50 protein-coding genes, 1 tRNA gene and 2 pseudogenes (2 of these 53 cut by a window edge) are annotated in these 55,294 nt (G+C 59.0%); 23 read left to right on the forward strand and 30 right to left on the reverse strand.

Annotated elements, in window-relative coordinates; genetic code table 11:
- A protein-coding gene (locus tag ACUXVA_RS02050; RefSeq protein WP_265081779.1) for a patatin-like phospholipase family protein crosses the window boundary here: on the forward strand, positions 1 to 581 show its 3' portion. The gene continues 580 nt to the left of window position 1, outside the view; 581 of the gene's 1,161 nt are visible here — the last part of the coding sequence; its start codon lies beyond the left edge, outside the window; it ends in the stop codon at positions 579 to 581.
- A gap of 53 nt (positions 582 to 634) precedes the next feature.
- On the opposite strand, the gene ACUXVA_RS02055 is transcribed toward ACUXVA_RS02050, so the two are convergent.
- From ACUXVA_RS02055 to ACUXVA_RS02065, 3 genes and pseudogenes are all read right to left on the reverse strand, one after another.
- A complete protein-coding gene (locus tag ACUXVA_RS02055; protein WP_265081778.1) occupies positions 635 to 868 on the reverse strand; it encodes a hypothetical protein in 234 nt (77 codons plus the stop codon).
- Between the two features lie 111 nt (positions 869 to 979).
- Positions 980 to 1,907: pseudogene (gene ppk2 / locus ACUXVA_RS02060) on the reverse strand (polyphosphate kinase 2).
- Between the two features lie 178 nt (positions 1,908 to 2,085).
- Complete coding sequence (locus tag ACUXVA_RS02065) at positions 2,086 to 3,714, reverse strand: inorganic phosphate transporter (protein WP_445490584.1); 1,629 nt, start codon at positions 3,712 to 3,714, stop codon at positions 2,086 to 2,088.
- A gap of 1,078 nt (positions 3,715 to 4,792) precedes the next feature.
- On the opposite strand from ACUXVA_RS02065, the gene ACUXVA_RS02070 reads away from it, so the two are divergent.
- Both ACUXVA_RS02070 and ACUXVA_RS02075 read left to right on the forward strand, forming a co-directional pair.
- On the forward strand, positions 4,793 to 5,974 hold the full coding sequence (locus ACUXVA_RS02070; RefSeq protein ID WP_445490586.1) for a Fic family protein: 1,182 nt from the start codon (positions 4,793 to 4,795) through the stop codon (positions 5,972 to 5,974).
- Positions 5,975 to 5,984: 10 nt separating this feature from the next.
- Positions 5,985 to 8,450, forward strand: a complete 2,466-nt coding sequence (locus tag ACUXVA_RS02075) for a hypothetical protein (protein WP_445490588.1) — start codon at positions 5,985 to 5,987, stop codon at positions 8,448 to 8,450.
- A gap of 87 nt (positions 8,451 to 8,537) precedes the next feature.
- Here ACUXVA_RS02075 and ACUXVA_RS02080 read toward each other — a convergent pair whose 3' ends face one another.
- Both ACUXVA_RS02080 and ACUXVA_RS02085 read right to left on the reverse strand, forming a co-directional pair.
- Positions 8,538 to 10,778: an AAA family ATPase gene (locus tag ACUXVA_RS02080; protein WP_445490590.1), complete on the reverse strand. Its 2,241-nt coding sequence runs from the start codon at positions 10,776 to 10,778 to the stop codon at positions 8,538 to 8,540.
- A 182-nt stretch (positions 10,779 to 10,960) separates the two neighbouring features.
- Complete coding sequence (locus tag ACUXVA_RS02085; RefSeq protein WP_445490592.1) at positions 10,961 to 11,833, reverse strand: ArdC family protein; 873 nt, start codon at positions 11,831 to 11,833, stop codon at positions 10,961 to 10,963.
- A 493-nt stretch (positions 11,834 to 12,326) separates the two neighbouring features.
- On the opposite strand from ACUXVA_RS02085, the gene ACUXVA_RS02090 reads away from it, so the two are divergent.
- Positions 12,327 to 14,306 (forward strand): hypothetical protein, encoded by a 1,980-nt coding sequence (locus ACUXVA_RS02090; protein WP_445490594.1) that lies wholly within the window; start codon positions 12,327 to 12,329, stop codon positions 14,304 to 14,306.
- Between the two features lie 847 nt (positions 14,307 to 15,153).
- Here the strand turns inward: ACUXVA_RS02090 and ACUXVA_RS02095 are convergent.
- Entirely contained in the window at positions 15,154 to 15,396 is a 243-nt protein-coding gene (locus tag ACUXVA_RS02095; RefSeq protein WP_445490596.1) for a hypothetical protein, read from the reverse strand.
- A gap of 521 nt (positions 15,397 to 15,917) precedes the next feature.
- Between ACUXVA_RS02095 and ACUXVA_RS02100 the strand changes: the two genes are divergently transcribed.
- The 3 genes from ACUXVA_RS02100 to ACUXVA_RS02110 all read left to right on the forward strand — a co-directional run bounded on the left by ACUXVA_RS02100 (position 15,918) and on the right by ACUXVA_RS02110 (position 18,276).
- Positions 15,918 to 16,073 carry a recombinase family protein gene (locus ACUXVA_RS02100; protein ID WP_445493214.1) on the forward strand — a complete coding sequence of 52 codons (156 nt, stop codon included), beginning with the start codon at positions 15,918 to 15,920 and terminating at the stop codon, positions 16,071 to 16,073.
- A 1-nt stretch (position 16,074) separates the two neighbouring features.
- Positions 16,075 to 16,470 carry a recombinase family protein gene (locus tag ACUXVA_RS02105; protein WP_445490598.1) on the forward strand — a complete coding sequence of 132 codons (396 nt, stop codon included), beginning with the start codon at positions 16,075 to 16,077 and terminating at the stop codon, positions 16,468 to 16,470.
- Between the two features lie 336 nt (positions 16,471 to 16,806).
- The gene (locus ACUXVA_RS02110; RefSeq protein WP_445490600.1) at positions 16,807 to 18,276 is read left to right on the forward strand and encodes a type IV secretory system conjugative DNA transfer family protein; all 1,470 of its coding nucleotides are present in this window, start codon (positions 16,807 to 16,809) and stop codon (positions 18,274 to 18,276) included.
- Here the strand turns inward: ACUXVA_RS02110 and mobQ are convergent.
- From mobQ to ACUXVA_RS02130, 4 genes are all read right to left on the reverse strand, one after another.
- On the reverse strand, positions 18,245 to 19,420 hold the full coding sequence (gene mobQ / locus ACUXVA_RS02115) for a MobQ family relaxase (RefSeq protein WP_445490602.1): 1,176 nt from the start codon (positions 19,418 to 19,420) through the stop codon (positions 18,245 to 18,247). The genes ACUXVA_RS02110 and mobQ overlap by 32 nt on opposite strands.
- Positions 19,421 to 19,651: 231 nt before the next feature.
- Positions 19,652 to 19,972 carry a hypothetical protein gene (locus tag ACUXVA_RS02120; protein WP_445490604.1) on the reverse strand — a complete coding sequence of 107 codons (321 nt, stop codon included), beginning with the start codon at positions 19,970 to 19,972 and terminating at the stop codon, positions 19,652 to 19,654.
- Between the two features lie 12 nt (positions 19,973 to 19,984).
- On the reverse strand, positions 19,985 to 20,311 hold the full coding sequence (locus ACUXVA_RS02125) for a hypothetical protein (RefSeq protein WP_445490606.1): 327 nt from the start codon (positions 20,309 to 20,311) through the stop codon (positions 19,985 to 19,987).
- Positions 20,308 to 21,033, reverse strand: a complete 726-nt coding sequence (locus ACUXVA_RS02130; RefSeq protein ID WP_445490608.1) for a MobA/MobL family protein — start codon at positions 21,031 to 21,033, stop codon at positions 20,308 to 20,310. Before ACUXVA_RS02130 ends, ACUXVA_RS02125 begins: the two co-directional genes overlap by 4 nt.
- Before the next feature lie 293 nt (positions 21,034 to 21,326).
- Between ACUXVA_RS02130 and ACUXVA_RS02135 the strand changes: the two genes are divergently transcribed.
- Entirely contained in the window at positions 21,327 to 22,661 is a 1,335-nt protein-coding gene (locus ACUXVA_RS02135) for a type IV secretory system conjugative DNA transfer family protein (protein WP_445490610.1), read from the forward strand.
- Positions 22,662 to 22,690: 29 nt separating this feature from the next.
- On the opposite strand, the gene ACUXVA_RS02140 is transcribed toward ACUXVA_RS02135, so the two are convergent.
- The 4 genes from ACUXVA_RS02140 to ACUXVA_RS02155 form a co-directional block, all read right to left on the reverse strand.
- Positions 22,691 to 24,055 carry a hypothetical protein gene (locus ACUXVA_RS02140; protein WP_445490612.1) on the reverse strand — a complete coding sequence of 455 codons (1,365 nt, stop codon included), beginning with the start codon at positions 24,053 to 24,055 and terminating at the stop codon, positions 22,691 to 22,693.
- Between the two features lie 125 nt (positions 24,056 to 24,180).
- Positions 24,181 to 24,840: a DNA methyltransferase gene (locus tag ACUXVA_RS02145; RefSeq protein ID WP_445490614.1), complete on the reverse strand. Its 660-nt coding sequence runs from the start codon at positions 24,838 to 24,840 to the stop codon at positions 24,181 to 24,183.
- Positions 24,837 to 25,043, reverse strand: a complete 207-nt coding sequence (locus ACUXVA_RS02150; RefSeq protein ID WP_445490616.1) for a hypothetical protein — start codon at positions 25,041 to 25,043, stop codon at positions 24,837 to 24,839. Before ACUXVA_RS02150 ends, ACUXVA_RS02145 begins: the two co-directional genes overlap by 4 nt.
- Entirely contained in the window at positions 25,040 to 25,240 is a 201-nt protein-coding gene (locus ACUXVA_RS02155) for a hypothetical protein (protein ID WP_445490618.1), read from the reverse strand. Before ACUXVA_RS02155 ends, ACUXVA_RS02150 begins: the two co-directional genes overlap by 4 nt.
- Before the next feature lie 561 nt (positions 25,241 to 25,801).
- Between ACUXVA_RS02155 and ACUXVA_RS02160 the strand changes: the two genes are divergently transcribed.
- The 3 genes from ACUXVA_RS02160 to ACUXVA_RS02170 all read left to right on the forward strand — a co-directional run bounded on the left by ACUXVA_RS02160 (position 25,802) and on the right by ACUXVA_RS02170 (position 27,725).
- Positions 25,802 to 26,632: a hypothetical protein gene (locus ACUXVA_RS02160; protein WP_445490620.1), complete on the forward strand. Its 831-nt coding sequence runs from the start codon at positions 25,802 to 25,804 to the stop codon at positions 26,630 to 26,632.
- 11 nt (positions 26,633 to 26,643) lie between these two features.
- A complete protein-coding gene (locus ACUXVA_RS02165; RefSeq protein WP_445490622.1) occupies positions 26,644 to 27,009 on the forward strand; it encodes a hypothetical protein in 366 nt (121 codons plus the stop codon).
- A 188-nt stretch (positions 27,010 to 27,197) separates the two neighbouring features.
- Positions 27,198 to 27,725 carry a hypothetical protein gene (locus ACUXVA_RS02170; protein ID WP_445490624.1) on the forward strand — a complete coding sequence of 176 codons (528 nt, stop codon included), beginning with the start codon at positions 27,198 to 27,200 and terminating at the stop codon, positions 27,723 to 27,725.
- 35 nt (positions 27,726 to 27,760) lie between these two features.
- Here the strand turns inward: ACUXVA_RS02170 and ACUXVA_RS02175 are convergent, their stop codons facing one another.
- Positions 27,761 to 29,440 carry a DUF262 domain-containing protein gene (locus tag ACUXVA_RS02175; RefSeq protein ID WP_445490626.1) on the reverse strand — a complete coding sequence of 560 codons (1,680 nt, stop codon included), beginning with the start codon at positions 29,438 to 29,440 and terminating at the stop codon, positions 27,761 to 27,763.
- 701 nt (positions 29,441 to 30,141) lie between these two features.
- Here ACUXVA_RS02175 and ACUXVA_RS02180 point away from each other — a divergent pair.
- Entirely contained in the window at positions 30,142 to 31,425 is a 1,284-nt protein-coding gene (locus ACUXVA_RS02180) for a DNA cytosine methyltransferase (protein ID WP_445490628.1), read from the forward strand.
- Here the strand turns inward: ACUXVA_RS02180 and ACUXVA_RS02185 are convergent.
- The 6 genes from ACUXVA_RS02185 to ACUXVA_RS02210 form a co-directional block, all read right to left on the reverse strand.
- Entirely contained in the window at positions 31,369 to 32,298 is a 930-nt protein-coding gene (locus ACUXVA_RS02185) for a hypothetical protein (protein ID WP_445490630.1), read from the reverse strand. The genes ACUXVA_RS02180 and ACUXVA_RS02185 overlap by 57 nt on opposite strands.
- Positions 32,295 to 34,685, reverse strand: a complete 2,391-nt coding sequence (locus ACUXVA_RS02190) for an ATP-binding protein (RefSeq protein ID WP_445490632.1) — start codon at positions 34,683 to 34,685, stop codon at positions 32,295 to 32,297. The genes ACUXVA_RS02185 and ACUXVA_RS02190 overlap by 4 nt, the downstream gene beginning before the upstream one ends.
- Positions 34,685 to 35,122 (reverse strand): very short patch repair endonuclease, encoded by a 438-nt coding sequence (locus ACUXVA_RS02195; protein ID WP_445490634.1) that lies wholly within the window; start codon positions 35,120 to 35,122, stop codon positions 34,685 to 34,687. The genes ACUXVA_RS02190 and ACUXVA_RS02195 overlap by 1 nt, the downstream gene beginning before the upstream one ends.
- 251 nt (positions 35,123 to 35,373) lie before the next feature.
- On the reverse strand, positions 35,374 to 36,672 hold the full coding sequence (locus tag ACUXVA_RS02200; protein WP_445490636.1) for a tyrosine-type recombinase/integrase: 1,299 nt from the start codon (positions 36,670 to 36,672) through the stop codon (positions 35,374 to 35,376).
- Between the two features lie 145 nt (positions 36,673 to 36,817).
- A tRNA-Met gene (locus ACUXVA_RS02205) sits at positions 36,818 to 36,894 on the reverse strand.
- 268 nt (positions 36,895 to 37,162) lie between these two features.
- Positions 37,163 to 37,924, reverse strand: coding sequence for an SDR family oxidoreductase (locus ACUXVA_RS02210; RefSeq protein WP_445490638.1), 762 nt, complete (start codon positions 37,922 to 37,924; stop codon positions 37,163 to 37,165).
- Between the two features lie 114 nt (positions 37,925 to 38,038).
- On the opposite strand from ACUXVA_RS02210, the gene ACUXVA_RS02215 reads away from it, so the two are divergent.
- Both ACUXVA_RS02215 and ACUXVA_RS02220 read left to right on the forward strand, forming a co-directional pair.
- The gene (locus tag ACUXVA_RS02215; RefSeq protein WP_265081774.1) at positions 38,039 to 38,557 is read left to right on the forward strand and encodes a CvpA family protein; all 519 of its coding nucleotides are present in this window, start codon (positions 38,039 to 38,041) and stop codon (positions 38,555 to 38,557) included.
- A 123-nt stretch (positions 38,558 to 38,680) separates the two neighbouring features.
- On the forward strand, positions 38,681 to 39,463 hold the full coding sequence (locus ACUXVA_RS02220; protein WP_265081773.1) for an SDR family oxidoreductase: 783 nt from the start codon (positions 38,681 to 38,683) through the stop codon (positions 39,461 to 39,463).
- A 171-nt stretch (positions 39,464 to 39,634) separates the two neighbouring features.
- Here ACUXVA_RS02220 and ACUXVA_RS02225 read toward each other — a convergent pair whose 3' ends face one another.
- On the reverse strand, positions 39,635 to 40,048 hold the full coding sequence (locus ACUXVA_RS02225; RefSeq protein ID WP_265081772.1) for a DUF3775 domain-containing protein: 414 nt from the start codon (positions 40,046 to 40,048) through the stop codon (positions 39,635 to 39,637).
- Positions 40,049 to 40,169: 121 nt separating this feature from the next.
- Between ACUXVA_RS02225 and ACUXVA_RS02230 the strand changes: the two genes are divergently transcribed.
- The 4 genes from ACUXVA_RS02230 to ACUXVA_RS02245 all read left to right on the forward strand — a co-directional run bounded on the left by ACUXVA_RS02230 (position 40,170) and on the right by ACUXVA_RS02245 (position 43,616).
- Positions 40,170 to 41,036: an MBL fold metallo-hydrolase gene (locus ACUXVA_RS02230; RefSeq protein WP_265081771.1), complete on the forward strand. Its 867-nt coding sequence runs from the start codon at positions 40,170 to 40,172 to the stop codon at positions 41,034 to 41,036.
- 52 nt (positions 41,037 to 41,088) lie between these two features.
- Positions 41,089 to 41,931, forward strand: a complete 843-nt coding sequence (locus ACUXVA_RS02235) for a fumarylacetoacetate hydrolase family protein (RefSeq protein ID WP_265081770.1) — start codon at positions 41,089 to 41,091, stop codon at positions 41,929 to 41,931.
- A gap of 173 nt (positions 41,932 to 42,104) precedes the next feature.
- Entirely contained in the window at positions 42,105 to 42,722 is a 618-nt protein-coding gene (locus ACUXVA_RS02240) for a glutathione S-transferase family protein (RefSeq protein WP_265081769.1), read from the forward strand.
- A gap of 15 nt (positions 42,723 to 42,737) precedes the next feature.
- Positions 42,738 to 43,616, forward strand: coding sequence for an MBL fold metallo-hydrolase (locus ACUXVA_RS02245; RefSeq protein ID WP_445490642.1), 879 nt, complete (start codon positions 42,738 to 42,740; stop codon positions 43,614 to 43,616).
- A 15-nt stretch (positions 43,617 to 43,631) separates the two neighbouring features.
- On the opposite strand, the gene ACUXVA_RS02250 is transcribed toward ACUXVA_RS02245, so the two are convergent.
- From ACUXVA_RS02250 to ACUXVA_RS02265, 4 genes are all read right to left on the reverse strand, one after another.
- A complete protein-coding gene (locus ACUXVA_RS02250) occupies positions 43,632 to 44,174 on the reverse strand; it encodes a methylated-DNA--[protein]-cysteine S-methyltransferase (protein ID WP_265083547.1) in 543 nt (180 codons plus the stop codon).
- Between the two features lie 97 nt (positions 44,175 to 44,271).
- The gene (locus ACUXVA_RS02255) at positions 44,272 to 44,487 is read right to left on the reverse strand and encodes a hypothetical protein (RefSeq protein WP_265081767.1); all 216 of its coding nucleotides are present in this window, start codon (positions 44,485 to 44,487) and stop codon (positions 44,272 to 44,274) included.
- Positions 44,488 to 44,643: 156 nt separating this feature from the next.
- Complete coding sequence (locus ACUXVA_RS02260; RefSeq protein WP_445490644.1) at positions 44,644 to 46,194, reverse strand: peroxidase family protein; 1,551 nt, start codon at positions 46,192 to 46,194, stop codon at positions 44,644 to 44,646.
- Positions 46,195 to 46,465: 271 nt separating this feature from the next.
- On the reverse strand, positions 46,466 to 46,741 hold the full coding sequence (locus ACUXVA_RS02265) for a hypothetical protein (protein ID WP_265081765.1): 276 nt from the start codon (positions 46,739 to 46,741) through the stop codon (positions 46,466 to 46,468).
- Positions 46,742 to 47,109: 368 nt separating this feature from the next.
- Here ACUXVA_RS02265 and ACUXVA_RS02270 point away from each other — a divergent pair, with 368 nt between their 5' ends.
- Positions 47,110 to 48,039 (forward strand): transposase, encoded by a 930-nt coding sequence (locus tag ACUXVA_RS02270; RefSeq protein WP_265082392.1) that lies wholly within the window; start codon positions 47,110 to 47,112, stop codon positions 48,037 to 48,039.
- Positions 48,040 to 48,111: 72 nt separating this feature from the next.
- Here the strand turns inward: ACUXVA_RS02270 and ACUXVA_RS02275 are convergent, their stop codons facing one another.
- The 4 genes and pseudogenes from ACUXVA_RS02275 to ACUXVA_RS02290 all read right to left on the reverse strand — a co-directional run.
- A complete protein-coding gene (locus tag ACUXVA_RS02275; protein WP_265081764.1) occupies positions 48,112 to 48,735 on the reverse strand; it encodes a hypothetical protein in 624 nt (207 codons plus the stop codon).
- A gap of 169 nt (positions 48,736 to 48,904) precedes the next feature.
- Entirely contained in the window at positions 48,905 to 49,747 is an 843-nt protein-coding gene (locus ACUXVA_RS02280; RefSeq protein WP_265081763.1) for a universal stress protein, read from the reverse strand.
- Positions 49,748 to 49,994: 247 nt separating this feature from the next.
- A complete protein-coding gene (locus ACUXVA_RS02285) occupies positions 49,995 to 51,581 on the reverse strand; it encodes a hypothetical protein (protein WP_445493393.1) in 1,587 nt (528 codons plus the stop codon).
- A gap of 51 nt (positions 51,582 to 51,632) precedes the next feature.
- Positions 51,633 to 51,755 (reverse strand): annotated as a pseudogene (locus tag ACUXVA_RS02290) (GYF domain-containing protein); the annotation flags it as partial.
- Between the two features lie 340 nt (positions 51,756 to 52,095).
- Here ACUXVA_RS02290 and ACUXVA_RS02295 point away from each other — a divergent pair.
- From ACUXVA_RS02295 to ACUXVA_RS02310, 4 genes are all read left to right on the forward strand, one after another.
- A complete protein-coding gene (locus ACUXVA_RS02295) occupies positions 52,096 to 52,653 on the forward strand; it encodes a cytochrome b (RefSeq protein WP_445490647.1) in 558 nt (185 codons plus the stop codon).
- A gap of 317 nt (positions 52,654 to 52,970) precedes the next feature.
- Positions 52,971 to 53,954: a Bug family tripartite tricarboxylate transporter substrate binding protein gene (locus tag ACUXVA_RS02300; protein WP_445490649.1), complete on the forward strand. Its 984-nt coding sequence runs from the start codon at positions 52,971 to 52,973 to the stop codon at positions 53,952 to 53,954.
- A gap of 17 nt (positions 53,955 to 53,971) precedes the next feature.
- A complete protein-coding gene (locus tag ACUXVA_RS02305; RefSeq protein WP_265081760.1) occupies positions 53,972 to 54,553 on the forward strand; it encodes an amino acid synthesis family protein in 582 nt (193 codons plus the stop codon).
- A protein-coding gene (locus ACUXVA_RS02310) for an alpha/beta fold hydrolase (RefSeq protein ID WP_445490651.1) crosses the window boundary here: on the forward strand, positions 54,550 to 55,294 show its 5' portion. It continues 131 nt past the right edge of the window; only the first 745 of its 876 coding nucleotides appear in the window; the start codon lies at positions 54,550 to 54,552; its stop codon lies beyond the right edge, outside the window. The genes ACUXVA_RS02305 and ACUXVA_RS02310 overlap by 4 nt, the downstream gene beginning before the upstream one ends.

Raw genomic sequence — 55,294 nt, forward strand, 5'->3', positions numbered from 1 at the left:
AACATGTGATGGCCAGCGGCGCATTGCCGCCTGCCTTGCCGATGGTAAAGATCGGCACCGATCATTTCTGGGATGGCGGAATCGTCTCCAACACGCCGCTGCAGCATTTGCTGGACCAGGATGACAAACTGAACTCCCTGGTATTCCAGGTCGACCTGTTCAGCGCACGCGGCATGCTCCCGCGCGATATCCAGGAGGTTCTGGCACGGCACAAGGACATCGTCTATTCATCCCGCACCCGGCACAATACCGACGTCTACAAGCAGATGAACAATCTGAAGGCCGATCTCTACAAGGCGCTGCAAAAAATTCCGGACGGCCAGCTCAGCGCGCATGAGCGCGATTTGCGCGACCGATTGGCAGACCTCCCGGAAATCACCATCCTGCAAATCATCTATCAGCAGAAGGCCTATGAGAACGACTCCAAGGATCATGAATTCTCGGCGACCTCGATGCGCGAGCACTGGCAAAGCGGCCTGGACGATACCCGCCGGACGCTGAAGCGACGCGACTGGCTCGAATTGCCCGAACAAGGCATGGGCATCGTAGTGCACGATGTTCATCGCGAACGCGACTACTGACCCGCTAAAGCAGAAGGGCGCCGCAATGCGGCGCCCCCTGACTATGCAGCGCGTTAGAATCCGAAAAACTTGGCGCGCAATGCGTCTTCGTATTTTTCCTTGGCAGCCAGCACGGCATTGCGCGTCTCGTCTTCCTCGAAATGCGCCTTCTCCCACAGATCGATCTCGGTCACGGAATGATTCCCCGATGCCAGCGCTTCCTCGCGCCGGATCGCGGCGATCCATGCCTCCACCGAGGCCTTGTACGATGCCTGCAGCTCATCCAATTCCGTATGTTCGCCGTCCATTTCAGTCCCCTTCTTGCCACACCATAGTATTTTCGACGATCAATACCGCCCGAAAACGAAGGAACGAAGACACGGCCGAGACGGCCGCGCCAAAGCGGTCAGGTTCGCTGCTCAGTAGCGGTCAGCGACGTACATATCCGGCGGAATCGGACCGCGATGGTAGTCCGGATTGTGAATGCGCGCCGGCAGCAGCACCGGGTCGTGCGGCACGTCGTTATAGGGAATCTGCTCGAGCAAGTGCGCGATGCAATTCAGCCGCGCCTTTTTCTTGTCGACGGCCTGGACGATATGCCAGGGCGCTTCCGCGATATGGCAACGCTCGAGCATCGCTTCCTTCGCCTTGGTGTACTGCTCCCAGCGGCTGCGTGCCTCGACGTCCATCGGGCTCAGCTTCCACTGTTTCAACGGATCGTGGATGCGCATGGTAAAACGCAGATGCTGTTCCTCGTCGGTGATGGAAAACCAGTACTTGATCAGCACGATCCCCGATCGCACCAGCATGCGCTCGAACTCCGGCACCGACCGGAAGAATTCCTCGACATCGCTCTCGGTGCAGAATCCCATCACGCGCTCAACGCCGGCGCGATTGTACCAGTCTGCGGTCGAACAGTACGATCTCGCCACCGGCCGGCAGATGCGACACATATCGCTGGAAATACCACTGTGTACGCTCTCGCTCGTTTGGCGCGGGCAGCGCAGCGACGCGACAGACCCGCGGATTCAGCCGCTGGGTGATGCGCTTGATAACGCCGCCCTTGCCGGCAGAGTCGCGCCCCTCGAAAATCACCACGACCTTCAACTTGTTAAGCTGCACCCAGCTCTGCAATTTGACCAACTCGCCCTGCAGGCGGAACAGCTCCTTGAAATAGACCCGCCTGTCGACCGTCTCCTTCGCGCTGTGCCCCGAGAACTCGTTGGTCAGCAGATCGAGCCGATCATCGTCGATCTCAAGCTCCAGCTCTTCATCGAAGCTATCGCGCATCTCCTCGTGAATTCGCTGCTGCATTTCAAAATCGGCGTCGATGGATTTGTCGGTCATGGATGGCTCCGGGTGGCAGTCCGCAAGCGGACCGCTGAATCGGTCCGTGGGCACGCGATGAGAAAATCTGGACAAGCAGGCGCCCGCTTCGACATGAATGAGAGACCGGAGTGCGGTCCGGTCTCTCTTCCATCGTCGGCCCGGTTCGTCGAAGGCAATCGACGAACCGGGAAGGGCCTCAGAACAGGCGCGAGAACAGCACGTACAATGCACCCGACAGGATGATCGCCGCCGGCAGCGTCAGCACCCAGGCCGCCAGCATGTTGCGGATGGTGGCCATCTGCAGGCCCGAGCCGTTGGCCGCCATGGTGCCGGCGACGCCGGAAGACAGCACATGGGTGGTCGAGACCGGCAGGCCGAACACGTCGGCGGCGCCGATGGTGGCCGCGGCCACCAGTTCCGCCGAGGCGCCCTGCGCGTAGGTCAGATGCGACTTGCCGATCTTCTCGCCGACGGTAACGACGATCCGCTTCCAGCCGATCATGGTGCCCAGCCCAAGTGCGATGGCCACCGCGATCTTCACCCAGGTCGGGATAAACTTCGTCGCGGAGTCGAGCGAGCCCTTGTAGGTGTTCAGCACGCCGACGTCATCCTTGCTGAGGTCGTTTTCCTTGTCCTTCATCAGGAAGCGGATCGCTTCTGACGCGAGGTACATGTCGTTGCGGGTATTGCCGACGGATTCGGCTGGCACCTTGTCAAGCGTGCCGTAGGTATGGACCTGGTTGCCGATATCGATCACCAGCACGGCCAGCGACGGGTAGGTGCCCTCGACGATCTTGTGCTGCGAGACGTACTGCGTCACCGCCGGGCGGGGATCGCCGATGATGCTGTGGCCGGCGCCCTTGGCGGCGACGACCTTGGCGGCGGCAATCGAGTTGACCTGGAACTGCTGCACCTGGGATTCCGGCAACGCGCGGTTCAGCGCGTAGGCGGTCGGCACGGTGCCGATCAGAACCAGCATGATCAGACCCATGCCCTTCTGGCCGTCGTTGGAGCCGTGCGCGAAGCTGACGCCGGTGCAGGTCAGGATCAACAACCCGCGGATCCAGAGCGGCGGCGTCTTGTTGCCTTCCGGCGCAGCGTAGAGCGCGGGATTGCGGACGATCATCTTCAGCAGCAACAGCAGGCCGGCGGCGCAGGCGAAGCCGACCAGCGGTGACAGCAGCAGCGCGTAGCCGATCTCGGTGGCCTTGCCCCAGTCCACGCCGGAGGTGCCGTCACGACCGCGCAGCAATGCGTTGGCGACGCCGACGCCGATGATCGAGCCGATCAGGGTGTGCGAGCTGGAGGCCGGCAGGCCGAAATACCAGGTCGCAAGGTTCCAGATGATCGCGGCGATCAGCAGCGCGAACACCATGGCGAAACCGGCGGAGCTGCCGACCTGCAGGATCAATTCCACCGGCAGCAGCGCGACGATGCCGAAGGCGACGGCGCCGGTCGAGAACAGCACGCCGAGGAAATTGAAGAGGCCCGACCACATCACGGCGAATTCGGCCGGCAGCGAGTGGGTGTAGATCACCGTGGCCACCGCATTGGCGGTGTCATGGAAACCATTGACGAATTCGAAGCCGAGCGCGATCAGCAGCGCCACGAACAGCAACAGGTAGGGCAGATAGGAGGTGACCCGGGTACCGGTCGCCTGCACGTCGACATAGATGCTGTAGGCGACAAACAGCGCGCCCGCGGCCAGGATGCCGAAGAACAGGATCATGGTGAAGGGATTGAACCCCTTGTCGAGATTGGGCCGCGATGCCGGCTCTATAAGCCCGCCGTTGTCGCCTGTTTGGTTGATCGTGAAATCGGTCATTGATAACGCCCCTGCCGGTTAATAGGCGTTAATCTGTGCCCGACTGTCTTGAAGCTGGGATGACAGCCGCGACAATTCGACAACAAGAGCGAGGCGGGGAGCATATTGCCGACCTTCCGCGCCGGTTCCCCAGCGCGCGTCAGGCTGCCGGAAAGGCCAGGAAGGTTTCAATCGAGGCCGCATGAGCGAGAAGATTCGAACGGCGCCGATACGAATGCGCTGATGGCAGTCATTTGAAAAAGCGGCGAAGCGCATTCTGCGCTCTATTCCTATTTCGGCGATAGGCGCGATCCCCTGCATCGCCGCACTGGCGCGAAACGAAAGATAGTCGGCGAGATCGAAGAAGTGGCCGGCCGCTCGATAGGTCGACGGCAGGTGCCGCTTCAGCCACAGGGATGGCTTCGGACCACGGAGCGATATCGCGAGAAAGCCGCGACGACGAGGGCGGAACTGTGGAGCGGGCAAAGCCCGCGGGGCATGAAAAAACCCGCCAGAGGCGGGTCAAGACATTCAATTCAATACAAAGGTTGGTTGCGGGGATAGGATTTGAACCTATGACCTTCAGGTTATGAGACGGATGGCGGAACGTCCAACCTATTGAGATTACTAATGCTATTCCATTCAAAAATATTTTCGTGCTAGTTCGCGTGCTAAATCAGTGACTTAAGCACCCCCATTTGTGGCAAAAGTCTCACGTTTAGGCAGCCTATCTTGACGAGCCGCCCATCTGGGAGCGAGGGTTCGTTATCGCTCGCCGCCGAGCTCTTCAGGGCCGGGCCTGCATCCAACGCTCGGAGTGCGTGCTCAACCCCAGCCATTCCCACACTGGCCGAGCGGTTTAAGATTGGGCGTCTTTGCTCACTCAGAGTTAGCAAACCACCCATTTCCTAAACCAGCCACCCTCGCCCTAGGGTTGTTGCCTCCAATACACATCCCTCTGGCGCGCACAGTGGCATCCCTTGAAAATCCCGTTGCCAACCGGCAATGGAACCGGCAAACTAACCGGCAATCCCAAGAGCCTTAGTTATTATAAGTCATTGATATATATAAATTAGAACCGGCAACGAAAGCGGCAAAAGTGACCACTTCAAGCACAATGGAGCCTCTCTTCCCTGAAGAGAGTAAACGCCTATCCGACCTCGCCACCGATCTGGTTGCCAAGAGCAATGCCCTGGCAGGCCGCCTTCACCCCGTGATGCAGGAGGGCATCGGCGACCTCGTCCGCTCAATGAACTGCTATTACAGCAACCTCATCGAGGGGCACCATACCCACCCCATCGATATCGATCGCGCCTTGGCTGGTGACTACAGCGCCGAACCCGAAAAACGTAACCTCCAGCTCGAAGCTCGGGCGCACATCGACGTACAGAAAAAGATCGATGGGGGTCTAGCGCCCCAGCCTTCGACCTCGGTTGAGTTCATCCGTTGGGTACACAAGGAATTCTGCCAGCAATTGCCGGAAGAGTTGCTCGTCGTTTCAGATCCAAAAACCGACCGACAAGAGAAGGTCGTCCCGGGTGACCTAAGGCACATCCTTGTCCAGGTTGGCCGTCACATCCCCCCTGCCCCGGAGGATTTGTCCCCACTGCTTGAGCGCTTCGCCACGGCCTACGGCAACCAAAAGCTCCCCAAGATCCAGCGGATCATCGGCGTGGCAGCCTCGCACCACCGCCTGCTATGGATTCACCCGTTCGCGGATGGCAACGGTCGGGTGGCACGCCTCTATTCGCATGCATTCCTCAAAGAGCTGGGCATCGGCTCAAGCCTCTGGTCCGTGTCTCGGGGACTTGCCCGTGCCGTCGATAACTACAAGGCGGCCCTGCAAGCCGCCGACGAGCCACGTCGCGGCGACCTCGACGGGCGCGGCAACCTGACACAATCCGGCCTCGTCGAATTCTGCACGTTCTTCCTGTCTAGCTGCATCGACCAGGTGAGTTTCATGGAATCGCTGTTTGAACCCGCCGAACTTCAGCGGCGCATGGAAATCTGGTGCGAGGAAGAGACCCGGGCCGACCGTCTGCCGAAGGGTAGCTGGCCGCTGTTGCGCGAAGCCGTCCTGGCTGGTGAGTTCTCACGCGGCAGGGCTCCCGACCTCACTGGCTACCAGGAACGCCAAGCTAGAACAGTCCTCAATACGCTCATTGAAAAAGGCTTCCTGGTCTCGCCAACATCGCGGTCGGCAGTCCGGCTGGGTTTCCCGCTTACCGTAGTCGATAGATGGTTTCCTCGCTTGTACACCGGACCAGCAATTACGACGTAACAGAGCTTCGATGGAAACCGTGGACCCAGCATCATCCCCCGGCGAACCAACGCTGCCCACTATCCGTTTTGCTGTGTTTGAGGGCGCGGAGAGCAACAGTCGTCCCCTCGCAACCATTACAATTTCAAAAAATGCGGATAGCGGATGGTCCGTGCAGTGCGCCGCTCAATCCGATGCCGTCGCCTCACGAATCAAACCCATCCTTGATGAGTTTGGTGCCAATCGACACGGTGCACTTGGACAAAGCGCTCACCCCGCAACACCCTCGGATGACTTTGGACCACTTGCAGATCTTTTGAGATTTCACGGCTTCCGCGTTGAGGAGCTGCCTGCAAGTGATTTCCAGGTGAACATTCAGCTAGACCTGAACACCGGCAGTATGGTCGGGACACAGAATGCAATGCACGCGTTCACTTCCCCCGATAGCCCATTGGGGCGAAAAATCGTTGATGCCATTGCGCAGAGTTTTGCAAAAGGAAGCGACGACCTAGCTATCGAGGTCGATGCCCTGCTAGACAAAAATGAAATTAATGAAGCCGTAGAGGCGATCAAGCGGGGGGCCGATAAAGCCGCGTTCTCGCTTCCGCCCACGAAAAAGTTGCTTAGCTCACTTGTTCGCCTGGACGTCTCTGCCCTCTCCAACGCCGACAGACGCATGATTCGGGATGCACGATTGACCGTTGCGCAGCGCCTTGGCCAACACGAGATTGCCGGTAAAGATGCGGATGCCCTCCTTATTGAGGACCCGGCGACACTGACCACCGAGCAGATCGCATCCCTTAGAACGATCATTGCCATAGCTGCCATTAAACGGGGTAACCGGGAAACCGGCCTGTCGACCCTCTACGACCTGGTGAAAGATCCAAATGAACTAGGTCCTGAGAGCCGTGCCTGGGCATGGCGCAACATCTCTATGGTGCTGGATCCGAAAGACCCGGGGCTCCGCCGCGCAAATCAGCTCTCCGCAGATGCGTTCCTGGAGGCTGGTAACAAACACGAAGCCGGGAAGAGCTTGATGGGCCTCGTCAACATCTTGATGAACCATGATCCCGTCGAAGCAATTAAAACGCTCAATGAAATCGTCCAATTACTAGACCAAGACGGCCTATTGGATCGCCGCGTGCGCGCTGCCGCCCTCCATGCCCGCGCCAACCGTCTTGCACGGCTCAACAAGCATGAAGACGCTTTTAAAGATGCAGCGGAAGCCGTGGCGTTGAGCAGGAACCTTATTGGGATTGAGGCTGAGTTTGTCAGCTCACTGCATCTGGCCGCCATCGAAGCACTCCACGTAGGCGATAGCGCCGCTGCTGACGCCTATGAGACTGAAGCCGAAAGCCTGACGGACGAGCTCAAGCTCTCTCATTTTCAGCTTGCCCAGCGCACCAGCACATTGGCCCAAGAATTCGACGCGAACCTTGCGGAAGCGCTCCTTCAAGACGCTGAAGCTGCAAACAACCTTGAAATCATCGCCGCCGTGCGGATTTTGCAAGCTACTGGAGATGCGTCTCTGGGCGATATTGCCCGCTTGGAAATACTGGAAGAAACACGCAATCGCATCGTTGCTGCGAAAGGTAGGGATGCCATGCTCCAGCCGGTTCGCATGGCGATGGCACAACAACTTCTCCGCATGAAGCAAAATCGTCGGGCCGAAAAGTGGTTTCGGGAAATTCTCGATGTTGATGCCTTTGATGGATTCGCGCGCAACGGGCTGATCGATTGCTTGTGGGAGACAGAGCAGTGGGGAGATGCCGCGATCTTCCTGCGCAAGCAACTGACACTCCGTGGAGATTTACCAGGGCTGATGTTCGCCCTCGGCAAGTCACTCTTCGAGGCAGGCGACCTCTCTGGCGCCGTCACCGCTCTTACAAAATCACTTGCGTCAGCAAGCAAAGACGAGAATTTGCGCAAAAACGCGACGGAACTGCGCGAACGCGCCCTGCAACTGGGTGGAACCGTGCTTCCCACACCGCTTGCGCCCACTGTAGGAGAGGTAACTAGAGCAGAATTCGAGCTCGCACTGAATGACTTTGCCAGATTCATTGCAGCCGAAAAGCGCATGACGTTCTGGGTCCCCGATAAAAAGGGCGGTCATAAGTGGGTTTCAAGCCCCGAAGCGCGTGCTCAGGACTTCTTGCATACATTCCTCAAGGCCCGTTTCGACAGCCGCGCAGAACTCTTTGAAGAAATTGGAACGGGAGCCGGACGCCTCGATCTCTACGTCAAACTAAGCGGAGGCCTCTCAATCATCATTGAACTCAAGATGTGCGGTGCGCCGTACTCCAGCACGTATGCTGCAGCAGGCGAAGACCAGATCCGTCACTACATGGATAACCGCAATACCAACCTCGGTTATCTCGTCGTGTTCGACGCGCGGATCAATACGTTCAGCAATACGCTACTATCAACAACCGGCGGCAGTAAGCATACCATCATTGAGAGATTCATCGACGTGAAATCTCGTGTCAAAGGCGGCTGAGGAACGGGAGCCTAAATGGACGAACCACGCAGAAATTCCCAAAGATAATGGTGGGTTCGAGCATGGCGCCTCCTCTATATTCGTTCGTTAAGCAGGTATTTGTGTTGCGGATATCATGCCTTGATAGTGCTGAGGGGCAAGCTCCTTGATCATTTCCAGCAGGTACGCAGCATTTTTTTGGCTTTCTTGCACGAGACCCGGTTCAAAACCTTGGCCGGTAAAGTGAGAGAGGTCGTTGGCAAACTTGTAGATGGCCGCCTTCTTGTTCTCATCGAACGGCACGTCGGCCAGCTTGGCGTAAAGAGCTTTGCGCTCGGGCACGTGAAAATCCAAGAAAGTCTCCAAGACCTTCCGCGTCACGTTCGGAATGTGGTAGCAACCCGCAATCGTACCATCGCTTTGGAACGTCGCGAGCGTCTTAAAAAGAAAGTGATACTCCGTTGGGTGATCGATAAGTGCCCGGTCCAGCCCCACAATGCTCGAATACCTGCCTGTCGCATCGGCCTTGCACACAAGCATGTAGAACTGCTTCTTGCCCTCCGACTTCTTGACACTTTCAAGCCAATTGAGCACCAAGCGCAAAAAGCTGAAATTATGGGTAAGCAGGAATACCTGCTTTGCGTCCTTCACCGCATTCTTGAGGAATGCGAAGGCCTGATAGAGCGAACTTGCATCGAGACTTGACACCGGATCGTCAATGACCACTACGCCATCTTTTAGATTGAAGTCTTGGTCGCCTAATTGCACGATGAAATAGATGAAGGCGACAGCAGTTCGCTCACCTTCGCTCAGGCGCCGTGCGGGCTTTCCATTTCGGTAGACCCGATATCCGTCATCATCGGACCTGAAGACCAGTTCGTTCCTTCCGAGAAACGTATGCAAGTGCTGTGTCGGCTGTTCGCCAGCCTTATGTGCATTGGATAACTGGGCCTTCTTCTGGCTTATCGAATTTTGCAATGCCTTGAGGCCAATGAGATCTTTTTCTTCACAACCTTCCGTGGCTTCCCTGATTACTTCGTTCTCATCCTCGATCAGCCTGTCGAATTCAGCCACGCTGTCCCGCACGCTCGCGAGGTAGTGGATCTCGATCTCCGCGCGCGCCGCGTTCTTGGCTTGGTCGAAGGTCGCGGTCTTGGCATTGTGAGCTTCAATGACAGCAACCACGTCGGCCCAGGCTTCTTCCAAAGGATGCAGGTCGAGCTCCAACTCAAAACTTATTGCGCTCGATCTGGAAGCGAGCTTGGCAGTAAGCTTCGCGACAATGGCATCCAAATCGCCGGTCGCAGCAAGGAATGCCCCTTCAAAGGCTGACTTCGATGTATGGAATCGACCTCGAAGATCACTGTAGAGCGCCATACGGTCAGGCAAAGATATGGATAGGACTGCTTGTTTCAAACGTTCGATGTAGAGAAGGCCGCCCTCGATCTCATCCTTCAATTCCCGATCAGCCGTACTGAAATGTGCATCGAGCTGCTTCCATCGCTCCGCAGGAACCGCTTGCCTGCAGAACTCGCACTCCTTGGAGCCGAGTTCCTTGTGCAAGGCATGGCCTTCTTCAACCCATAGCGCAATCTCCGGATTTTCCGTTAGACGAGCGATGGCGTCGCTGACCGCTGACCGGGCGCACAGCTTGCTTGCTATGTCTTTGAACGCCTTTCCTGCGATGGATAGAGAGACCCCTCCCACTTGCAGATCCTTTGAAAACCCAATCGTTTCCATCACCTCCTGGTGAATCGTGCTCCGATGAATCTGGAGGACTTCGTCCGTAAGGCTCTTTGGACTGACCAGCTTCGAAAACGCAAGCTCTGCGTTATTCTTTCTGTAGGTACGCGCTGTGTTGCCGCTCACAGCCTCACTGATCGTCTTCGCGATTTCGGTAAAGATTTTACCGCGACCGGTTTGGTGTCCCTCTGTTCGCTTCGTTGCGGCTTGGATGACCGCTAGACGTTTTACTTCCTCAAGCTGTTCGGCCGCGAGCGCCTCTGCAACGGCCTTATTTTCCGCTCCGATCACGAGTATGGGCTTGAGACTTCCGTCCAGTTGACCAATGTTCAATTGGACATAATCGGCATTAAAAACGCGTATTTTCCGGGCAGCGGCCTGATTGTGAACTATGTCACCCGATTGCGAGCCGATCTTGAATTCTAGTGTCGGGTATTCGTCGTGCTTCCCAGTCTTAAGGCAGTCCAGGAGGCGGGAGAGCGTTGTCTTGCCCGAACCATTTTCGCCGTAGATCACATTGTAACGCTCGAACGGCGGCAACTGGGGATTCCAGCTGTAGTCAGCAAAAACGCCCAGATTCCTGATGCGGTCGATCTTTAGCAGCATGTATCCCCCCAGCCGGAACATTGATGCGATTGCCGGTTCTAAGACTGGCTAGCAGCAAGGACCTTCTCACTCTTCTACAATCTCGGCTTCAACACGCAGTTAGGCGGTTGCAACCTGCACAATGAACCATTTTAACACGATATGCGGGCGATGTCCGTCGGGTCGCGGCGTTCTCCCGGATTTTAGCCGGGGGATTCCTTCGACAGGAAGGCTGCAGCCTCTGCCGCCCTCGACGCGGCCGTAAAGATGGCCCGCTTGTCGGCCTTCAGGACATTCAGCCAGTGCGCCAGGTACTGCGCATGGTCGACCCGCGGCTCCACCGTAATGCCAAGCTCCGCGCAAAGGAACGCCGCGCCAAGCTCGGCGACCAGTTCTTCCATCGCATAGGCCTCGCTGCCAAATCGTCCGGACAAGTCCCGATTGCAACGATGCGCAGGAGCAGTCCAATGCGTCAGCTCGTGGAATGCCGTCGAATAGTAAGCTTCCGTGGCGGTCGATGTAGCCGAGCCGGTGAACGAGGCCCGCTCGGGCAGGTGGATTTCATCCAGCGCCGGGATGAAGCAGGCCCGGCTTCCACCGTGAACGATGGTCGCACCCGCACCAGAGATAAAGGCGTCGATGCTCTCCAGTCCTTCAACGGGAGCCTCAGGAGTCACCTCACCGAAACCTTCGACCTGGTCGGCATTGAACACCGGGGTCGCCCGCGCGAACAGACGGCGATTGGATTCATTTTCGCTATCGTCACCGGTAGCGACCTCGATCTCCTTATAGAAGACGACGTAGGACGCCTTCTGGCCCTTGCGGACGGTGGCGCCTTTCTCGGCCCATTGCCGGTAAGTACCCCACAGGTGCGAGCCGTAACCATTGACCTGTGCGTCAACCCACAGGCCAAGGACGTTGACCCCGCGATACTTGTTGCCGGACGCGATGTTGACGGGATGACGGCCACCGCTGCCGCGATGCCACGGCATCTGCCACTCCCCTGCCCCGGCCTCGATCGCAGACACGATGCGGTCCGTGAGGTGCTGGTGGATATCGAAACGTTCCTTGCTCATTGCTCTCTCCTTTTCTGGCGGCCACCGGGCCTTGCCGGCGACCGAAAGGACGGAGAGAGACGGGAGCAGCACCCGCAGGGCGCGCCTGCGCGAGGGCTTGACCCTTGCGGCGAGCGGACATCTGCGTCAGGTCAGCCGGTATGCAAGGCCAACGGCCGCAAAGGAGAGCTAAGCAGGAAGGGAGCAACCACCCTGCGCCGTGGCAAAATCGCTACGCCACTGCCGCGCATTTCACCAAGGTAGCTGCTGTGTACCATTAGTCGAGCTAGCATGGAGTCATGTCGCCCCCACTCACCCGCCTGCTGCTCGCATCGCTGCTGATGGCGGTCGCGGCGGCGGGCACCAACGCACTGCCCGCGATATCATCCACCACCCCCGCCGCACGGCCTACAAAGCAAACCGAATGCAAGCCAGGCACTGAGCAAGTCAACCCGCGAACCGGCCGGAAGCAACTCTGCCGGTGAGAATCCTCATATTCCTCCTCGCTGCGTTCATGGCCATGGCCATCCAAACGCATGCCCAGGACTGGTCGGATTTTGCGACGGTCAGCATGACCAACCCGACCACACCCAAACTTACAGCCAACCGGCTTTGCTATACCGATGGACGAGATCTCCTCTGCGACAGCGCGGCAGGCCTGCTCGTCACCAGCGGCACCATTGCCATCACAGGAATTAGCGCCACCAACATCTCGACCACCAACCTTACCGTCAACGGGGTGGCAATCACCGGCAATGCTTCAGGTGACCGCATCACCTCCGGCACCGCCTCTGCCATCGCCAACGGCAGCAGCGGCTATATCAGCCTCACCACCGGCGCCACCACCTGGGGCTACCTCGGCAGTTCCGCCACCTTCCTGCCCACCCTCAATGGCACCACCTCCAGCTTCACCACCGTTAAGGCCGGCACCATCAGCACCTCCGTCATCCAGGTCGGCACCAGCACCCTCACCTGTGCCTCCGCCACCTCCGGCACGATGCGCTACAGCACCACCTCCTCTACCATGGAGTACTGCAACGGCACCGCCTGGACTTCCATGGGCCCCTCCTCCACTATTGTTCCCTCCTTCAGGGCACGTCGCACCACCACACAAGCTTTAACCGCAAGCACTGCTACAAAAATCGCCTGGGATACGGAAGATTTCGACCCCAACAACAATTTCTCTACTGGCACATTCACAGCCACCATTCCCGGCACCTATATTTTTACCGCATCAGCACTGCTGAATGGAACGAGCTACTCAAACCCCGAAATGTATATCTATAAAAATGGTTTAAATGCCTGTTCATCAGGTCTGGGTATGTCAAGTGCAGCCGTAACTGTCACCAACCTCAATGTCGTTTGCGTGCTCAACATTACCGCTGGTGATACGGTGGAGGCATGGGCCTATGTAAACGCCAGCGGCGCGCAGGTTTACAACCTCTACAATCAGTTTTCGGGTAGCCTGCTTACCATGGGCGGCGGCGGCAGCGGCGGCGGCACCGCCACGCCAGCAGGCAGCACCGCCGACGTGCAATACAACAGCGCAGGCGCCCTCGCCGCCGACACCGGCCTCTTCACCTACGCATCCGGCGTCCTGAAAGCTCCCACCGTCTCCGCCACCAACGTCTATGCCAGCAGCGTGAGCGGCACGACCGGCTCCTTCAGCAGCCTCGGCGTCAGCAATGTCGCAGCCAGCGGCAACGTCAGCATCAGCGGCGTAGTGAAGATCGGGACAACGGCTGCAACCTGTGCCACGGGCATCAGCGGCACCATCCGCTACAACACCGCCAGCAACACCATGGAATACTGCAATGGCAGCGCCTGGGCCAATTTGGGGCCGAGCGCAACGACGCCTATCGCTTTCAGCGTAAATAAGGGCGGCACGAACCAGACCGTACCAACCGCCACGGATACGCTTTTGACTTGGTCAACCAAGGCATTTGATACGAATAACAATTTTTCTTCAAACCGCTTTACACCAACCGTTCCGGGGAAATTTATCTTCACCCTTGACGTGGGCTGCGCAGATGCGGCGGGCTACTGCGGAGCATACCTCCATAAAAATGGTGTTAAAGTCGCAATGTCACAATCTCCCAATGATAGCACTGCTGTGAAGAATGTGGTTGCCATCCTGGATATGAATGGTAGCAGCGATTACGTGGAGGCTTACGTTTACAATGGCGGGGGGACCACTATTAACGGGAGCAGCGCAACCACGAGTTTTGCAGGAGCGATTCTTTCATCCCAGGGCGGCGGCAGCGGCGGCACCACTTCCCCCGCAGGCAGCGACACCCAACTCCAGTTCAACAACTCCGGCAGCTTCGGCGCCAGCAGCAACCTCACATTTGACAGCAGCGCCCGCAACCTAGCGGTCAGCGGCTCCGTGCAATACGGCGGCACCGGCTCTGAAACCTGCAGCTCCGCCGCCGACTACGGCAAGAACCGCCGCAACCCCACCAGCGGTCGCATGCAGGTTTGTCTGTTCCGCTAGAGCCAGGCATCCACCGATCTTGTATTAAAGAACTCCGACAGATCCGTATTGACGCTTTTCGCGTTTTGACTCATAGAGCTTGTATCGCTTGAATGGTTATTTCGACGAACAGCAGGGGCCGCGCTAACGGCCCCTGTTGCTTTATCGGCTGATGCTAATCGAGAGATAGACCCTCAATTTTCCAAGCCATAAAGCGAGCATGCCACGTAGGTTCATGGTCTTCGCTTTCTTATGGTTAGTCGACGTAGCGGCCATTCGCCTCGCGGCAAGGAAATGTACCATCCTTCCATCTTCTGAAAACAGACACACGCGGAAGAGAGCCGAATCGTCAGCGGACACGGCCAAGCTGACGCAATTGGTGTGATGATTTACATCCCACCCTGCAACTGGGTGGCCCGTCTGTCCCTTGCCGCACTAAAGAGCCGTGTTCATCGCCCGCTCCGCTGACGGATGGCCCAAGGTATTTTGAAAGTGCGCTACCCAGGGCAGAAGAGTGACGTCGCCAGTTCGCTATTTCTGGACGCAGACGAATTTGGTCCCGTTCTTGGTCGTGCCGGTCGCGCGCTTTCCCTGCTTCTGAACAGAATACGTTCCTCCGTCCGGAAATCCCGACAGATGAATGTAGGCAGACGAGCCTCCGTCATAAGACCCCGAGACCATTCCGGGGGCGGAGCAACTCCATCCCTCTGCGCTTGCGGGACCTGCGGACGCAGCGAGGACAAATAGAAAAGACAATGAAGCAATCGATTTTAGACGGGCACGCATGCTGATCTCCTGATAAAGGGCCTACTGTGAATCCTGGTTGCATTGACGTGTTTGGCTAGTTCGGCCGCTTCAGGGCCGTCCTTTAGTGAAGAACCGAACCGTCGCGTTTGTGGACGGTCACGTTCTGCCCGTGCTCCGCCATGCAGCTTTTGAAGACAGCCCCTTGGGCGAAGCTCGCATGACGACCTTGCCACTGCTGTTCGGTAACGCCAGCGCGCGCCAGGCACGTGGCCCGTGCATTGCCTCCCTTGGCTTCGGCGATCGAGGCGTCAAGGGTGGAAGTCATGACGGCGACCACGGATAGGAAAAGAGCAATCCTTTTCACGGGCTTATCCTTCAAGCTGTGTGATGTGATGCGACGCCTAGAGGCTTTACTTGCCGTTGTCGCGGCATTTCCGGTATGGCCCGGCCTTCTCTGGCGGCACGGAAAAAGCTCGCCACTCTGCATAGGTGAACCCATACTTCTTCATGCAGGCAAGCGCATGGGGAGTGCTGTTTGATGGTTCGGCCTTCGCCGCGGAAGCAGACACGGCGAGCAATGTAACCGCTACAGCGGACAACAATCTATTCTTCACGTGATCTCCTTAGGATAAGCATGGGAGGAATGAACAACCGTACGTTAGCTAGCGGTCCACATATTGTCAAAATTCCTGATTTACGCTTTGGCATTCCAAGCGCACGATAAGACGGTCATTCAAATGGAAGCCTATCTAGATTGGACCGCCTAAGACCACACAAAGACTCAGGAATTCGCAACAGACCGGAAACGCGCAATCATAGCCGTTCCGGACTTGCAAAAATCAGGACATCTGCGCGGACCTCACCGTGTCGTGGAGGGCTCCTGTGATGGCAATCCTGGGATATGCGAGAGTAAGCACCAACGGCCAAGTGCTGGATATTCAAGAGCTTCAGCTTCGCGCGGAAGGCTGCACGAAAATCTACGGAGAGAAGCAAAGCGGCATAAGCGACAAGCGCCCATTGCTCAGACAGACTGCTCCGTGATGTGCGGCCCGGCGATATTGTCATCTTCGCCGCATTGGACCGGCTCACCCGAGAAGGGCCTTACAAGACACTGCAAATCCTTGAATTGATTACTTCGCGCGGCGCGACCTACAAATCGCTTGCGGAGCCTTGGGCCGACACCACAACGGAGCTGGGGGAAGTTCTCGCAGCCCTGGTTGGCTATATCGGGAGAAAAACCAGACAGGACATTCTTCGCCGCACCTCGGCGGGCCGTGAACGGGCGATTGCAGCGGGCGTGAAATTTGGTCGCAGGCCCAAGCTGACCGTGCTCCAACGACGCGAGGCGATAGCCAGACGCATCAAGGGTGAGCCTGCTGAATCGATCGCGAAATCACTTAAAGTTAGCGCATCAACCATTCGCCGCCTCAAGGAATAAACCGGACTAGCACTCGGGCGCGATGCCCACAACCGGGCATTCGCGATGGCCAGCCCCGGCGCCGGACCTGGCAAGCGTCAAGGGCGGCTTGCCGCTCGTGCAACCCTTGACGCGCTGGCGAGAAACGGCGCGAACCGATGTCTGACATCCTGCGAACGCATCTCCGTCGGATTCTCGCGGTTGGGTTTTTGGGGGCTATACTTGAACTTGCCGGACACCGCTTTCTTCTGGCGCCAGTTTTGAAATCCCGAAGGGTTGGTTGGCGGGTTTGGCTCGTGCCACTCTGACCGTATGGTGCATAAACTCATATGGCTGCTGCGGATCGGATTGCTGCTGATGAGCGGCGCGCTTTGGGTGATCGTCCGCACGTTCAAGCTCATCCACACGCTATATCGCTGGGGCGGCTTCAACCCTGGCGGCGCACTCGGCTCCGCACGCTTCGCCACCAGCTGGGAGCTGTTCTGGTCGGGAGCGCGACGAGGAAGAGGACCAATAGTCGGCCGGAGGGGCCGTTCTTTTTTGCGTTTCAACAAGGACGGCATGATCACCGTGTTCGCGCCGATGGGCGCGGGCAAAGGCGTTGGCGTAGTCATCCCCAACCTGCTCGACTACCCCGGTTCGATCCTCTGCACCGACATCAAGGGCGAGAACCGCGCCATAACGGCCCGCCGTCGCAAGAAGTTCGGCAAAGTATATACGCTCGACACCACCGACCCGCACCAATCCGACGCATTCAACCCGCTCGACATGATCCGCATCGATACCTTTCACGAAAAGGACGACGCCGAAGCCCTCGCCAAGCTGATGGTCATCTCCGATGGCAAGGACAGCCACTGGGACGGCAAAGCCGAAGGCATGCTGGCGTGCCTTATCCTCCACGTCATCCGCCTCGCGCCAGAACAGCGCACGCTTTCCCAAGTGCGGTCCCTGTCCACGCTGCCACCGGAGTCCCTTAAGGAGCTTCTGCAATCAATCGCCCGCGCGGGCACACGCGCCGCTGCTGAACTCGCCGGCAGCTTCCTTTCGATGGATGGCAGCGAGGAATTCAGGAGCGTGCTCTCCAACACCGAGAAAGCCACCCGCATCTGGTCGTCAGGTAGTCCCGCAGGCACCATCACATCTCGTTCAACGTTCAGCCTCGGCGAACTGATTGATCAGACCACCACCGTGTACCTCGTGGTCGATGAGGAGAAGCTATCTGTCTACACGGGATTCCTGCGTGTGCTGGTGGGCTGCGTCATCAATGCCTTGACCCGCGCCAAGGACCGCCCACGACCGAAACACAAGGTCCTTCTGCTTCTCGACGAAGCCGCCGCACTTGGCACCCTGGAGCCGCTTGAACGCGGCGTAGGCTATCTGAGAGCCTACTGCACGCCATTGCTCATTTTCCAGGACATGAACCAACTCCGCGCGCTCTATCGCCGCGCAGGCTCATTCCTCGCCAACGCCACCTGCAAGGTATTCTTCAATGTCGCCGACCTGGACGCCGCGCGCTTCATTTCCGAAATGATCGGCCAGACCACTTCCCTCTCCCATAACCAAGGGACCTCACAAACCAACACCGACTTCATGCGCCAACAACGCTCACTCGGCATGTCGGAGACCAGCCGCTGGCTCCTTGATCCGTCCGAAGTCATGCGGCTTCCCGGCAACCGCTCACTGGTCCTGTATCGCAGCGACGTGTTGCGCCACCCGGTTCTCGCCTCGAAGGTCAACTACCGCGCCTGGCGTTACTGGCGATGGTGGGGCAAATATGATGCCTGGCCGCCAAAACCTAAGTTCTCGGCCGGGTCCGTCCGCCGGTAGGCTCGGCATCGCGGGCGCGCAAACGCCCGATGCGATTGGACCAGACAGTCCGCCGGATCAGTTGGCTTTCCCGCAATCCCAGCAACTCAAAGAACAAGCGGTCCAACTCGCCAATCAACAACGCCACCTGCTCACGGCGCCGTAACGCATGGAGGTACTTGTTCTCCGCGTCGCGAAACAGCTCCGAGAGGTCGATGATCGGCTCCGCAGACTTTGCCTCGTGGGACTGATAGCGACGTACCTGGCGGTCATAATGCGCTGCCCGCATGTGGAGGCGCGCCAGCTGTTGCGAGGTTTTGGCAGTCGCAGATTCCAGCCTTCGTGCATTCGCCTCCAACCGCGAAATATTCTTTTCGCCCCGGCTCCCCTCATCAAAATCAGAATACTTCACCAACCGCTTTCGATGGCGACCGACCAGCCGGTCCTTGCTCTGCGGCGGCCTGGCACGTGCTGCCTTCTTCGCCTTCGGCCCCACATGAATCTCCGGCGCTCGTTCGAAAAGCACTGATTTCCGACGCTCTCCCGCAACTACCGCCTCCATCTTCCGGGTTTGCAGGCTGCGGTGATCCACCCGCGCCGCCGAACCTAACGCCCGCAACGCGCCGTTCTGCTCATCCGCCCAGGCCGCACGCCAGATCGCCAACATCCTGTCGCTGTTCCATTCGCGTGTCTTTACCCGGCGCAAGCCCCCTTCCCCGGCCTGCCGCAGGGTCAGCAGCACATGGACATGGTGGTTGCGTGGGTCGTCCCCCTTCTCGACGACCGGCGCATGGATCGCAAAATCCGCCACCATGCCGAGAGCCACGAACTGCTTACTGACGAACCTGCGCACCAACGCCAGCCGCTGTTCATCACTCAGCTCATGCGGCAATGCCATGTTGATCTCTCGGGCAAGCTGCGCATCTCGCCGCACCTCCATGCGCTCCACGCCGTTCCACAAGGTTTCACGATCGAGCAGCCATTCTGCAGAACCTTCCGGCGCCATGATCTCGGCATGGACCACACCCCGACGCCGCCGATAATCAACCTCCATATCGCGACGTTCATCCTTCAACCGGGCACCCGCCCGGTAAGCAGCCATTGCAACCACCGAGCGCCCTTCCGAGCGTTTCACCGGCTGAACCGAAAGGTGATACGAAGCCATTCCTCATGCTGTCCCGTCAGGGACACCTTACGGCCGCTGTGTCGGCCGTGCACCTATGTCGCGCAGCGATGTATAAGTGCGCCATTCCCCTTCCTTAGACCTCTCCACGCGCGCCTACCGTTGCTTTTCTGTTACTTGGACGACTTATCCAAGTCTTCAAAATGAAAACGCGCCCAACGGGCGCGTCCTAATTTACAAGCATGAGGCAGACAACCGACGTCCGACTATCTCCTACATTTTTGGCTTTGGCTTCTTGGGCTTCAGAGCGAGCTTATACTTATGCTCGGTATTCAGATTCAAGGTTGCGTCCTCTAACGCTCGCTCCAGATATCTCTTGCGCGCATCGTTGGTCAGCAGACGCACGTCGCACTGACCGACAAGTTCTCTCAAACGCTCTAACTCGTGGGCTGGCCCACCAGTTCGTTGATTTCGTCCGATTGAATCCAGATAGTCGTTCTTTCGGCGCTTCGCTTCATTGATCTCGTACTCAACTTCCCGCAGCTCAGTTGCGACCTGCACTTGCCTCGCTACGGCACTTTCCTCTGAGTCCATCTAAACCTCTCACTAGTCCTCCAGAGCCGCGAGCTGCCGCTCCAGTTCCTGCCGTTCATCCCGAATGCCCAGCGTTTCCAATTGGGCAGAGATGAGCTGGTTGCAGATTTCAAGCGACTCGGTCGCTAATTCGAGGCGCCGCTTCGCCGCTTTGTGATCAACCGCATAAGCAGGGTCTCGAAGCGTCTCCTGCATACTCGAGATTTCGTCCTCCCACTCTCGACGGCGATCCAGATACTTGCGTAGCTCGAGCAGATCGAGCTTGCGCGTGCGTTCGCGGGCCTCATCGTTATTCACTACCTGAATCGTACGACGAAGATCCGCGTCAGCCAACATCATTCGAGCTTGCGCTTGCGTCCGCGTGCCACTCCATTGTCCATGTCCGGCCGGTGGATGCCCCTGAGATGCTCTATTTCGATACGTTGGCGCTCCGCATCGATCGCGGCCCACTTGTCCTGCTCGCTCTCGCGCTCCATGCGTATCCGCCGATTATAGGCGGTCCGGCTCAGCCCCTTGTCGAGCTTGCGATAGTCAACGACCCTGCTACGGCTTCGCGAACGTGGCTGATTGCGATACGACCTCCGCCGTGACGGCGGCGTTCGCCCCTCCTTGCTTAGCCGTCGGGCACGAACCCCCTCGTGGATAGTCGGCTTGCGGCGGATACCCTGCTCTTCAAGCCTGCGCCGGTCGATGCGGATGTCCAACTCGGCCTTGGCCAGCGCCAGATTGGCATGCTGCTCCCATAATTCCCGCAGGCGCCCGGTCGAACCGGCCTCGCTCATGCCTATCACCCGCTTGCCGGTCTTCAGGTCACGGTCCCGGATGACCAGGTGGCAGTGTGGATTCTTGGCGTCCTTGCCCTTGTCATGGAAGGCGGCCAGCCACGACGCCCGCCCCTTGGTCACGTCCTCGGCGAACGACCGTACCAGCGCGGCGCGCTGTTCAGCATCCAGCTCCCTGGGCAGCGCCAGCATCACCTTGTCGAGGACGCGGGCATTCTTCCGGCCGGTGTCCTCCGCCTTGCGCAGGTACTCCATCGCCTCGTCGGCATCGGTGGGCATGCGCTCGCCCTCAAGCCTGCTCAAGGCCCGGGATCGGGTTATGTAACGGATATGCGCAGAGGCGGTGTAAGGCTCGTCCTGGGTGGACTTGCCTATCGAGCTGTGATGCAGGCTGTATATAGCCACGGGCACCTCAGGCGGTGCGCCGGGTTTTCCCTGAAAACCCATAAGTGCGCACTAACGAAGTCTAGCCCGCCCGGCTTACTTGGCAAGAGCGCCAACCCACCGGCCGTCAAAATATTCTCCGGGCGCCGGACTCCGCCTGACGATTCCCGAACGCTCCGCAGCCGCGAATGGCCACGCGCCTTGACGACAGGCTTCGCCCCCTGCTGAATGCGCGAGCCGATAAGGCTTTGGGGAAAAGCGCGATGGGGAAGACTGACAACCTCTCGAACGGTGTGCCGCCAAAGGCCCCGCTCACCCTTGGCGTTTTCGAAGCGACTGGCCAGGAATATATTTACGACAGCAACGAGAGCCTGATCACCATCGCGCGCCCCGGACGGGGCAAGACGCAAGCTCACGTGGTCCGCAACCTGCTTTACCTTGAAGCCCCCGCTATCGTCCTGGACGTTAAGCCAGAGATTTTTGGGCTCACCAGCGCATGGCGCGGCGCTAACGTCGGCCCCGTGCAGCTCTTCAAGCCCGGCGATGCCAAGGCCACAAAAAGCTTCAATCCGCTGGATGCCATCCCCTCCGACCCAATCGAGGCCTACACAGCGATCAGCCGCCTCCTGCCCCTGTTGATGGTACCAACCGACGCCAAGGCAGCCAAAGGATTCTGGGAGGGCCGCGCCGCCCAGCTCCTGCACGGCGCGCTCTACGACATCTGCCTGCACGGCTACCAGGGTCGCCGGGATATGTCGGCGGTAGTGGACTGGTTCTCACCCTCCCCGCAGCAGCTCAAGATGCAGATCACCTTCCTGCAGGAGTCTGGCGTCCGTAGCTTGGTGCGCGTTGGCAACCAACTCGAAAGCGCGGATGAGGAAACGCGGTCCAACCTGTACGACACCGTCTTGCGCCACGTCGAAGTGTGGGGCGCACCGCAGCTTGAACTGGTCATCGCAGAAACCACTATCGATTTCGAGAACTTTCGGCGCGACAATGGCACGCTCTACCTGTGCGTCACGCCAGAAGAACTCGTCATGTACCGCCCGCTCATTCGCACCCTGCTCGGGCAAATCTTCTACACCATCCGTGATGCCAGCGACCAATGGGACCTACCACCGGTCACGTTCTTCCTCGATGAGTTTCCGCAACTCGGTTACATGCAAGAGGTCGAGCAAATGCTCGCCCTTGGTCGCCAGTCCGGACTGCGGCTTTGGCTCTTTGCCCAGACCAAAGCACAACTCCAGCAAGCCTACGGGGACGCCGATCGGCTTCTTGAGATGATGGCCGTCCGGTGCTTCATGGAGCCAACCGGGGCCATGGCCCACGAACTATCGAAAGAACTCGGCACCGTACGCGACCTTCTGCCCGGCACAATGAAGCCGCTGGCCACGCCACAGCAGTTGATGGGGCCAGAGTATGCGGAGAGGGTTATTGTTCTTGAAGGTGGCCGTCGTCCGGCGAGGCTGTATGCGTTGAAAGCCTTCGAAGATCCGAACCTCGAAGGACGGCTGAAAGAATGACGCAGACGCTCCCGCAACCAACGCTGAGGCTAACGCGACGTAGCCCAGCCGTTATCTTTGTCCCTGTCCTCCACAAACCATCTGGCAAGATCGCCTTTGAAGCCGTCGTCATCAATCCACTTGTGTAGGGAGTCGAGGTTGTCAGACCACTCCCTTTCAACATCTACGTCGCCTCCTGCGGTTGCTATAGGGAACAGGACGGCAACTTCTGGACCGCTCTTTTTCGGAATATCGCAGTTCAGCAATCCCAACATGCGGTTGGTGAGGTACGATGGATTATCGACACCGGCCCGATACCCGGCTTTACTTTTCCATACTTCAATTTTCACGCAAGCAAGCTGCTTCGCACTCATCGAAACGATCGACCTGACGTCACGGTAATCCTCCTCCAATTTTCTTCCCGCACACCGAACCCTACGCACTTGCGCAAAGGCCGCTCGCATGTTCGCGAGCAGCTTTCTCAAATCGTCTTCGCTTTCAAGTTTGGGCCAGTTGCGAGGCGAAATATCCAGGACTTCTTCGACAATGCTGAACGTAAGCTGTTCTTCCAACAACTGCCTCTCTTGCTCTGCAACTTGCACGGCTTTTGCCGTAGCGACACGCTCGCGCTCAACATGAATTGTGGCGCTCCGTGATTTAAATTCACCTTGCGCAATAAAGAACGCCTCCTTCCAATTCGGCCGCTGGAGTATATCGAGGTAATGCTCAATCTGCCGAGGTTTCGTGCAATGCGCGCTGGCCTCCAAGCGGTTCAGGTTTTGCTCCAGATTCTTGTCCGAATTCTGGGAACGAAGCCGGACGAGCAAATCCATCAGCCTCTCTCTAAATCTATCGTCGTTGAGATCACTTGGATCATATTCACGTAGCGCGCTTTGCAACGCGACAAGGAAAGCCCTGCAAACCAAAGCGGCGCCGAAGCGGGCAGAATCATCATCCACGCCAGAAAATGTTGCAGCCCGAAGTGACGCGCCTTCGTCTGTATCTTCTATCAAATCGTTTTTTCCGAATTGCTTCCAATCTTCCTCTATGGCGCTGAACGCTTCCGAGAACGTGAGATTTTCTAGCGTTTCTAACTTCTCTCGAAAGTAAAACATTGATCTGAGGCCCGCCCACCGACGTTCTTCGATACGAAGGTAGGCCTGCAAGCCTGCATGGCGAAGTGCGATCCGCTGCCTTTCGCGGTCGCTTGAATTCAGATCGATGATACGTGCCTCGGAAAGACCCGCCGTTTCAAAAGGCGATTTCTTCGGTTTAAAGGCGCCAAATTGCTTGCGAGCAGCCCAACCATAACGGACGGCACGCCGTGCCGCCTGCAAGGCCCGCTCTTCTTCGGCGGATAAATTTCCTAAGACGCTCGTGCTAAACTTGGAAGTTATCGATTGAAGAAACTTCATTTCGAGTCATCCCCACCTGCCTCGACCCCAGATTTCCACGCCGCGTGAAGGAGGGTCAAGCTGTTTGGCAGTCAAGGATGGCCTATTGCTCCCACAGCGATAGGCAAGACAACGGCAAATTGCCGTCAGGCGGCGTCGAGCAGCACCAGACGAAGTTCTGCCGTGCCATGATGGCCTTCATCAAGCTCGATCCCAATGCAGGACCGACCTGCCCGACGTGCCGCAACCAGCGTTGAACCCGACCCGCAGAACGGGTCGAGCACCACGCCGTTCAAGGGACAGAATGCTTTGATGAGTGGCTCCAGGATGCTGATCGGCTTTTGCGTCGGATGCATGCGGTTGCCGGTGTAAGACCAGTCCATCACGTCCGGCAAAGGCTCCGCTGGGAATTCAACGGCACCCTTGGCGAGCAAGTACGCCTGCTCGTGCCGATATTGGAGGAAGCCCGTAGAGGATGCATACTTCTTGCGGAACACGATGTGCCCGACAATCCGGAATCCCGCCTTGCGCCACGCGCCGATGAACTTGTCGGCGGCATTCCAGCCATAGAAGCTCACGCAGAACGAACCCGGCTTCAACAGTCGGTACATCTCCGCAAATGCTGGCTCCAGCCAGCCGTCACGGTCATCGTTGGCGATGGTCTGCCCGGAGCGTGAACGGTAACGCACCAGGTAAGGCGGATCGGTGAGGATGAAATCCACTGACGCGCCGCTTATCTGGCGCATGATAGGGACGCAGTCTCCAGACAGGACCTGGTTGCGTTTGTTGCCGAAGGAGAGGCTCATGATTGAACCTCCGGGTCGAGGTACCGCGCATGCCACGGCTCGTTGGCGTTGTCGCTTAGCGAGAACTCTGCCAAGCCGTTGAGGTCGTACATGGCCTTGCCCTTGGCGATTGCCTCGCGCTTGCTGTTGGCGAGCACAACGGTTTCGTACATCGTCCAGCTTTCGAAGCCGACGATGTAGCGCCGCGTAGCGGCGGGGCTCATCGCCCCGCCTCCGCGTCGGCCTTCGGCTCGCGAACGACCAGGCGGCCGTTTAAGGGCATGCAGCTCAGGTTGATGTTGAAGCCCTTGCCGTCTTCGTGTGCCCAGGCAGCACCGATCTTGGTCCAGTACGCTTTGTCGCCCTCACCTTCGACCACGTAGACCGCGTAAGGTTTCTGGCTCTTTTGGTTCGTCTTCATCGGACTATCTCCCGTTTGTTACTCCAGCTGCGCCAATCGCGGCCGGACGGGAGTTCAAAAGGACCAGAGGTCACAAGCAGCGGCGCAAGGAGGCTCCGGCCGAGGGACCCTCCGGGATACGGTTGGATGCCTTGCGCCGGGGCGCCTCGGTCCTAACTTCCCGTCGTTACTGGCCGTGGAATTGGGGATAGGCCGACAACGGGATACGCTCTGAAACGAAGCAAGAGGCTACTTAAGGCGGTTTTACTGGTCGAGCCGAAGGGTGGTGTGTGGGCGGTGGGTATGGTGAAGGAGTCCCGTTCCCGAAACAAAGTCTGGCTTGTCGCCGCCTGAGGGGACGTCGGATGCGGCCACGCCGAATTCGAGACTCCAAAAGCACAGGGTTGCGAACATGCCCGGAGATTCCGCTTGTGATGAAAGCCAACACCATAATATCTTAGGTTGCATATAAGCTCGTTGCTGCCATATTGAGAGCAAGCCGTTGTTTTTACGCACAACGGAAATATTGCACGCGAGGATTTAAAGAAACTAAATTTCGGCAGTCATTCTTTGGGGCAAGGAATGGGGCATTACATTTGTATCACGGCTAACTCGATAGCAGCTGCTGCCATGCTCACTGGCTGCGTGGCGATTCCGGATTTGCCGGAAGACTATTCACTCCCAATCAAAGAAATAGTCTCACATTCGATTTGTGAGCTCCGAACGTCCTTTCTGGCCCTTAAGGATAGTAAAGCTTTTGACGCGCCGCATTGGCTCATTAGCATCACGTTGACACCAAAAGTGGATGGCGACGCTACCTTGAGTGCTGGCCTCACAGGAAAGAGCACGATCGCTTCAGCCGCTAAGTACGTAAGCTCTTGGGCAATAGGATCTCCCGGCATGCAAGTTTATGCCAAGGGACACCGAGATGGTTCGATTACCTATAACATTCGATCCAAGATCCTCCTTACAAAGGACTTCCCTATCGCATGCGATAGGGAGAGTGCCTCTTACCACACATTGGCGCAGAATCTTGGGATCCAGAAATGGTTTGAACGGACCGTATACCTAGAGGACGGCGTCATGCAGGTCGCGAGGATCGATAAACCCGCATTCAATTCTCAGATCACCATCAAATTCAGCGGCAACGGAAGCTACACTTACACATTCCCATACGGCACCGACCTCGCATCCTTAGGCGGAAGCTATAACGTCGACGAATTGCTTTCTATTGCAATGGTACAGGCTCCCGACAAGGAAAGTGTCGAAGTGGTGACCCTTCCTTCAGAAGGCGTCTTCAGGCCAAAGAAGCCTGTGACAGTCACAACGCAAGCACCACTAGATGCACAATATCGACTTGATCAGCTACAAACTGAGCAAATCCTCAAGAATCTGCAGATCAAAGTGCAATAGAGGGAGGGACCATGAAGTTTTACCTCATTATGATGTTCTTCGTCGCCGCTCCCGCTAAACCCGCGGACCGCATTTGGTCGTTGCAAAGTACTATGAATATGGAATTTGCAACCGCAGAAGCTTGCTCGACGGTTGGCGCTGATATTCAGAATTCACTGGCGACAACCGATACAGTAGCTGTACGGAGTTATTGCACATGTGAAAGCACCGAAGCCAGCAAACCATGTCCTTCCGACAAAGCATCTGTCGATTTCTCGGACAAATTTACGAAGAAACTCTTTCGTCCACCGGGAAGCTCGGGTTATGGCGCCCTCGTAAAGATTCCCAATACTAACGGCACGGTTAGTGTGAAACAGCCGCCCCCGGCAGGCCCATAGCGATTGTCCAGGCTGACACGGCCCGACGCGCAGCTGCCAGCGAAACAATTTCGGCGCACGCCGCCTAGCGTAAGGTCAGGCAGGACTCCAAGGCCGCGCGCCTGATAGAATCGATTCGTGTTTCGCGCTCAACCCTGACGAGTTAGGATAAGCAGGCGAGCCGAACCAATTTGAAAGCTACAAGTTCAATGGCAACTAGCTCCTTCCACGTATATGGCCCCTACCCTATCGATCGCGACAAGGTGTTCGAGGGAAAGTGGCGATCCGAAGCATGGGGGGCCGTCGATGAAGAGGAGCATGGCCTTTCCTACGCCCAGGGCGCTTACCTGTTTTCTCTTCGTAACAAAGAGAACTACAAGCCGCTTTACGTTGGAATTACCCACAAGCAAGATTTCCGGAGGGAGGTGCTGGGCACGAACAACTTGCTCAAGATCGCCAAGGACTGGAAGTCCGCAAAAGGTACCATCTGCGTCCACCTGCTGGCCAAACCCAAGTCTTCGCATAAAGGCTTCTCTGTGCGTATCAGCTCCGACGAACTAAAATGGCTTGAAGTAATGCTAATATTCTCGGGGCGCCGCAAGAATCCGGACCTTCTCAATAAGAAGCACATGAAGTTCTTGGATTCAGTTCAGATCAATCACGTGACGGGGCGAGAGAAAATCAAAGGGAAACGGCCCGACAACGTGCGCAGTTTCCTGAATGCCATCGATTGGTAAGGTTTATCGAGAACTCCGATCGATGGCTTACAGGCTCAGGCCAACCGCCACAGCTGCGCAACGGCGCCAATCAGTTCACTCTGACGCTGTTCGAGCGTTTGCAAGGTCCATTCCTTCTCGTTCAATACCTTGCTTGTGATGGCGAAATTCGACACACCAGCCTTCGTGCTGAAATATTTTTCCTTCTTTTCTACGAAATCCAGATTGCTTGCCTGTGTATTCTTGCGACGCGTTAGAAGGACAAGGTTGGCAAGCTTGTGCACCCATTGGTCACGATCAATTTCGTTGGGAAAGTCAGTCAGCCATTTACTTCCCTGTGACGGGTTTTGCGGAAGGACATGCTCCACGGTAATGATGGGATGGCTGTAGACCGCACTCCCACCCGAGAGCAGCTCGTCGAGCCTCAGCAAGAGCGGCAAGCGTATCCGGGTAACCTTGTAGATATCACCCTGCAGGGCTTGGAGGACCGCCTTCTTCTCCTCGTCATCAAGTTGCAGGGGCGAACCGGCCAAGAACAGGTCGTCGCCGGCCTGGATGGCACTGAGCAACTTTCCATACCGGCGAATTCGCTCGGAAGGATCGCTCCTCATCAGGAACAGCCCATAGGCGAGCCGTTCCAGGTCTGACAAGAAGCGGAAGATAAACTCCGGTGCCCCTCGCCTTCTGGCGATGACTTCAATGGCCGGAGGCTGCCAGTCGAAGTTATCCAAGCGGGCCAAATGAGTCGGCTGACGGTTGATTTCTTCCGCATGCTGGTAGCTTTCAAACGCCTGGTCTGTGACCTGTTCATAGGCCTCAGCGTATGGAGAAAGCTCCTTGTCGATAAAGTTGGCAGGGTCTTTGCGCGAGGGGACGAATTCCCGGAATTCCGTAATCAGGGTTCCCTGCATCTTTTGCTTTCGGTGAATCATCCGGATATGGCCGAACAGCTCGGCGAACCGCGACCTTCCTAGTTCGTCCTCAATGTCTTCCCAAATGCTCGTATAGTCATCCTGCTTGCTAACCGGCAATGCTCCGATGATCTCCGCCTTGAGGATGTCTGCGGGGGACAAGTCCAAGCCGCGCGAATTCAACACAGAGAAGATCCTAAATGCCGATTCCTGGTCGGATGCAGCAACAATGACCAAATAACATCGCTGCGCGATGTACATCGTCAGCCGTCGCCTTTGCACGTCCGACACATCTTTTAGCTTCTCGCGGAAGAAGGCGGCGTTCTCCACCATTCGCGCCCTAGCGTCGGAGTATTGGCGCGGGTCGGGGAGTTCGCTGGTCTTGGCGTCAGCTTGAACCATGGACCGAAAGAAATCAGCATCCCGATCACGTGGGGTTAAGCGAAACACATCTTCCGTCCCCTTTATCGGATCACCGGTTTGACAAATGTAGTTATGGATTGCTTGCCCGATCTTCGCATCGGCCAGATCTCGAAGAACACAAAGGAGAATTGTCAGGGTCGTTAGGCGCTGTTGTCCATCAACGACGTCGGCCGCGGGAATTTGGGGATCTTTAATGAGGACGATGCTGCCCAAGAAATATGGGCTGGCATTGGTGACGTCGCCTGCTTCGCCGCAAGCTACTGAAATATCGTCAAGTAATTCGCTAGCTTGCTCGGTCGTCCATGCATATGGGCGCTGATACGAGGGAATACGAAAGAGGTACTTGTCGCAAAAAATATCAAGTATCGGCTTCTCATTGGCTTCAATCGTATGGCGGATCATTCGGCTTCCCTGACGCTACTTTTTGTGGAGCCGCATTTAAGGCCCCGAGTTCAACATTGAATACTATTTGCGGTTGTGACCGACTATGCAATCATTTTCCACTCACATCTCCAGCGACCTCCAACGAAGCCTTTCACCACCACGATTCTGCAGGATCGCATTTCAGGGCAGCTACCGCGCCGGGCAGCGTCAGCCGCGGCCGGACGGGAGTGCAAAAGAACTAGAGGTCAGGTCATAAGCAACGGCGCAAGGAGGCTCCGGCCGAGGGACCCCTTGGGATACGGTTGGATGCCTTGCGCCAGGGCGCCTCGGTCCTAACTTCTCGGCGTTACTGGCGTGTGTTGGGGTTAGCGCACATGGGAGATGGACCGCAGACGAAGCGAGGCCGTTTAAGCCCCGTTCTGTGGGCTGAAGCGGGGCAGACAGGCAAAGGCCGTCTGGCTGCCTATGACGTTGGCAGGATTCTCAAGCTGCACCATCACATCCGATGGCACATCAGGCGCGAAAGAAGCGCTTTTGCTCACCTTTCCGCCATTGTCGCTCGCAGAGGAAATCTGGATGGGGCCTAGGCAAGATACGCTTTGGTGACGAACGTATGCCACAATGCTGTGGCTTCGCCGCTATAGTCGGTCGGCCATAAACGTTGTCTAAACACTTTCGCCTGGCGGGTCAGGCTCCCGCCGGTCATAGTGATTCAAGAAATGAAAAAGACACCGGTCAAGCCACTCACTTTCATCGACGCCTTTGCAGGGTGCGGCGGCCTATCGCTGGGCCTCATGCAAGCGGGATGCAAAGGGCTTTTCGCGATCGAACATGACCAATTCGCCTTCGAGACGCTTAAGGCCAACCTCCTGGGAAAGGATTCTCGGTATAAATTTGCCTGGCCAAAATGGTTGGCTAAGGAGCCGATTGGCATCAACAAGCTTCTGACGGGACACGCAGCCCAGCTTCGGGATTTACATGGCAAGGTTGACGTCCTTGTTGGCGGACCGCCCTGCCAAGGATTTTCTAGCGCTGGGCGCCGGAAGCACGACGACCCGCGAAACCAGCTCTTCGCCTCATACCTGAAGCTGGTCAACAGCATAAAACCTCGCGCTGTGGTCATTGAGAACGTGCGCGGCTTCACGATGGACTTCGAAAACGGAGACAATTACTCCGCGAAGCTTCGTAAGGCTCTCTCTGCTGACTATCAAATCCACGAGGCTATGCTCGACCTTTCACAATTTGGCGTGCCACAGCGGCGCGTACGTTACGTACTGCTTGCAATAGCCAAGGACACGGTCATCGATAGACCCTTTGAGACGCTTAAAGCGAGACTGCCTTCCTTCTTGCGCTCTCTCGGCATCGCAGCACCGGTATCTTCCCGCGCCGCTATTTCCGATCTCGAGATTGCAAGGAACGGGACCAAGGACTCGACCGACACCCAAGGTTTTCAGGAGACAAGATACCGGGCTCCGCTTACGACATACCAAAAAGCTATGCACGGTGGACACTCTGCCATGACAGATCTCCGCCTTGCGCGCCATTCCGACCCTATCGCAGCGAGGTTCAAGGAAATTATCGAGCTGAGCCACGCGGAAGGCCGATTGAATACGACCCTTTCGGAGGACGTTAGGGCACGGTTCGGACTTAAGAAAAGGGCATTGCGGGTACTTGACCCCGACAAACCATCGCCGACGATTACAAGCCTTCCAGACGACTTGATCCATTACAGCGAGCCGAGGACGCTAACGGTTCGTGAGAACGCTCGCCTGCAAAGTTTCCCGGATTGGTTCTGCTTCAAGGGAAAGTATACGACTGGCGGCTACCTTAGGAGGATAGAAGTCCCGCGCTTCACCCAAGTGGCAAACGCGGTGCCCCCGCTCCTAGCTCGCGCCATCGGAGAATTACTGCAGGAAATTCTAGCCCCCAAGCCTAAGCGAGCGGCATCAAGCCTGCGGCTTAAGGATCCCAAGCAGAGTCCGGAATTCCGAGCGCACGTCTAGGATCACCGTGCGGAGCACTCGCATCTCCTCCAAGCTAACCTGCTTGCCTTCTGCGTTCACGACGAGGGTTGGCTTCCCTTCCGGGACAAGGACGACGTGGCCCAACTCGTTCCTATCAGGGACGACCTCGTCGATATACCTCTTCACTCCCGCATGCGCTCCGGCGTTTGCGTGTGAGCCACCTTCCTTGAGTGCTGCGCTCAGCAGTCGCAGCCTTTCTATTGATGTAAAAAGCATGTGTGCAGCCGAGAAAGCCGCTATGTTCGTTTCCGCCCTAAGCTTTTCGGCCTGCTTATTGAGCTGGACCAACTTTTTATCCACTGCAGCAATCGCAGAAGCGACGAATGCCTTTTTGCCAGCTTCATCCATTGAACCATGAATCGATACGAGGCACTCATTGACCATGTGGTCGATGTCGCTTGTAGCACCCATGACGATGCCACGCGTATGGTCGAGGTCTAAAACCTTTTTGACCAGGGACTCAAACACCCCGACTACTTCCTCGACTAGGTCGTCGCGCGTCGTGCAGTAGACTCCTTCAAGGTCATTTTCATAGACCAACTCCCGGAGTTTATCGGGCGCTGTGTGTGCAGAGTAAAACACTACGTCCTTGTACATGATCTTTTCTCGGATGGCTTCGATAGCTTCCGGCCCCTTAACGTCCGCGCCAAGGTCCCAATCCACGAGGACCATGTCCACCTCGTCGATAAAAACGTCACCGGCGAGAAATTGCTGTAGCTCCACCATCGAATGACAGAGCTTTGGGTTGAACTGAAAGCCATGCTCCTTCATTTCACCTGCAATCTTCGTGATTTGGGACTGGATCGCCTTGGGCTGGTCATCAACCCACAGAACGTTGAAATCTAGTCTCACTTGCCCTTCCTCCCAGGGGCAATCTTAATTGTGAAGGATGCCCCCTTCCCTGATTCGTTTAGCTCAATCGTTCCGCCCATTTCACCAAGCACCTGCTTGACGTGGTACAATCCTAAGCCTGAGCCCTTGGTCGTAGTATAACCCATGTCAAAAATCCGGGCGGGATCAACACCCCGAGCAAACCCACCACCCGTGTTATGAACGTCAATTTGGAGCCCCGATTTATCTAGCTGTGAAAGAGCAAACGTAATCCTACCGGCCTTTGCCCGCCGCGCGTTACTGACGAGGTTGTCTACAATGATGGAGACATCAATGGGATTGAACCGCATTTTTAAACCTGGATGTTCGTTCTCCACCAGGATCTTCATGCGTGCACTTCCTGATACCCGTGCAATGTTCTCGATATACTCAGTTACGAATGTAGCTATGTCGCCTTCAATTTTTTCAGAGTCCAATTGGAAGTTAGCCCTCGAAGCGAAGCGGGTTACAGCCAAGACCTTGCGGTTGAGGAAGGCCATCTGCTCCAGCGCTTGCAGGACAGATTCCCTCGAAACAGTCTTCTGTCCCTGTGTCGCGGCGAGGAAATTCTCGATCTGCTGGGCTATATCGACTGCATAAATCGTAACCTGATGATGTAGGTTCAAGATTGTCGAGGCATCGATGTTTACGGCTGACTCCAAGAATTGGGCACGCCGTCTATCGATTTCTGCTGAAGCTTCCGCTTTTTCGGCACGCTCCTGGGCTGCTTCCGACGCTGCACGCTCTTGGTCGGCAATCCTTCTTGCCTCAGCCTCGGATTTCTTGAGCTCGTCGAATCGCTTCTCAGCTTTCTCCAACTTCCCAAGAAGCGCCTTGTCGTTTGATTTCTCAGCGATGGCCTTAAGGCTTACCAGGGAGGCTTCAAACTCGTTCGACCGCTCGTTCAAGAGGCCAACTAGCGTCTTGCTATATTCGATCAGTTCGATTTCGTCGTTGTCGACCAGATTGGCAACGGCCGTAGAGACGCGGGCACGTCCGGGATCCGTCAGCAATCGCGACAAATCATCCGAGTTAGCGTCTGCCGCATCAGCCCATGAGACGGGAACGACGTATTTCTCCAAGCGCATTAGGCAGTGCTTCATGACTGCCTCTCGAAGTTGCCTGGCTGCAGGCGTCAAGATGAGCCCTTGGTTACGACTAGATGCTTCCTGGAAGTCCTCGTCTGATCCATAAACGTCGATGCGCCCAATGATTTCGCGCGTTCCTAGGAAACGCGCAAAGCCCTGCTGCTTTCGTCTATCGAAACCAAACCAATCATCTGAAACCTCACCAACCGGGTAGACCCTGAATCCGTTCCGGAAAAGGAACACAGACCCGAATTGCACCGACGGCAAGCCTACGCGCCGGGCGAACGTCTGCTTGGCCGACGTGTTTAGGTAGTACAGTTCACATCTGAAGTTTGAGCCTTCAAGGCTTTTGTAGGGATTGGGCTCTCTGATCCTATAGACGATCTCACCACGATCAGTCAGGGAGGTTGTTATTTTCCCATCTTCTATTGCAACGGTGATGAAGGTTGTCTTCTCCTGCAATGCCGAGAAAATAAAATTACCCACGCCACCGTTGACTATAGCACCGGAGAGCACATCCTCACCTGCCTTAGAAGCTTTAGCCCGGACCTGCTTATCCTCGTCGGCCTCATCAGGAGCTATGATCTGGATGTTGAATCGATCCGTGCTATCACCGAACGGATTAATGAGCTTGGCCAGAGAAGCTTTAAGAGCCAAGAGGGTTTGGCGAGACCACTTATGCCGCAGTTTCCGTATTTCAATTATCGTGCCGTGGGTGAGCTTATCTTCAAATTTTCCAAGCTCCTTGGGTAACTCGAAGCTATCGGTCTCGGTGTACGTGACCGGCACTTTTTCGAAGTGTTCCTTATCGTCACGCTCAAACCTATTCCAGTCGATGTTGAGCCTATGGATGGTTCCGCTCTTCTTTGCTTTCGGCCGAGTCTGAAGCACGACCTCTCCGCCAAGCCGGTCTGAAGAGAAGCGTCCTATTCCTTTACTACCAGCGTAGTGCTGTCGATCAGCAACGATCGTGCGGAAATCCTTCGACGGAGCGCCCTGCTCCCGCTTCGAAGAATAAGCGACAAACAGCCATTTCTCAGTCAAGTCCTCGTAGGACATGCCTACGCCGTTGTCAGCGATGATTACGTTATTTGATCCGAAGTAGATGTAGACGGTATTTGCCCTGGCATCGAAGGAGTTCTTCACCAGCTCAAAGATGGCCACTTCGTCGTTGGTAATGAGTTCGCTACCCAGCACCCGCTTGAGGCCGGTACTGACGTCGAAATGCAGGAGCTTTGCGGCTGCCTTCTTCGCCTTCTGCGTCAATGTTTCGCTAGCCATCAGGCGGCACTTCCGTTTGTTTTCCTGGAAGAGGGACCAAGGTACGATGCCAAGCGATCCAACATATTTTCTTGGTCGCGAGCCTCGCACTCCCAGAGGGTCAAGACATCCCACCCTGCACTTCGCAGGGCAGCTTCATTGGCTTTGTCACGTTCCCGGTTCCGGAAGAACTTAGCCTGCCAAAATTCAGTACGGCTTTTTGGCAGGTTAGCCACCTTGCAGTTTTCATGGGCATGCCAAAAGCAGCCGTGCACGAAGACGACTTTCCGCCGCCCGGCGAACACTAAGTCGGGCTTGCCAGGCAGGTCCTTGCGATGGAGCCTAAACCTATAGCCACGGCCAAACAGTGCCTTCCGGACAGCAAGCTCGGGCTTTGTATCCTTGCCCTTGATACGCGCCATTCGCTCGCTACGCTGCTTGACAGTTAAAGTGTCCATTTAGGCCTAGCTTTTGCTTCGTATCTTTCCCTGCGAATCCTTACACTTGCGTGCTTAGTTTCGCCCACAACAACGTATCCGAGTGCGGCATATGTCTGCAACCAATATGGAGACGACTCGCACAGCGATTAATCAGACTTAAGATAGCGCCTGCGCGCCAAAGGCGAACCGCTTCCGGTTCGTAAAAGAAAGGGCCCCTCGGCCCTTCAAGAAAAGAGCCTCCATCACCGATTTCGGCTTCTTTATATGGATTATAGGAAGTCCTGCGCCTCAGGATCAACCGGCTCCTGATAGACCTCACTAAGCTGCCTGCGAGAAGCGGGCTTGGGCCGACGCACATTGATGGCGGAAGCATCCAGCCGGTTCTTGATGTGCGCCGCATAGAACTTCTCGATCATCTCGACCGAGGTCCGGCAATTCTTGGCAATCTGATAAATATCAGCACCTTCCATCAACCGCATGCAGATGTAGGTATGCCGCAGGCTGTACGCAGTCCGGCGGTTGCCATCGCGGTCCAGCTTCAGTTCGCTCTTATCAAGCAGGGCATTGAACATCTTGATGTGGTTGCCCGGAAAGACATGGTCGGTCGGCTTGGGCAGCGGCGGCTCGGTCGAAGGCGGTAACTTCGCCCTCACACGCGCCTTGCCCTGCTTTACGTATTTTGGACGCGCCATCAGCCGTTCGTAAGGCCGCACCGCGCTAGGCATGCTCTTGCAATACCCCACGCCCCGCTTCCCCCGCACCTCGATCTCCAGGATGCGGTCACCACTGCGCTCGTCCTCAACAATAGTCACGTCGCGATGCTGGAGGTTCTTGGCCTCATCCGGCCGCAACCCGGTGTTGGCCAGGAACAGGACATAATCATGCAGTTGCTCGGCGCTCCAACGGTGATGGATCTCGCTGGCCTTCGCGTGCGCACGGGTGGCTTCATAGAGCTGCTTGTATTCCTCGGGACTGAACCACGGCCGGTGCACCACCTTCCCCGAGGTCTTATAAGGTGGGGAGAAGTCCGGCAGATGCGCCAGCCATTCATGCCGGATGGCTGTCTTCATCACCTGCCGCAGCGCCACGATCTCATCGTGGATGGTGCTGCGCGCGGGAGGCTTGGGGGGAGCCGCATCGGGATCGTCGGTCGGAGCCTTGCGCGCCTTTGAGGTGGCGATCCTGTGCACCCGGTATTCCTGGACCTTGCCCGGCGTGATGGTCGACAGGCCCATGGCGCCGAAGAACGGCAACAGGTGCAGGCGCAGCTTGATCTCGTAGCCTTGCACCCAGCGCTTGCTGCGTTGACCCTCGGTGATGACTTCGTATTCTTTCAGGAACTGGTCGGCGGCCTGCTTGAAGGTCTTCTCATTGACCAGCAGCCCGGCCCGCGATTTCCCGCGCAGCTCGATGAACCAGTCTTCCGCGAATTGCTTGGCGAGGGTCAGGTCCTCTTCGCCGGTGGCGACGCGATGCTGGCGGCCCCCGACCGAGGCGGAACAGTGCCAGTACCGGCCCTCTCGCCGGTACACCTGAATAAGACCACCAAGCAGTTCATGCCGAGCCATCTCGCACCTCCTGAAGCGCATAATACCTCAAGGGAACCGGATAGTCGAATTTCGTGCTAGCACTGTGCTAGGTCGTTTTTGAGGATTTTGGGCAAAAAGAAAGGGTCAGACTCTCGTCCAACCATTTGATTTCTTTTAAGAAGTTTGGTTGCGGGGATAGGATTTGAACCTATGACCTTCAGGTTATGAGCCTGACGAGCTACCGGGCTGCTCCACCCCGCGCCAAACCTTGCACGTCTTCCAAAAAACCGAGAACGAAACGAATTCGGCGAACGCCTGAAGGCGCCGATGATCCCGTCCGGAGGCTTCCTGAGAAGGCTGCCGGGGCCAAAGCCCACGGTGCGAGGGGTATGTACCAATGCGTAGCCGGTTTGGGAAGGGCTAAGACGATCTTTTCTCGTTTTTATGACAGATGGATTTTTGCGACGCCGCGCCCCGCCGTATACGGGTTCCAGCAGCCGAAAACCGAGCCAAACCCGCGATTTCTGGCTCAATTCAGCAGAAACCCGCCATCGACGGTGATCACGCTGCCGGTCATGTAGCGCGACGCGCCGGAGGCCAGCAGCAGGATGGCGCCGTCTAGGTCGGATTCGGTGCCGATCCGGCGCTGCGGGATTCGCCGGGTCAGCTTTTCGCCCGGCGGTGTCGCCCAGAAATCGTGATTCATCTCGGTGTCGATGTAACCAGGCGCCAGCGCGTTGACGCGAATCCGGTTGCCGGCCAGCTCCAGCGCCATGGATTTGGTGGCCTGGATGATGCCGGCCTTGGAGATGGTGTAGGGCGACAGGAATTTCATCACACCGAGCCCGAGCACCGAGGCGATGTTGACGATGTTCCCCTCCTGCTGGCGGGCGATCATACGGCGGGCGATTTCGGTGGCGGTGAAATAGGCGCCCTTGAGATTGGCGCCGATCACCGCATCCCAGTCGGCCTCGGTTTGGTCGACCGCAGGCTTTTCCACGGCGATGCCGGCATTGTTGATCAGCGCGCTGACCGGCCCGAGCTGCCTTTCGGCATCATCGATGGCCGCCGTGATCGACGAGAGGTCGGTGACATCCATCTGCACCGCTACGGCGCGGCCGCCCTTGCCGCGGATCTCGTCTTCGAGGCTCTTCAGCTTGGCAGTCTGGCGCGCCGCCAGCACCACGGCGGCGCCGTGGGCGGACAGAACCCGGGCAAATTGCCGGCCCAGTCCCTGCGAGGCGCCGGTGATAAGGACAATTTCTTTACTGACGTCGAATATGCCGGACATGAGCTGTTTCCCTCTAATGCTTTGCCTACAGATACAGGGCAACGCGACAGCAGCAAACGTCCGCGCCACAACGGAATTCTGCGCAGCGAAATAACCGAGCCAGCAGGCGCGCCCATGAACAGTTTCGATGGCGTCTTCATAGTCGCCTTGCTGATTGTGACGGTCATCGGCTATCGCGCCGGCCTGCTGCGTAGTGCCGCAACCATTCTCGGCTACCTGATCGCCATGCCCATCGCCGTCTGGGTGATGTCGCTGATCGGACCTCAGATCGGCAGCAGCAACGCCACGGTCTCGGCGTCGCAGAATTCGCTCATCCTCTTTGGCATCTTTCTGGTCAGCGGTATCGTCATGGGATCGCTGCTGCGGATGGCCGTCGATGACACTTTCGGGCAGCATATCGGCCTCGGTGACCGCCTGGCCGGCGCTGCGCTGGGCGCGATCCGCGTGGTGATGATCGCGGTGACGCTGGTGCTGATCTTCGACCAGATGGTCCCTGCTGCCGTTCAGCCACCCTATCTGGCAGGATCGCGAATTCGGCCAGTCTTGTCGATGTTGGGCCAAAAGGGCTTCAAAACCCTGCCGCCCGACGTGACCGCGACCATCGCCAAGTGGAAGCGCGAATATCGCCCATAGGCGTTGCGCACCCGATCCCCGCGATGATCGGCCATGCACGGCCGACGGCCCGCCGCTCTTATCAGACCCGGGTGGACCGGCTATAACGCCCGCCATCGAACGAACCAACACCGGAGTATCAACGTGGATCTTGGAATTAGGGGCCGTCGCGCGCTGGTCTGTGCATCGAGCAAGGGCCTGGGGCGCGCCTGCGCCATCGCGCTCGCCGCGGAAGGCGTGCATGTGACGATCACTGCACGCCACGCCGACGTGCTGGCTGCAACGGCAGCCGACATCCGCAAGAGCTATCCGGACGTCGAGGTCACGGAAGTGGTCGGCGACATCACCACGATCGAGGGCCGCGCGCAGGCGCTGAAAGCCGCGGGCCAGATCGATATTCTCGTGAACAATGCCGGCGGCCCGCCGCCCGGCGATTTCCGTGACTGGACCCGCGACGACTGGATCAAGGCCATCGACGCCAACATGCTGACGCCGATCGAGCTGATCAAGGCGACGGTGGACGGCATGATGGAGCGAAAATTCGGCCGCATCGTCAACATCACCTCGGCCGCCGTGAAGGCGCCGATCGACGTGCTCGGGCTGTCCAACGGCGCCCGCAGCGGCCTCACCGGCTTTGTCGCCGGCCTGTCGCGCAAGACCGTACGCAACAACGTCACAATCAACGGCTTGCTGCCCGGCCCGTTCGCCACCGACCGCATGGCCGGCGTCGCCGCCGGTCAGGCCAAGGTCGCCGGTATCACGGCCGAAGAGATCCTGAAGAAGCGAGCCAATGAAAATCCGGCCGGCCGCTTCGGCGACCCCGAGGAATTCGGCCTCGCCTGCGCCTTCCTGTGCGGCGCCAAGGCCGGCTTCATCACCGGCCAGAACATCCTGCTCGACGGCGGCGCCTTCCCCGGCACCATGTAAAATTCGCCGTCTCGCGACTGCTGTCGTCACCCGGCCTGCGCGCAATTGCGCGCCAGGACCGGGTGACCCAGTATTCGCAGGTGTCGGCGATGGTCGCTTCAGCTGTCGTTCACTGCATCGCCCGGTCAAGCCGGGCGACGACAGTTTTGTCCATGGCCGATTGTCAGCCTTTCAACTTACCGGCGTGGTGCGCTCGTCGGTCCAGGTTTCGCCGAACGCACTCAGCCCTTCGGCAAGAAAGTCGCTGAGCAGGGGCTCGCCGAGCAGATAGCTGGCGGTACGCCCGTTGGCGCCGTCCGCTGCTTCGCGGCGCAGATCGTCCCACTCCTCGATGGTGCCGTCGCCGCGGCCGAGCCGCATCAGGGCGACCAGATCGATCTGCTCGTCTTCGCTCATGGCGTTGATGAAGCTCGTGATCTCCTTCACCACCGGGTCGCCACCGCCATCGTCGAGGACGTCGATCATGTTGTCATCGGCGCCGTTGGAGCCGGAATCGGGATCGGAGGCACCTGCCTTGACGTCGAACTCCCGCGCTTTCTCGATCAGAAAGCCGACCTGTTCGGTGGAAACGTTCAATTCGGGCATCGCGAGCTCCTCGGGTTGCGCTGGGTTATAAACGCAGTGTCATCTAGGATGATCCATTGCGTCATTGATCTAAAACCAGCATCTTTCCGAACAAGACCAAGACGCAGGGAAAGCGCACGGAATGCAATGGACGGTGGGCAAGGTCAAGATCACCAAGATCGCCGAGATGGAGACCACGGGCGGCACCCGCTTCATCCTGCCGCAGGCCGGCCCGGATGAGGTCAGGGCGCGGCCCTGGCTGATCCCGCACTTCGCCAATGACGAAGGCCGCCTGAAGATGGCGGTGCAGTCGCTGGTGCTGGAAACCCCTTCGCAACGCATCGTGGTCGACACCTGCCTCGGCAACGACAAGCAGGGCCGTAAGGTGGCGATCTGGAACAATCTGCAAACCACGTTCCTGAACGACATGACTGCGGCGGGCTTTCCGCCTGACAGCATCGACATGGTGCTCTGCACCCATCTGCATGTGGACCATGTCGGCTGGAACACCCGGCTCCTCGACGGAAAATGGGTGCCGACCTTTTCCAATGCACGCTATGTGTTCGGCGAGCGCGAATATGCTCACTGGAAGGCCTGTAATGCGAACGAGGATGTGCCGGAATTCAACGATTCCGTGCAGCCTATCGTCGATGCCGGCCGCGCCGATCTTGTCGCCAGCGACCGGCAATTATCCGATGAGATCACCCTCATTCCGACGCCGGGCCACAGTCCCGGTCATATGAGCGTCCATATCCGGTCGGAGGGCGAGGAGGCCCTGCTCACCGGCGATGTCGCGCATCATCCCATCCAGATGGCGCATCTCGATTGGTCGTCAACCGTCGACAGCGATCCGCTCGCCGCCGCGGCCACCCGGCGCACTCTTTTCACGCGCTTCGCCGACACCCCGACGCTGGTGATCGGCGGCCACTTTGACGCCGGCTTCCTCAAACGCGATGGCGACGGCTTCAGGCTGGACGCCTTCTCCGAAGCCACCCGCGTAAGCGGTTGAAATCCGCCGCACACTGTTCCATGAGAGATCAATAGTAACCGGGAGAGAAACCATGAAACTCGTAAGATACGGCGCTGCAGGCCAGGAAAAGCCGGGACTGATCGACAAGGCCGGCAAGCTGCGCGACCTGTCTGCCCATGTGACGGATTTCAGCGGCGAGGCACTGTCGCCCGCCAGCCTTGCCAGGATCGCCGCGCTCGACCCGGCGTCGCTGCCGGCGGTCGATGGATCGCCACGGATGGGATCGCCGATCGGCGGCCTGCCGAAGTTCATCGCCATCGGCCTGAACTATGTGGACCACGCCAAGGAAGCCGGTATGGCGATTCCGAGCGAGCCGATCGTCTTCATCAAGGCCAACAACAGCCTGTGCGGTCCCAACGACGACGTCGAGAAACCGCGCGGCTCCACCAAGCTCGACTGGGAAGTCGAACTGGCCATCATCATCGGCACCAAGGCGAAATACGTCACCGAAGCCGACGCGCTGAACTACGTCGCCGGCTATGCCGTCTGCAACGACGTGTCCGAGCGCTTCTTCCAGATCGAGCGCGGCGGCCAGTGGACCAAGGGCAAGTCGCACGACACCTTCGGACCGCTGGGTCCGTGGATGGTCACCAAGGACGAGGTCGGCGACGTTCACAAGCTCGGCATGTGGCTCGACGTCAACGGCAAGCGCTGCCAGACCGGCTCGACGGCGACCATGATCTTCAACGTGCCGAAGATCGTGTCGTATCTCTCCGAGGTCATGACGTTGCTCCCGGGCGATATCATCACCACCGGTACCCCGCCCGGCGTCGGCATGGGCATGAAGCCGCCGCAGTTCCTCAATGTCGGCGACGTCATGACGCTTGGCATCGAAGGGCTGGGCGAGCAGAAGCAGAAGGTCGTTGCGGCTTAGGGGGTTCTGCACTCCCGTCATCCTGAGGAGCGCGCGCCCCTTGCGCGCGCCTCGATGGATGGTGGCGTGCGCTGAACATGCATCCTTCGAGGCTCGTCGTCGCGACGCGATGCGTCGCCACGACGAGCGCCTCAGGATGACGACATCAACTGTTGAAATCGAAGGATACTTCCATGAAACTCACCTACTCGCCGGCGTCGCCATTTGCGCGCAAGGTTCGCATCAGTGCCATCGAACTCGGACTGATCGACCAGATCGAATTCGTCACGGCAAAAGTCGTGCCCGGCGAAGCCAACGACCAGTACATGCATGACATCAACCCGGTGAAGAAGTTGCCGGCGCTAATCCTCGACAATGGCGATGTCATCGTCGATTCCTATGTCATCGTCGAATATCTCGACGAACTGGCTGGCGGCGGCAGGCTGATCCCGGCGTCCGGCCCGACGCGATGGCAGGTGAAGAGCAATCATTCGATCCTGCAGGGCATGCTCGATTCGATGCTGCTGTGCCGCTACGAAAAGATGGTGCGGCCGCAGGGCCTGCAGTGGCAGGCGTGGTCCGACGATCACTGGAATCGCGCCTGGCAGGGCATGGCACGGTTCGAGGGCAAGCCCGACGTGCTCGACGGACCGTTCGACATCGTGCAGATCGGCCTTGTCTGCGTGCTCGGCTATGCAGATTTCCGCTTTCCGGATTGCGGCTGGCGCAAGGCCTATCCGAAGCTCGATGCCTTCCATCAGAAGATGCTGCAGCGGCCGTCGGTCAGCGTGTCGCTGCCGCCGGCCGCGTAAACGGGAGACTCCGGTATGGCCCTCCGCTTCGATCTCGGCGACATCACCATTCACCGCATCATCGAGCAGGAGACCACCTTCCTGCCGGCGCTGGAGCTACTGCCTGGCCTGACGCCGGAGGTACTGGACGAGAACCGGGCGTGGATGCGTGCGATCGGTGCACTCGATGCGCAGGACGTGCTAATGCTGTGTTTCCAGTCCTACGTGGTGCGAACACCGCACCACACCATCCTGGTCGACAGCCGCATCGGCAACGACAAGCCGCGGCCGCGACCGACGTGGAACATGAAGTCCGACGACACCTACATGCGTGCGCTCGCCGCTGCGGGACTTGGTGTCGAGGACATCGACGTGGTGATGTGCACGCACCTGCATGTCGACCACGTCGGCTGGAACACCCGCCTGCTCGATGGCCGCTGGGTGCCGACGTTTCCCAATGCGCGCTACGTGTTCGGCAAGACCGAGTTCGATCACTGGACCGCACAGAACGCAACAACGCCCGTGGCGCCGTTCGCCGACAGCGTGTTGCCGGTGGTGGAAGCGGATCGCGCCGATATCGTGGCCGACGATCATGAGATCGGCGACCATGTGCGGCTGATGCTGACGCCCGGTCACACGCCGGGCCATGTCGCCGTCGTCTTCGGTCGCGGCCGTGATGACGCGGTGGTCAGCGGCGACCTGATGCATTCGCCGATCCAGACGCGCTATCCGGAGATGTCGGTGAAGTTCGATGTCGATCAGGCGCTGTCGGCGGCGACGCGACGCAATTTCCTCGAGCGTTATTGCGATACCGAGACGCTGTGCTGCACGGCGCATTTTCCGTCGCCGTCGGTCGGAAAAATCCGTCGCAGAGGCAGCGGATTCTCTTGCGACGCCGTTGCGGCAAACCCGTGACGAAGTTGCGGCAGGTCAGTCGAACAGCGACGGCGTGTAATTGACGTAGGCGCCCTCGATGGCCAGCAGCTTCAGCTTGGTCACCACCCCGCCATTGGCGGAAAATCCGCCGGGCTTGTCGCCGGCGGCGAGCACCCGGTGGCACGGCACCACGATGGGGCACGGATTCTGTCCCAGCGCCTGGCCGACCTCGCGCGACAATTCGACGCCGCCGAGCTTCTTGGCGATGTCGCCATAGGTCAGCGTCCGGCCGGGCGGGATGGTTCGCGCGATCTTGTAGACATTGCGATTGAAGGCGGGGACCTCATCGAGATCCAGCGCAACCGCGGTCAGGTCGGTGGCCTTGCCGGCCAGCAGCGTGACCATGCCATCGATGGCCGCCTGCACCGCGACGGGCGGTGCCGCCTCGGCGATATCGGGATAGCGCTGCCGGAGGCGAACCAGGGTTTGCGCGTCATCGGGCTGCGGCAGTTGCACGGCGGCGATGCCGCGATGCGCCCAGACGACGCCGCAACGGCCGATGGCAGTGTCGAACAGGGTGAACTGGGCATCGGGCATGGCGACGGCCTGCGTGGAGCACTGGACCGTCAATCTATGGGATTCCAGCACCGCCTCCAACCCGATTCCCGGGACGGCAGGTCGGTTCGCGCCCGTTCTAGCTGGCCGGGTTCTGCGACGGCATTTCGGAGGCCTTCTGGGTAAAGGCCGCGCCGAGTGCTGCAAGGATCTCCCTGGTCGCGACGAACATGAAGGGGCCCTGCTCGGTATCGAAGGCGATGCCGACCACGTTGGGATCTGGCTGGTAATCCAGCAGGCTGTAGCCCTTCAGCGGGAGGGCGGGCCGGTCCTTCGGCTTGGAATTGCTGGGCATGTCGGTCTCGCGGGTCGGTGAAAGATGACGTGGGCTTAGACAACAAAGCAGACTGCGCCAAGCCCAAATCCGAAAGCCCCCATCCGAACCGGCGGCAGCGCCGCCTCCCCGAGGGAAACGGCGCTGCGGCACATCAGGAGCGTATTGCGCCCGGACCTAGACCGTCGAGATGTTGTCGATCGGGCTGATGTCGCCGACGAAGCGCAGCAGATCGGCCATAGTGAAGTCGCCCGGCGTCTTCGACGGCAGGGTCGGCTTCCAGCTCTTGCCCTTCAGCCACAGATAGGACTGATGGTCGCCATGGACGAGGCCGACGAACACCTCGGCCACCAGCGTCGCGCCGACCGGCCCGAGCTTCTCGCCATTGCCGCGCTGCTCGGCCTCCTTTAGAATGTAGTACCACAGCGGCGTCTGCTCGTGCAGGCCGTGCTTCTTGGCGACAGCACCGTCAGGTCCCTTGGCGATCTCGGCCGCAGTGAGCGGATTCTTGATCTTCATCGCCTTGGCGATGTCCTGCCCGGACGGCAGACCCAACAATACGCCGCGCTTGAGATTGCGGAACGGCAGGCTGCCGCCGCCGCCGGGAAGCGTGTGCAGCGCCGGCACCACGAACGGATCGAGCCTGCGCGACGGGTTGAGCGGCACGCCGGCCGGATTGGAGCCCAGCACCTCGTGGAAGCGGCGCCAGTCGATGATCCAGTTGCTGGGCAAGGCAGAGACCGGCGTCGGTGCGGTCGGCGGGTTCGGCGCGAGCTCGCCGATGATACCGCCTGACAGGCCGGTGAAGGAGAACAGCAACTGCAGCGAGGCCGGCGCCACGCCGCCGGGCGTGAAGATGCGGTTGTGGCTGTAGACCTCGCGCACCATGCTGTGGCCGAGCCGATAGGCCGCTGCCGAGAATTCGACCGGCATGAACGGCGTCTTCTTGAAGCGATAGAAGCGGCGGCCCTGCTCGAGGATCTTGGCGACGATGCCCTTCTCGGTGATGCGTTCGACGAAATCATGCAGCACCATCCATTGATAGTGCCAGGTCACGATCTGGCGCGCCTCGGTGAAGATGGTGTTGAGCGGTTTGCCCTGGGACACCAGGAGGTCGCAGACCTTGTTGTGGAACTTGAGCATCGCAAGATGAGTCTGGGCGACCAGCAGGTTCTCGTCGTTGCGGTGATCCCCGATCAGCGCAAAACCCTCCGGGCTGCGCGGCAGGTCGTTGCGATGCTCGCCGGTGATACCGCCGAGAGCGACGTTGATGTTCTTGCCGATCAGAAGTTTCGGGCCGGGATTCTTGCCGTCGGCATCGCCGGGATTGCGCGCATACAGCTGGCGACTGCCGTCGGGTCCGAGGCCGTAGACATTGTCGAGATCGAGCGCCGGGGTGCGGAAGTTCTCCACCGCATTGGGATCGGCCTCCTTGTCGCCGAACGAGGTGAGATCCAGCGTGATATCATGATCGACGAACTGGCCGAGATAGGTGAAGCCCGACGGCACCTTGGTATTGTTGCCGGCGGCGTCGTCAGGATTGGCGTCGCGCATCGCGTCGGCGAGTTCCTGTAGCGCGGCGTCGTCGACCGCCAGCGGCGGCAGGCTGGGAAACATGCGCCCGAACATGCCGGGATCATCGTTGCCCGACAGCGAATCGAGAAATGCGCGGGTCGGGTGGCGGCCGGCTTTGCCATGGCCGGGTTGAACGTTCACGTCTGTAGCCATTGTTGCACTCCCTGAATGAGATTCAAATCGAGGAAGATTGAGGTGATGGACTCCGACGGTAATCAGCAGCGCCGCAACACGACGCCGGGAAATGAATGTTCACGTTTGGAGGGGTCTGAGCGAGAGCTGGAAACGTTCAAACAAAAATCCGGACCGCGGAAATTGTGATTTTGCGGAACGCATCAGGGCGCCGCGATCGCGCGCATGTGGCGCGAGGCGACCCGGCTGGCGACAATCGCGCAGCTATGTTCAGGGAAGCAGGACGTCAATGCTAGCGACGGGCGGTCTCGTAGGTCAGCCGGAGTTCCGCGTCGGTATAATAGCACACACCGCCATCGAGATCGCGGACCATCCATTCGCCGAGATAGACGATCTGCACGCCGCTGCGCCGCTCGTGACGCAATTCGAGCTTGCCGTCGCTGTCGCGCTGCAGGGAGCAGCTCGACTGCACCCAGCTCGGCCATTCAGGCAGTGGCTGGCCGATGAACTGCCAAGCGACCAGCGTGGCTGCGGGAGGGCGCGGCTTGAGATGCACGATGGTGTCCACGGTATCTCCGATTCTCGTTACCCGGTAAATCTATAACGCAGAGGGTTGAGAATGGTTTACCGGACGTAACCGGGAGATTGCGGAGATATGCGGCGCAGGCCGCGGAATACCGCGGCGGCGCCCGGGGGCCCGGGCCGCGGAGCAATACGCCGCAGAGCAGCGTAGTGCGCCGCAGGGGCCCATTCCGTGGAAGAACATGGGTCCCTGTGTAGTCGGGATCTGTCATGATGGGTGCGGGCGGGATGCCGTTGGGCCCCTGGTCATGAAGACCGTGATCCGGCTTGGCACCCGCCCGCGCTACATTACCCACACCTGAACAGTTGATCGAGGCCGTTCGCCGCGGACCTCGCAGCACAGGGACAGGCATCATGATCATACATCCTGGCTTCGTTGGAATCGATATCTCCAAGGACTTTCTTGACGTCTTCGACAGCAACATCGGCACGGTGCGCCGCATCGACAACCTCCCCGAGGCGGTCAACGCCTTGATCGCGGGGTGGGCCGGCAGCGATGTATTCGTGCTGTTCGAGGCCACCGGCCACTACGACAAGGCGCTGCGCCGGGCCTTGAGCGCGGCCGGCATCGCTTTCGCGCGGGTCAACCCCGCCCGCGCCCGGGATTTCGCCCGCTCCATCGGCTTGCTCGCCAAGACCGACGCAATCGACGCGCGGATGCTGGCGGCGATGGCCCAATGCCTGCGGCCCGGCGCCGACGGCACCACCGACCCGGCGCGGGAGCAGCTTGCCGACCTGCACAAGCGCCGCGATCAGCTCGTCGCCTGCCGCAAGCAGGAGCGCACCCGCCTTGCCGCAACCGGCGCCGACCTGCTGGACGAGCTGATGCAGCATATCGCCTGGCTCGATCAGGCTATCCAGCGCATCGATCGGCGGATCGCCACCCTGATTGCCGGGCAGCAGGGCCTGCACGCCGCACAACGCCTGATGCGCTCGGTGCCGGGCATCGGCCCGGTTTGCGCCGCCACGCTGTTGGCACTGATGCCGGAACTCGGCTCCCGCTCGCCAAAGGCCATCGCCGCTTTGGCTGGACTGGCGCCCTTCAATGTCGATAGCGGCAAGTTCCGCGGTGCCCGCAAGATCCACGGCGGCAGGCGCCGGGTCCGCGAAGCCCTCTACATGGCGGCCGTCTCCGTCACTCGAACCAAATCCCGGTTCGCAGCAGCCTATCGTGCCCTGAGAGACGCGGGCAAACCCGCCAAAATCGCCCTGATCGCCGTCGCTCGCAAGCTGCTCGTCACCCTCAAGGCGGTGCTTCGTGATCAAGCGCCCTTTCACGCTTGATCACGAAAATTACAGTTGCCGGATCTGCGAAGCGGCACATGGTGCCGTATCGCGTCCGGGACACGGGAAGGACTATTCGTCTTCCTGCATGGCGGCGAACAGCTTGTCGTAGTACTTGCCGACCAGGTCGATGTTGGCCTTGTTCTCGATCGCCGGCGGCGGCGACTTCAGCGCCCCGTTCAGGTCTGCCAGCGCTTCCTTCTTGTCTTTTTCCGGCATTTTCTTGTCGGCCTGCACCGCGACGATCTGGCTCTTGATCACGGCGTCCGGCCCGACATAGGCCTTGGTCTTGGGATCGAAGCCAGCCAGCACCAGGCTGATATTCTCGATCACGACATTGTAGTCGGCATAGTCCGCAAAGCCGTATTTCTTCACCACGCCGTCGAGCTGCGTGATCACCTTGGGATCCGGATTGGCCGAAGCCTGCTCGGGCAGTTTCGCGGTGACGGCGTCGAGATCCTTCTGCGCGGCCAGCACGGATTCGATCTGCTTGTCGGTCAGCGCGATCTGCTTCGGCGCGGGCATCTCCGGCGCCGGTGCCGCCGCCGGGGCGGGCGCAGCCTGCTTGGCAGCAGGCGCCTGTTTCGCGGACTGCGCCTGCACCGAGCCGCTGCCGATGGCCGACATCGCAGCGAAGGAGATCGCAAGGCTGCCGGTCGCGAGCACGGCAACGACAGGACGAACGAAGGAACGCATGGCAATCTCCTCGGCAATGACGCGATCTGAGCGGGGGCCGTCAGGCCCGCGTGCGAGGATGGAATGCTGCAGCCGAATCGTGGCTGAATGATTTCGGCGCGCGGGCAGAATTCACGTCATCCCGGGCAGACGACCGCGGCACCCGGACCGGGATGAATCACCATGGCGTTCAATGGGCGATCAGGGTCGGAACCGTGATGGTCTTGAGCAGCGAGCGGGTGACGCCGCCGAAGATGAATTCCCTTGTTCTGGCATGGCTGAAAGCGCCTAGCACGATCAGATCCGAACCGTCTTCCGCCGCAAAGTGTCGAATGGCGTCGGCTACAGTCCGGCCATCAGACTGCCGCTCTTCGACACGCACCACCACGCCGTGCCGACTGAGATAATGCGCAACATCGGCTCCCGGCTGCTCGCCATGCGCGGCGTTCTTGTGCGGATCGATCACCAGCACCGCGACCGATCGCGCAGCCTTCAGCAGCGGCAGCGCGTCGCTGATCGCCCGTCGCGCCTCGCGGCTGGCGTTCCATGCAAACACTGCGTTGGTCGCAACGGCATCGGTATTCCATGCGTCGGGAACGATCAGGAACGGCACACCCGTCGCCATCAGCAGCGCGTCCGGCGACGCCAGCGCAGGCGATGCATCCGGCGAGGGATGACCGACGATGACAAGGTCGGCATGGAGGGAGTGCAGGCGCACCAGTTCGTCGGCGCGGCTTTCCTCGATCATCCGGAATTCGCAACTGAGCCGCTCGCGGTGCGCTGCAGCCTCGAAGTTGCGGGCGGCGGCGGCAGACGCCGTGGCTTCCTCGAGATTGTGACGCTCGACCATTTCGCGGACGGCGACGGGTCCCTTGACGTAGGCGTCGGCGGGATTTCGCTTCCATGCCGCCGTTGCGATGAAGACGCCGATCAGATGCGCCTCGTGCTTGACGGCCAATGCGACGGCGTAGCGCGTCCGCGCTTCGCCCGCAGGCGAGGGATCGACGAAGACGATCAGGGACTTGAGGGCCATGCTGCCTATCCGTTCAAATTCGGGCGCGTCTCGACCGGTTGTCCGGCCGCGTCTTGCCTGTCCGCAGGCATTGCGCCGGCGCGATTCGTCGGGACGACGGGCGTCGCGAGCCTATTGATGTAAGCACGACGATCGCCATGCCCAGTGGGCGAGAGTGACGCACCCGGCGAGGCCGCCCGCGTGATGGTCACGCGCGACTCATCGCTTCCTCGCAACGACGGGGGAGAGGCCGTCGATCCATCACCACCTACCTATCCTGCAGGACGGCGCGCATCAGCAGCGCCGCTTCCTTTTCGGGCATGGTCGCGATCTCGCGATAGAAGATCGTCTGGACGCGGCAATATTCAGCATGCTGAGCAGGCGCAACCTTGTCGCTGTTCAGGAGTTTCACCTGATCGTCGCCGATCCCCTGGGCCGCGATGCGCTTGCCCAGAGCATTCCAGGATTTGGCAAGCTCGGCCGGCAAAGCATCGTCACGTTTCGCTGCGGTTTCGACAGCGCGGCGATCGATATCGTTTTGCTGACCGGCAAAGGCCGCCGGCAGGTCATCGGCGAAGCTGGTCTTGCTGCCGCTTCCCGACGCATATTGATAGCAAAGGGTGGGATCCTTGCCGCCAAGGGCGGCGTATTCGTCGGCGTAGAGTCGTCCGAGATCGACCAGAACGGCATCGTCAGCCAGCAAACGCAATCGCGAGATGATTGACAGAAGCCTGCTGCGCATCGCCGCATTTGAGACGGCTTCGCTATCGCCGTCGAGATAGTTCGCATAGTAGCCGCCCACGAGCCCTTCATAGTCGGCGGGGAAGCGGGACTTGAGCGCATCGAGATAGGGCAGACCGCGCGTCAATATGGCGCCGATCTGCTCCTTGCTGACATCGGCACCGAGGCCCGAACTGGCGAAATCCTCGCCGTCCGATACCCGCGTGATGACCCGCGCCTTGGCGAGCGCGGCTACCGACGGTTTCCACAACCGGTCGTTGGGAATGGACAGCGCATGCTCGACAAACCGGCCTTCGAAGCCGGCCGCGGCAAACAGCAGCTTCTGATCGGCCGTCGCACTGGCGACGTTCTGCCGGCTCAGCCCGGGAAAACTGGGAGCATGGAAGCCAAGGGCGGCGCCCTGTCGCAGGATCCGGTTCTTGCCGGCGGCGAAGATCAGCGTACACGCGGAATAGCAGCTTGCAGCCACATAGGTGTCGAGGCCTCGGCGGTCGATCAGGCGATTGAGCTTGATGGCTTCGCCGATCCGCCCGCCGAGGCTGTTCAGATGGATCACACCGATGTGTGGCGACGCACCGAGGACTTTGCGGAGATCGTCGGTGAGACCGTATTTGATGCCGCCGCTGATCTCGGCTTCGGTGCCGTTGCGCATCACGCGGATCGTATAGCCGGCGATATCGGGATCCCCCATGAAGGCCATGCGCGAGACCTCGTAGAGTTGCGGCGCGCCGATGGTGGCGATTCCCGCGACGGTCAGCGCGACGCCGGGGAGAATGGCGAGTTTCGCGAGCAGCCCCCAGCCGGCGCGCCGGCCCTGCGCACGACGCTGGACGACATACCGATTGGCGGAGCGCCACACCGCCGTCGCGTGCCCGATGGTGAAGACCACGATCAGCAGCCAGACGCCGAACAGGCCGCCGAAGATGGCGCGCGGATCATAGGCGCGATCGGTGCCGGCCACCTGAGCGAGGAGATTGATGAGGACACCGAGCGTGACCGTGCCGGCGAGGCCGAACGCCCAGAACGTCCGTCCGAGCGAATACTCGCCGCGCCAGTAGCGCGCGACGACGTTGCCGGATCGGGCAGCGAGCGGCGGTGCCGGAACGGCGGTCACGGACGGATCCGCAGTGGGTTCCGAAGCGGGCAGGTCGAACAATTCGTCCGCGGGCTGCCAGTCATCCTGTCCGGGCGCTCGGACCCGGACCGCACCGCGATCCGTGGAGTGGGCGATGAGATCGACAACTTCGGCGTGAGACAGCGGCCCCTTGCGCGCGCCGCCATCTTCCACGAACCATTCACCTGCCGTCAAACCTGGTCACCCTTGATGCCGCGGGAATGAAATATCAGCGGTAGAATGTGTCGCAACTGCGTCGGCTTTTCCAGCCACAAGCAGATTGGACATCGGACATCCGCCAAGGCTCTAGTTGCAACTGGATGAAAGTTCGGGGGCAGGTCAGGTCGGATGGACGCAGCTCGCACCGATTCAAACGGGAGCTTCCGTATCCGTTACGCCAATTGAAGCGGTTGGCGCCGCCTAACAATCGACGCTAAGCAACCGCACAGCGCGGATTGGTAGGGTGCGTATTGTTCGGCGTGCATGTTGCCTGTCCGAGCAAGGAATACACAGCATGATTGACGACGTTCAACCGACGATAGAAAAATATCCGGCAACGCTGCGGATTCTGCATTGGGTGCGAGCCGTGCTGATCATCGGCCTCATCGCCGCCGGCTGGACCATGACCACGCTGAACGACGACGTGACGTCGAAGTACGATTTTCTCTATCCCTTGCACAAATCCTTCGGCGTGCTGGCATTCCTGATCGTTCTGACGCAGCTCGCCCTCCGCGGACAATCGCGCTTGCCTGCACCCGCTCCGCTTCCCGCCCACGAGAAGGCGCTGTCGCATGCCGTACACCTCGCGATGTATGCTTTGCTGCTCATCGTCCCCTTGATGGGCTATGCGATGTCCAGCTCCTACACGCAGAGCTCCGGTGTACCCTTTTTCGGCATTCACCTCCCTGAACTGCTGCCGAAGAATGACGATCGGTTCAGGGTGTTTCAGTTCCTGCACAAGACGCTCGCCTACAGCCTGCTGGCCCTGATCGCCTTGCATGTGGTCGGTGCGCTGAAGCACCGCTTTTTCGACAAGGACCGGCGCACCGACGTCCTGCCGCGCATGATGTGAAGGGTGTGCCGCTCCTAGGGCGGACGCGTCGCTTGTAGACCCTTCGATTGCGCCGGACGATCCATCGCCCATGTCATAGGCGCGCGATGGCGACGCTTCGCGCGCGGCAACCGGAATATCTCGCTGGCAGCTTCCCCACGTACGGCCGCGAGCGGCCGACGCGCGTCCGCTCACCCGCAACGCATCCGCAGTCAGCCAGCGGCTCGGGGGCGGGGCGGTCCAATCTCAAGTGGATTGACACGCCAATCGGCGCCCGATTATTGTCTGACAATATTGTCCGACAATAATCGGATATCCCCCTGGTGAGAGCAGCGCACATGCAATTCCTGGTCGGCGGCCTGATTTCGTTGTTGTTTCTGGTGTTGACGCCAGCCGTGAACGCCCAATCGGCAACACCTTCGCCTCTCCCGAAAAAGGCGATAACCCTCGTTGTTCCGTTTGCTGCGGGGGGCGGCACCGATATTCTGGCCCGGCTGGTCGCACGAAAGCTCGAAACGGCGCTTCAGCAGACCGTCATCGTCGATAACAGACCCGGCGCCAACGGCGTGATTGCCAGTCAGTTCGTCGAACGTGCGACGCCGGACGGCTCCACCGTGATGTTCGGAAGTAACTCCACCCACGTCATCGCACCGCTGCTGTCTCCCGAAAAGCGCGCTCTGGAAGCAACGCGAAACAACTTCGCGATGATCTCAATCCTCGCCGTCACGCCGCTGGTTCTGGCGGTCAGCGAGAAGTCGCAATATGGCAATCTCGATCAGTTCATCAACGCCAAGCAGCCGGGCGGACTGACCTTCGGCACATTCGGCGCGGGATCGTCCGCGCATCTCATGGGAGCGTTGCTGGCCGCCAAACAGGGAATGAAACTGCTGCATGTTCCCTACAAGGGATCGACGGCAGCCATCACCGACCTGTTGGGCGGCACGATCGACAGTGTCTTTCTGACGGCGGCGGCGATCAGCACCTATGTCGATGCCAAGCAGGTCCGCGCATTGGCCGTGACAGGCACCGAACGCGTCGGGTCGCTTCCAGACGTGCCGACCTTCAAGGAACGAGGGATTTCAGGGTTCGAGAACGGCGGCTGGTTCGCGATGTTCGCTCCGGCGAAGACTCCGGACAACGTCGTCGCCTTCCTGAATACCGAGCTGCATAAAATCATAGCCGAGCCGGACATTCAGGCAAGGTTTCCGGACCTGGGACTGCAAAAGCGCGACGCCACACTCAAGGAGGACGAAGCTCTCTGGGACGAGTCGATCTCGCATATGCAGGACGTCATCAAGCAGACCAAGATTGACTTGAACTAGAAGTAGAGGCGACCGGAATGAAACCGCATAATTTCGAAATCCGCAGGTGGGCTGTTCTCTGTGAGGAGACACTCGCCAACGAGCATCACGTCACCGACGGTGAACCGCTGATCAAATACGTCATCTCTGCCACCATCAAGAATCCGTTCGCCGGACGCTACGTCGAGGACCTGCAACCGGTTGTCGTCGCCTCCGAAGCGCTCGGCGTGGAGTTCGGTCGGCGCATCCTCGAGGTGACCGGCGGACGCGCGATCGAAAGCTATGGAAAAGGCTGCGTGGTCGGCGTTGCCGGCGAATATGAGCACGGCAATGCGTTCCTGACCGCGATCTTCGCCACCCCGATTCGTGAGGCTCTGGGCGGCGGTGAGTCGTGGATCCCTTCGACCGGAAAGCGCGGCGGTCCCGGCACTACCATCGATTTGCCGCTGGCGCACAAGGACGAAATCTACGTGCGCTCGCACTACGACACGATTACCGCGCATTTTGCCGACGGCCCCAATTCGGATGAAGTCGTGATTGCGATCGCGCTGGCGACACGCGGGCGCCTACGGGCGCGGTTGGGCGGCCCCGCCTCGACGCAGTTCAGGAGCGCAGCATGAATCACACGTCCCCTGACGGCGCGCCCGCATTATCCGGGCAAGACTTCTTCCTTCAATTGAGAGGGCTGCGGTTTCACTACGTCTCGTGGGGACAGGCTGGTGCGCCGATCGTGATCTGCCTTCACGGTTTGCGCAGCTACGCGCGCACGTTCGAGCCGCTTGCCTTGACGCTGGCGGATAAATTCAATGTGATCGCACTCGATCTGCGCGGAAGAGGCCAGACAGATTGGGATCCGGACGGCAACTACTATATCGACGAGTACGTGGCCGATCTCGAACACTTCGTCGAAGCGCTGGGATTGCCGCACTTCCATCTGCTCGGGCACTCGCTGGGCGGCATCATCGCCTACGTCTATTCGCAGCGCCATGCAAAGCGGTTGCAAAGCCTGATCATCGAGGACAGCGGCCCGAATGCTTCACAGCGGAGCGCCGGCGCCAGCCGCATCAATGCGGAACTGCGCAACACGCCCGCTGCATTCCTGGACTGGCCGACGGCGAAAGCCTTCTGGCGGTCGATCCGGCCGAACGTCACTGAGGGTGCGATCGAATCGCGGGTCGCCAATTCGCTGCGCCAGACGGATGCGGGCGTCAGCCGGATTCACGATCAGGCCGGTATTGCCAATTGTCGCCTGAACCCGACGCGGCCCGACCCCGACCTGTGGCCATGCGTGAAGGCGCTGTCGTGCCCGACATTGCTGCTGAGGGGTGGCAATTCCGATTATCTGTCGCGTGAGACGCTTG

Source organism: Rhodopseudomonas sp. RCAM05734 (genome assembly GCF_052658035.1).

Excerpts from the sequence above, each read along its gene's own strand:
- ACUXVA_RS02055 (WP_265081778.1), bottom strand. The coding sequence starts at position 868 with ATGGACGGCGAACATACGGAATTGGATGAGCTGCAGGCATCGTACAAG.
- ACUXVA_RS02065 (WP_445490584.1), bottom strand. The coding sequence starts at position 3,714 with ATGACCGATTTCACGATCAACCAAACAGGCGACAACGGCGGGCTTATA.
- ACUXVA_RS02075 (WP_445490588.1), top strand. The coding sequence starts at position 5,985 with ATGGAAACCGTGGACCCAGCATCATCCCCCGGCGAACCAACGCTGCCC.
- ACUXVA_RS02080 (WP_445490590.1), bottom strand. The coding sequence starts at position 10,778 with ATGCTGCTAAAGATCGACCGCATCAGGAATCTGGGCGTTTTTGCTGAC.
- ACUXVA_RS02085 (WP_445490592.1), bottom strand. The coding sequence starts at position 11,833 with ATGAGCAAGGAACGTTTCGATATCCACCAGCACCTCACGGACCGCATC.
- ACUXVA_RS02090 (WP_445490594.1), top strand. The coding sequence starts at position 12,327 with ATGGCCATGGCCATCCAAACGCATGCCCAGGACTGGTCGGATTTTGCG.
- ACUXVA_RS02100 (WP_445493214.1), top strand. The coding sequence starts at position 15,918 with ATGGCAATCCTGGGATATGCGAGAGTAAGCACCAACGGCCAAGTGCTG.
- ACUXVA_RS02110 (WP_445490600.1), top strand. The coding sequence starts at position 16,807 with ATGAGCGGCGCGCTTTGGGTGATCGTCCGCACGTTCAAGCTCATCCAC.
- mobQ (WP_445490602.1), bottom strand. The coding sequence starts at position 19,420 with ATGGCTTCGTATCACCTTTCGGTTCAGCCGGTGAAACGCTCGGAAGGG.
- ACUXVA_RS02120 (WP_445490604.1), bottom strand. The coding sequence starts at position 19,972 with ATGGACTCAGAGGAAAGTGCCGTAGCGAGGCAAGTGCAGGTCGCAACT.
- ACUXVA_RS02125 (WP_445490606.1), bottom strand. The coding sequence starts at position 20,311 with ATGATGTTGGCTGACGCGGATCTTCGTCGTACGATTCAGGTAGTGAAT.
- ACUXVA_RS02130 (WP_445490608.1), bottom strand. The coding sequence starts at position 21,033 with ATGCCCACCGATGCCGACGAGGCGATGGAGTACCTGCGCAAGGCGGAG.
- ACUXVA_RS02135 (WP_445490610.1), top strand. The coding sequence starts at position 21,327 with ATGGCCACGCGCCTTGACGACAGGCTTCGCCCCCTGCTGAATGCGCGA.
- ACUXVA_RS02140 (WP_445490612.1), bottom strand. The coding sequence starts at position 24,055 with ATGAAGTTTCTTCAATCGATAACTTCCAAGTTTAGCACGAGCGTCTTA.
- ACUXVA_RS02145 (WP_445490614.1), bottom strand. The coding sequence starts at position 24,840 with ATGAGCCTCTCCTTCGGCAACAAACGCAACCAGGTCCTGTCTGGAGAC.
- ACUXVA_RS02150 (WP_445490616.1), bottom strand. The coding sequence starts at position 25,043 with ATGAGCCCCGCCGCTACGCGGCGCTACATCGTCGGCTTCGAAAGCTGG.
- ACUXVA_RS02155 (WP_445490618.1), bottom strand. The coding sequence starts at position 25,240 with ATGAAGACGAACCAAAAGAGCCAGAAACCTTACGCGGTCTACGTGGTC.
- ACUXVA_RS02160 (WP_445490620.1), top strand. The coding sequence starts at position 25,802 with ATGGGGCATTACATTTGTATCACGGCTAACTCGATAGCAGCTGCTGCC.
- ACUXVA_RS02165 (WP_445490622.1), top strand. The coding sequence starts at position 26,644 with ATGAAGTTTTACCTCATTATGATGTTCTTCGTCGCCGCTCCCGCTAAA.
- ACUXVA_RS02170 (WP_445490624.1), top strand. The coding sequence starts at position 27,198 with ATGGCAACTAGCTCCTTCCACGTATATGGCCCCTACCCTATCGATCGC.
- ACUXVA_RS02175 (WP_445490626.1), bottom strand. The coding sequence starts at position 29,440 with ATGATCCGCCATACGATTGAAGCCAATGAGAAGCCGATACTTGATATT.
- ACUXVA_RS02180 (WP_445490628.1), top strand. The coding sequence starts at position 30,142 with ATGAAAAAGACACCGGTCAAGCCACTCACTTTCATCGACGCCTTTGCA.
- ACUXVA_RS02190 (WP_445490632.1), bottom strand. The coding sequence starts at position 34,685 with ATGGCTAGCGAAACATTGACGCAGAAGGCGAAGAAGGCAGCCGCAAAG.
- ACUXVA_RS02195 (WP_445490634.1), bottom strand. The coding sequence starts at position 35,122 with ATGGACACTTTAACTGTCAAGCAGCGTAGCGAGCGAATGGCGCGTATC.
- ACUXVA_RS02200 (WP_445490636.1), bottom strand. The coding sequence starts at position 36,672 with ATGGCTCGGCATGAACTGCTTGGTGGTCTTATTCAGGTGTACCGGCGA.
- ACUXVA_RS02210 (WP_445490638.1), bottom strand. The coding sequence starts at position 37,924 with ATGTCCGGCATATTCGACGTCAGTAAAGAAATTGTCCTTATCACCGGC.
- ACUXVA_RS02215 (WP_265081774.1), top strand. The coding sequence starts at position 38,039 with ATGAACAGTTTCGATGGCGTCTTCATAGTCGCCTTGCTGATTGTGACG.
- ACUXVA_RS02225 (WP_265081772.1), bottom strand. The coding sequence starts at position 40,048 with ATGCCCGAATTGAACGTTTCCACCGAACAGGTCGGCTTTCTGATCGAG.
- ACUXVA_RS02230 (WP_265081771.1), top strand. The coding sequence starts at position 40,170 with ATGCAATGGACGGTGGGCAAGGTCAAGATCACCAAGATCGCCGAGATG.
- ACUXVA_RS02235 (WP_265081770.1), top strand. The coding sequence starts at position 41,089 with ATGAAACTCGTAAGATACGGCGCTGCAGGCCAGGAAAAGCCGGGACTG.
- ACUXVA_RS02240 (WP_265081769.1), top strand. The coding sequence starts at position 42,105 with ATGAAACTCACCTACTCGCCGGCGTCGCCATTTGCGCGCAAGGTTCGC.
- ACUXVA_RS02245 (WP_445490642.1), top strand. The coding sequence starts at position 42,738 with ATGGCCCTCCGCTTCGATCTCGGCGACATCACCATTCACCGCATCATC.
- ACUXVA_RS02250 (WP_265083547.1), bottom strand. The coding sequence starts at position 44,174 with ATGCCCGATGCCCAGTTCACCCTGTTCGACACTGCCATCGGCCGTTGC.
- ACUXVA_RS02255 (WP_265081767.1), bottom strand. The coding sequence starts at position 44,487 with ATGCCCAGCAATTCCAAGCCGAAGGACCGGCCCGCCCTCCCGCTGAAG.
- ACUXVA_RS02260 (WP_445490644.1), bottom strand. The coding sequence starts at position 46,194 with ATGGCTACAGACGTGAACGTTCAACCCGGCCATGGCAAAGCCGGCCGC.
- ACUXVA_RS02270 (WP_265082392.1), top strand. The coding sequence starts at position 47,110 with ATGATCATACATCCTGGCTTCGTTGGAATCGATATCTCCAAGGACTTT.
- ACUXVA_RS02275 (WP_265081764.1), bottom strand. The coding sequence starts at position 48,735 with ATGCGTTCCTTCGTTCGTCCTGTCGTTGCCGTGCTCGCGACCGGCAGC.
- ACUXVA_RS02280 (WP_265081763.1), bottom strand. The coding sequence starts at position 49,747 with ATGGCCCTCAAGTCCCTGATCGTCTTCGTCGATCCCTCGCCTGCGGGC.
- ACUXVA_RS02295 (WP_445490647.1), top strand. The coding sequence starts at position 52,096 with ATGATTGACGACGTTCAACCGACGATAGAAAAATATCCGGCAACGCTG.
- ACUXVA_RS02300 (WP_445490649.1), top strand. The coding sequence starts at position 52,971 with ATGCAATTCCTGGTCGGCGGCCTGATTTCGTTGTTGTTTCTGGTGTTG.
- ACUXVA_RS02305 (WP_265081760.1), top strand. The coding sequence starts at position 53,972 with ATGAAACCGCATAATTTCGAAATCCGCAGGTGGGCTGTTCTCTGTGAG.